The organism is Streptomyces monashensis (genome assembly GCF_001866665.1).
GTDB classification, from domain to species: domain Bacteria; phylum Actinomycetota; class Actinomycetes; order Streptomycetales; family Streptomycetaceae; genus Streptomyces; species Streptomyces monashensis.
Genome location: NZ_MLYO01000088.1, coordinates 1 through 47,574, shown reverse-complemented (window position 1 = coordinate 47,574; position 47,574 = coordinate 1). Strand labels below are relative to the sequence as shown.

General features: G+C 71.0%; 48 protein-coding genes and 1 tRNA gene. 34 read left to right on the top strand and 15 right to left on the bottom strand.

Annotation, left to right across the window (positions count from 1 at the left end; all coding sequences use genetic code 11):
* Nucleotides 1–196: 196 nt before the first annotated feature.
* From BIV23_RS47745 to BIV23_RS40060, 5 genes are read left to right on the top strand one after another with little or no spacing between them, the layout of a single operon-like run.
* On the top strand, nt 197–577 hold the full coding sequence (locus BIV23_RS47745; protein ID WP_425443576.1) for a hypothetical protein: 381 nt from the start codon (nt 197–199) through the stop codon (nt 575–577).
* On the top strand, nt 574–1,071 hold the full coding sequence (locus tag BIV23_RS40075; protein WP_071385925.1) for a roadblock/LC7 domain-containing protein: 498 nt from the start codon (nt 574–576) through the stop codon (nt 1,069–1,071). The genes BIV23_RS47745 and BIV23_RS40075 overlap by 4 nt, the downstream gene beginning before the upstream one ends.
* Nucleotides 1,068–1,487, top strand: a complete 420-nt coding sequence (locus tag BIV23_RS40070; protein ID WP_071385924.1) for a DUF742 domain-containing protein — start codon at nt 1,068–1,070, stop codon at nt 1,485–1,487. Before BIV23_RS40075 ends, BIV23_RS40070 begins: the two co-directional genes overlap by 4 nt.
* Entirely contained in the window at nt 1,468–2,142 is a 675-nt protein-coding gene (locus BIV23_RS40065; RefSeq protein WP_071385923.1) for a GTP-binding protein, read from the top strand. The genes BIV23_RS40070 and BIV23_RS40065 overlap by 20 nt, the downstream gene beginning before the upstream one ends.
* A 54-nt stretch (nt 2,143–2,196) precedes the next feature.
* Nucleotides 2,197–3,450, top strand: coding sequence for a styrene monooxygenase/indole monooxygenase family protein (locus BIV23_RS40060; protein WP_071385922.1), 1,254 nt, complete (start codon nt 2,197–2,199; stop codon nt 3,448–3,450).
* Here the strand turns inward: BIV23_RS40060 and BIV23_RS40055 are convergent.
* The 4 genes from BIV23_RS40055 to BIV23_RS40040 all read right to left on the bottom strand — a co-directional run bounded on the left by BIV23_RS40055 (nt 3,423) and on the right by BIV23_RS40040 (nt 6,622).
* Complete coding sequence (locus BIV23_RS40055) at nt 3,423–4,481, bottom strand: C40 family peptidase (protein WP_071385921.1); 1,059 nt, start codon at nt 4,479–4,481, stop codon at nt 3,423–3,425. The genes BIV23_RS40060 and BIV23_RS40055 overlap by 28 nt on opposite strands.
* A gap of 120 nt (nt 4,482–4,601) precedes the next feature.
* Nucleotides 4,602–4,949 carry a hypothetical protein gene (locus BIV23_RS40050; RefSeq protein WP_177240210.1) on the bottom strand — a complete coding sequence of 116 codons (348 nt, stop codon included), beginning with the start codon at nt 4,947–4,949 and terminating at the stop codon, nt 4,602–4,604.
* Complete coding sequence (locus BIV23_RS40045) at nt 4,936–5,592, bottom strand: TetR/AcrR family transcriptional regulator (protein WP_071385919.1); 657 nt, start codon at nt 5,590–5,592, stop codon at nt 4,936–4,938. Before BIV23_RS40045 ends, BIV23_RS40050 begins: the two co-directional genes overlap by 14 nt.
* Before the next feature lie 91 nt (nt 5,593–5,683).
* Nucleotides 5,684–6,622, bottom strand: a complete 939-nt coding sequence (locus tag BIV23_RS40040; protein WP_071385918.1) for an AurF N-oxygenase family protein — start codon at nt 6,620–6,622, stop codon at nt 5,684–5,686.
* Nucleotides 6,623–6,745: 123 nt separating this feature from the next.
* Between BIV23_RS40040 and BIV23_RS40035 the strand changes: the two genes are divergently transcribed.
* Together BIV23_RS40035 and BIV23_RS40030 are read left to right on the top strand one after the other, a co-directional pair.
* On the top strand, nt 6,746–7,855 hold the full coding sequence (locus BIV23_RS40035) for a ferritin-like domain-containing protein (protein ID WP_071385917.1): 1,110 nt from the start codon (nt 6,746–6,748) through the stop codon (nt 7,853–7,855).
* 59 nt (nt 7,856–7,914) lie between these two features.
* The gene (locus tag BIV23_RS40030) at nt 7,915–8,742 is read left to right on the top strand and encodes a hypothetical protein (RefSeq protein ID WP_342746409.1); all 828 of its coding nucleotides are present in this window, start codon (nt 7,915–7,917) and stop codon (nt 8,740–8,742) included.
* On the opposite strand, the gene BIV23_RS40025 is transcribed toward BIV23_RS40030, so the two are convergent.
* From BIV23_RS40025 to BIV23_RS39995, 7 genes are all read right to left on the bottom strand, one after another.
* On the bottom strand, nt 8,726–9,214 hold the full coding sequence (locus BIV23_RS40025) for a DUF3291 domain-containing protein (protein WP_071385915.1): 489 nt from the start codon (nt 9,212–9,214) through the stop codon (nt 8,726–8,728). The two genes, BIV23_RS40030 and BIV23_RS40025, sit on opposite strands and share 17 nt — an antisense overlap.
* 45 nt (nt 9,215–9,259) lie before the next feature.
* Nucleotides 9,260–10,717, bottom strand: coding sequence for a penicillin-binding transpeptidase domain-containing protein (locus BIV23_RS40020; protein WP_071385928.1), 1,458 nt, complete (start codon nt 10,715–10,717; stop codon nt 9,260–9,262).
* A gap of 53 nt (nt 10,718–10,770) precedes the next feature.
* Complete coding sequence (locus tag BIV23_RS40015) at nt 10,771–12,132, bottom strand: FtsW/RodA/SpoVE family cell cycle protein (RefSeq protein WP_071385914.1); 1,362 nt, start codon at nt 12,130–12,132, stop codon at nt 10,771–10,773.
* Between the two features lie 43 nt (nt 12,133–12,175).
* A complete protein-coding gene (locus BIV23_RS40010) occupies nt 12,176–12,532 on the bottom strand; it encodes an SH3 domain-containing protein (protein WP_071385913.1) in 357 nt (118 codons plus the stop codon).
* Between the two features lie 82 nt (nt 12,533–12,614).
* Nucleotides 12,615–13,871 carry a sensor histidine kinase gene (locus tag BIV23_RS40005; protein WP_071385912.1) on the bottom strand — a complete coding sequence of 419 codons (1,257 nt, stop codon included), beginning with the start codon at nt 13,869–13,871 and terminating at the stop codon, nt 12,615–12,617.
* Entirely contained in the window at nt 13,868–14,665 is a 798-nt protein-coding gene (locus BIV23_RS40000; RefSeq protein ID WP_071385911.1) for a hypothetical protein, read from the bottom strand. Before BIV23_RS40000 ends, BIV23_RS40005 begins: the two co-directional genes overlap by 4 nt.
* A 198-nt stretch (nt 14,666–14,863) precedes the next feature.
* The gene (locus BIV23_RS39995) at nt 14,864–15,373 is read right to left on the bottom strand and encodes a protein-tyrosine phosphatase family protein (RefSeq protein ID WP_177240209.1); all 510 of its coding nucleotides are present in this window, start codon (nt 15,371–15,373) and stop codon (nt 14,864–14,866) included.
* 113 nt (nt 15,374–15,486) lie between these two features.
* On the opposite strand from BIV23_RS39995, the gene BIV23_RS39990 reads away from it, so the two are divergent.
* The gene (locus tag BIV23_RS39990) at nt 15,487–16,290 is read left to right on the top strand and encodes a nuclease-related domain-containing protein (RefSeq protein WP_071385909.1); all 804 of its coding nucleotides are present in this window, start codon (nt 15,487–15,489) and stop codon (nt 16,288–16,290) included.
* A gap of 10 nt (nt 16,291–16,300) precedes the next feature.
* On the opposite strand, the gene ligD is transcribed toward BIV23_RS39990, so the two are convergent.
* Nucleotides 16,301–17,185, bottom strand: a complete 885-nt coding sequence (ligD, locus tag BIV23_RS39985) for a non-homologous end-joining DNA ligase (protein WP_071385908.1) — start codon at nt 17,183–17,185, stop codon at nt 16,301–16,303.
* Between the two features lie 68 nt (nt 17,186–17,253).
* On the opposite strand from ligD, the gene ku reads away from it, so the two are divergent.
* On the top strand, nt 17,254–18,213 hold the full coding sequence (gene ku, locus BIV23_RS39980; protein ID WP_071385927.1) for a non-homologous end joining protein Ku: 960 nt from the start codon (nt 17,254–17,256) through the stop codon (nt 18,211–18,213).
* 115 nt (nt 18,214–18,328) lie between these two features.
* On the opposite strand, the gene BIV23_RS39975 is transcribed toward ku, so the two are convergent.
* Nucleotides 18,329–18,400: transfer RNA gene (locus BIV23_RS39975), tRNA-Arg, on the bottom strand.
* A gap of 201 nt (nt 18,401–18,601) precedes the next feature.
* On the opposite strand from BIV23_RS39975, the gene BIV23_RS39970 reads away from it, so the two are divergent.
* The 25 genes from BIV23_RS39970 (at nt 18,602) to BIV23_RS39850 (ending at nt 44,766) form a co-directional block, all read left to right on the top strand.
* Entirely contained in the window at nt 18,602–19,150 is a 549-nt protein-coding gene (locus BIV23_RS39970) for a response regulator (RefSeq protein WP_107471411.1), read from the top strand.
* A gap of 188 nt (nt 19,151–19,338) precedes the next feature.
* On the top strand, nt 19,339–20,352 hold the full coding sequence (nrtL, locus tag BIV23_RS39965) for an ArgS-related anticodon-binding protein NrtL (protein ID WP_071385906.1): 1,014 nt from the start codon (nt 19,339–19,341) through the stop codon (nt 20,350–20,352).
* A gap of 55 nt (nt 20,353–20,407) precedes the next feature.
* Nucleotides 20,408–21,799, top strand: coding sequence for a diaminopimelate decarboxylase (gene lysA / locus BIV23_RS39960; RefSeq protein ID WP_071385905.1), 1,392 nt, complete (start codon nt 20,408–20,410; stop codon nt 21,797–21,799).
* Between the two features lie 161 nt (nt 21,800–21,960).
* Nucleotides 21,961–23,253: a homoserine dehydrogenase gene (locus BIV23_RS49290; protein WP_071385904.1), complete on the top strand. Its 1,293-nt coding sequence runs from the start codon at nt 21,961–21,963 to the stop codon at nt 23,251–23,253.
* A 6-nt stretch (nt 23,254–23,259) separates the two neighbouring features.
* Nucleotides 23,260–24,318, top strand: a complete 1,059-nt coding sequence (gene thrC / locus BIV23_RS49285; protein WP_071385903.1) for a threonine synthase — start codon at nt 23,260–23,262, stop codon at nt 24,316–24,318.
* A 239-nt stretch (nt 24,319–24,557) separates the two neighbouring features.
* Nucleotides 24,558–25,487 (top strand): homoserine kinase, encoded by a 930-nt coding sequence (thrB, locus tag BIV23_RS39945; protein WP_071385902.1) that lies wholly within the window; start codon nt 24,558–24,560, stop codon nt 25,485–25,487.
* Between the two features lie 409 nt (nt 25,488–25,896).
* Nucleotides 25,897–27,915: a transcription termination factor Rho gene (gene rho, locus BIV23_RS39940; RefSeq protein WP_071385901.1), complete on the top strand. Its 2,019-nt coding sequence runs from the start codon at nt 25,897–25,899 to the stop codon at nt 27,913–27,915.
* Nucleotides 27,916–28,146: 231 nt separating this feature from the next.
* Entirely contained in the window at nt 28,147–29,277 is a 1,131-nt protein-coding gene (locus tag BIV23_RS39935) for an LCP family protein (protein WP_071385900.1), read from the top strand.
* 171 nt (nt 29,278–29,448) lie between these two features.
* Nucleotides 29,449–29,673, top strand: a complete 225-nt coding sequence (rpmE, locus tag BIV23_RS39930; protein WP_019326867.1) for a 50S ribosomal protein L31 — start codon at nt 29,449–29,451, stop codon at nt 29,671–29,673.
* A 105-nt stretch (nt 29,674–29,778) separates the two neighbouring features.
* Nucleotides 29,779–30,855, top strand: a complete 1,077-nt coding sequence (gene prfA / locus BIV23_RS39925; RefSeq protein WP_071385899.1) for a peptide chain release factor 1 — start codon at nt 29,779–29,781, stop codon at nt 30,853–30,855.
* A 49-nt stretch (nt 30,856–30,904) separates the two neighbouring features.
* Complete coding sequence (gene prmC / locus BIV23_RS39920) at nt 30,905–31,750, top strand: peptide chain release factor N(5)-glutamine methyltransferase (RefSeq protein WP_071385898.1); 846 nt, start codon at nt 30,905–30,907, stop codon at nt 31,748–31,750.
* Nucleotides 31,751–31,811: 61 nt separating this feature from the next.
* Nucleotides 31,812–32,459, top strand: a complete 648-nt coding sequence (locus tag BIV23_RS39915) for an L-threonylcarbamoyladenylate synthase (RefSeq protein ID WP_071376449.1) — start codon at nt 31,812–31,814, stop codon at nt 32,457–32,459.
* On the top strand, nt 32,456–33,133 hold the full coding sequence (locus BIV23_RS39910) for an arsenate reductase/protein-tyrosine-phosphatase family protein (RefSeq protein WP_071385897.1): 678 nt from the start codon (nt 32,456–32,458) through the stop codon (nt 33,131–33,133). The genes BIV23_RS39915 and BIV23_RS39910 overlap by 4 nt, the downstream gene beginning before the upstream one ends.
* Nucleotides 33,134–33,343: 210 nt before the next feature.
* On the top strand, nt 33,344–34,585 hold the full coding sequence (locus BIV23_RS39905; RefSeq protein ID WP_071385896.1) for a serine hydroxymethyltransferase: 1,242 nt from the start codon (nt 33,344–33,346) through the stop codon (nt 34,583–34,585).
* 151 nt (nt 34,586–34,736) lie between these two features.
* Nucleotides 34,737–36,056 carry an MraY family glycosyltransferase gene (locus BIV23_RS39900; protein ID WP_071385895.1) on the top strand — a complete coding sequence of 440 codons (1,320 nt, stop codon included), beginning with the start codon at nt 34,737–34,739 and terminating at the stop codon, nt 36,054–36,056.
* Between the two features lie 303 nt (nt 36,057–36,359).
* Complete coding sequence (locus BIV23_RS39895) at nt 36,360–36,797, top strand: Cg1360 family ATP-synthase-associated protein (RefSeq protein WP_071385894.1); 438 nt, start codon at nt 36,360–36,362, stop codon at nt 36,795–36,797.
* Between the two features lie 225 nt (nt 36,798–37,022).
* Nucleotides 37,023–37,841 (top strand): F0F1 ATP synthase subunit A, encoded by an 819-nt coding sequence (atpB, locus tag BIV23_RS39890; RefSeq protein ID WP_483883317.1) that lies wholly within the window; start codon nt 37,023–37,025, stop codon nt 37,839–37,841.
* A gap of 78 nt (nt 37,842–37,919) precedes the next feature.
* Complete coding sequence (atpE, locus tag BIV23_RS39885) at nt 37,920–38,159, top strand: ATP synthase F0 subunit C (protein WP_009190636.1); 240 nt, start codon at nt 37,920–37,922, stop codon at nt 38,157–38,159.
* A 39-nt stretch (nt 38,160–38,198) separates the two neighbouring features.
* Nucleotides 38,199–38,750, top strand: a complete 552-nt coding sequence (locus tag BIV23_RS39880) for a F0F1 ATP synthase subunit B (protein ID WP_071385892.1) — start codon at nt 38,199–38,201, stop codon at nt 38,748–38,750.
* Nucleotides 38,747–39,562: a F0F1 ATP synthase subunit delta gene (locus BIV23_RS39875; RefSeq protein WP_071385891.1), complete on the top strand. Its 816-nt coding sequence runs from the start codon at nt 38,747–38,749 to the stop codon at nt 39,560–39,562. Before BIV23_RS39880 ends, BIV23_RS39875 begins: the two co-directional genes overlap by 4 nt.
* A gap of 129 nt (nt 39,563–39,691) precedes the next feature.
* Nucleotides 39,692–41,284 (top strand): F0F1 ATP synthase subunit alpha, encoded by a 1,593-nt coding sequence (gene atpA, locus BIV23_RS39870; RefSeq protein ID WP_071385890.1) that lies wholly within the window; start codon nt 39,692–39,694, stop codon nt 41,282–41,284.
* Between the two features lie 21 nt (nt 41,285–41,305).
* Complete coding sequence (locus BIV23_RS39865; protein ID WP_071385889.1) at nt 41,306–42,220, top strand: F0F1 ATP synthase subunit gamma; 915 nt, start codon at nt 41,306–41,308, stop codon at nt 42,218–42,220.
* Nucleotides 42,221–43,657 (top strand): F0F1 ATP synthase subunit beta, encoded by a 1,437-nt coding sequence (gene atpD, locus BIV23_RS39860; protein ID WP_071385888.1) that lies wholly within the window; start codon nt 42,221–42,223, stop codon nt 43,655–43,657.
* Nucleotides 43,658–43,787: 130 nt separating this feature from the next.
* Nucleotides 43,788–44,162, top strand: coding sequence for a F0F1 ATP synthase subunit epsilon (locus BIV23_RS39855; protein WP_071376438.1), 375 nt, complete (start codon nt 43,788–43,790; stop codon nt 44,160–44,162).
* 157 nt (nt 44,163–44,319) lie between these two features.
* Entirely contained in the window at nt 44,320–44,766 is a 447-nt protein-coding gene (locus BIV23_RS39850; protein ID WP_071385887.1) for a DUF2550 domain-containing protein, read from the top strand.
* A 7-nt stretch (nt 44,767–44,773) separates the two neighbouring features.
* On the opposite strand, the gene BIV23_RS39845 is transcribed toward BIV23_RS39850, so the two are convergent.
* Together BIV23_RS39845 and BIV23_RS39840 are read right to left on the bottom strand one after the other, a co-directional pair.
* On the bottom strand, nt 44,774–46,600 hold the full coding sequence (locus BIV23_RS39845; RefSeq protein WP_071385886.1) for a glycoside hydrolase family 18 chitinase: 1,827 nt from the start codon (nt 46,598–46,600) through the stop codon (nt 44,774–44,776).
* A gap of 132 nt (nt 46,601–46,732) precedes the next feature.
* On the bottom strand, nt 46,733–47,401 hold the full coding sequence (locus tag BIV23_RS39840) for a response regulator (RefSeq protein WP_071385885.1): 669 nt from the start codon (nt 47,399–47,401) through the stop codon (nt 46,733–46,735).
* Nucleotides 47,402–47,574 lie beyond the last annotated feature (173 nt).

Below are 47,574 nucleotides of genomic sequence, written 5' to 3'. Positions count from 1 at the left end.
GACACCCGCGGCCGCCGCAGCGCCCACCGACCCTTCGGCGGCCGCGCCTGCCAGGCCCTCCGTGTCCGCCGCCCCCTCGTCGTCCGGGGTCGGCGCGCCCCCGGCGTTCGCCGTGCCGTCGGCGACGCCCGCGGCCGCCGCGGTGCCCACGGGCCCGGCACCCGCAGGCCCGGCCGCCCCGGCGTCCACGCACGCCGTGCCCACGCACCCGGCGGACGCCGACGGCGCGGCCGCCGCCGCGCGGGCCGGGGCTCCGCAGGAAGCCGCCGAGGGCACGCGGCGCTCCGCCGAAGCCCCGCAGGGGTCCGTCGAGGCGGAGGAGCCGGTCACCAGCAAGGGCCTCCCCAAGCGCACCCCCAAGATCACCGCCCCCGCCCAGGCCCCGCGCCAGCGGACCGGCAGCGTCGACGCCGAAGCGCTCCGCCGCAGGCTCGGCGGCTTCCGCAGCGGTGCTCAGGCCGGGTACCGCGCCGTGGAGGTGGAGATCGAAGAGCAGACCGCCGGCCACCGCCGGCCGACCACTCACGCACACGCCGAAGAAACCACGGGGGGCACAGCCGAGGAGGCAAGCAGTTGACCGCGCCCAGTACCTACGGACTGAGCAGTGAAGCCCGCAACCTGCACTGGCTGCTGACCAACCTGGTCGAGGAAGTACCCGGCATCCAGTCCGTCGCCGTGGTCTCCTCGGACGGTCTGCTGCTGCTCTCGTCCGATCCGGGCCAGAGCGAGCAGTCCCGTCTGCGCCGCCCCGCGAAGGGCCCCCGCGGCTCCTCCGCCGACCTCGCCACCATCGTCTCCGGCATCGGCAGCCTCACCGTCGGCGCCGCGAAGCTGATGGACTTCGGCCAGGTCAAGCACACCATGGTCGCCATGGAGGAGGGCAGCCTCTTCGTGATGTCCATCAGCGACGGCTCGCTGCTGGGTGTGCACGGTTCCGCCGCGTGCGACATGAGCGTGGTGGCGTACCACATGGCCCTGTTCGTCGGCCGCGCCGGCCACGTCCTCACCCCGGAACTCCGCTCGGAGCTACGGCAGTCACTGGAGTCCCAGTCGACCGGGAGCGCACGATGAGCGGCACGCCGAACAAACTCCCCGTGCGCGGCGGCGACCGCAAACCCGCCCGCGTCCGCCCCTACTCGCTCACCGGCGGCCGTACCCGCTTCGGCCACGTCCTCCTCGTGGAGACGTTCGTGGCCAGCACGGCGGCACTCGAAGCCCCCGAGGAGCGCAGGGAACTGACGAACGGCTCCCTCAACACCCGGGTCATGCCGGAGATGCGGGCCATCGTCGAACTGTGCCGCCGCATGCGCACGGTGGCCGAGATAGCCGCGCTGCTGAAGATGCCGCTCGGCGTGGTCCGCGTCCTCCTGAGCGATCTCGCGGACCAGGGAAAGATCCGTGTGTACGGCACCGGCACCGGTCACGGCACCGGCCGCCCGGACCGCGCTCTGCTGGAAAGGGTGCTCGGTGGACTCCGTCGTCTCTGACACCGCCGCCTCCGCGGCCGGCGCCTCCGCGGTGGGAGGCATCCCCCTCGTCGCCGGCTTCGCCGAGCCCGACGAGGACCTGAAGTCCTGGCAGACGGACCGCACCCGGGCCCCCGTCGCCACCAAGATCGTGGTGGCCGGAGGCTTCGGCGTCGGCAAGACCACGCTGGTCACCGCCGTCTCGGAGATCACACCGCTGCAGACCGAGGCGCTGATGACCGAGGCGAGTGAGGACACCGACGACCTCACCGCCACCCCGGACAAGCTCACGACCACCGTGGCCATGGACTTCGGCCGCCTCACGCTCGACGACGACCTGGTGCTCTACCTGTTCGGCACGCCGGGCCAGCAGCGGTTCTGGTTCATGTGGGACGACCTGGTGCGTGGCGCGATCGGTGCGGTCGTCATGGCCGACACCCGCCGGCTGAAGGACTCCTGGCCCGCGCTGGACTACTTCGAGAGCTGCGGGCTGCCGTACGTCGTCGCGGTCAACCATTTCGACGGCAGCGAGCGGTTCGAGCCGGAGGACGTACGGGAGGCGCTGACGGTCCCCGCGCACGTCCCTGTCATGATCATGGATGCGCGGCGTCGAATTTCGGTCATCGAGATACTCCTGGCCCTGGTCGGCCACGCGCTGGACGAAACCCCCGAGTAGTCCGATCAGTTCCGGTCAGTTTCCGAGTAGTCCCGGTTAGGAGTCCTCCCCCGTATGCGGAAGATACTCGTCGTCGGAGCCGGCCAGTCCGGTCTCCAGCTCGCCCTCGGCCTCCAGTCGCACGGCTACGAGGTCACCCTGATGTCGAACCGGACCGCGGACGAGATCCGCACCGGCCGGGTCATGTCGACGCAGTGCATGTTCCACACGGCACTGCAGCACGAGCGCGACCTCCAGCTGAACTTCTGGGAGTCGCAGGCCCCGAGGATCGAGGGGCTCGGCGTCTCGGTCGCGGCCCCCGGCTCGCACGACCCGGGCCCCACGCAGCGGGCCATCGACTGGGTGGGCAGGCTCGACGGGTTCGCGCAGTCGGTCGACCAGCGGGTGAAGATGGCCGGCTGGATGGAGACCTTCGCGCAGCGCGGCGGCCAGCTGGTCATCCACGGCGCGGCGGTCGGCGACCTCGACTACTTCTCCCGCGCCTACGACCTCGTCCTCGTCTCGGCCGGCAAGGGCGAGCTGGTCCAGATGTTCGGCCGGGACGCCGCCCGCTCCCCGTACAGCGAGCCGCAGCGCGCGCTGGCGGTCGCCTACGTCCACGGCCTGGGCCCGCGCCCGGAGCACCCGGACTTCGACGCCGTGCGCTGCAACCTCGTCCCCGGCGTCGGCGAGCTGTTCGTCATGCCGACGCTCACCACCTCCGGCCGCGCGGACATCCTGTTCTGGGAGGGCATCCCGGGCGGCCCGCTCGACGTCTTCAACGGCGTCAAGGATCCGGCGGAGCACCTCTCCCTGACCCTGGAGCTCATGGAGAAGTTCACGCCCTGGGAGTACGCGCGCGCGACCAAGGTCGAACTGACCGACGCCGGCGGCACGTTGGCCGGCCGGTACGCGCCCACCGTCCGCAACCCCGTCGGCCGCCTCCCCGGCGGCGGCCTGGTCCTCGGCGTCGCGGACGTGGTCGTGGCGAACGACCCGATCACCGGCCAGGGCTCCAACTCGGCGTCCAAGTGCGCCGCCGCCTACCTCGCCTCGATCCTCGAACACGGGGACAAGGAGTTCGACGAGGCCTGGATGCAGGCGACGTTCGACCGCTACTGGAACACCGCGCAGCACGTCACCAAGTGGACGAACGCGATGCTCGCCCCGCCGCCGGAGCACATCCTGAACCTCATCGGCGCGGCCGGCCAGCTCCAGCCGGTGGCGGACCGTTTCGCCAATGCCTTCGACGACCCGGCGGACTTCGAGAACTTCTTCTACGAGCCCGACAGGACCGCGGCCTACCTGGGTTCGGTCGCCGGGGCCTGATCCGGCCGTACGGCTCCGAGGACCGGGTACGACGCCAGGGGTGACACCGTGACGTGCGCGCCCGGTCTCGGCGCCTGGACGATCTTGCCGTCCCCGACGTAGAGGGCCACATGGGTCGCCTCGGGGAAGTAGACCACCAGGTCGCCGGGGCGCAGCCCGGTCAGCGGGACCCGCGTCAGCCGCTTCCACTGCTCCTGGCTGGTGCGCGGGATCGGTGTGCCCGCGTGCTGCCAGGCCTGGGAGGTGAGGCCCGAGCAGTCGTAGGAGCCGGGTCCCTGCGTCCCCCACGCGTACGGTTTGCCCAGCTGCGCCATGGCGTAGCGGACCGCGCGCTGCCCGGCCGGGGAGGCGGCGCGGGCCGTGGGCAGCGCGCCCGCGGTGGTGAGCTTCTGCTGGGCGCGGGTGACGTCCCGCTGTTCCAGCGTGGTGACCGCGGCCAGCTGCTGCGGGGTGAGACCGGCCAGCAGGCGTTCCACGTCGGCCAGTTTGGCCCGGACGGCGTCGCGCTGTGCGCGCTGCCGGTCCGCGAGCGTGAGCTGGGTGTCCAGAGCCGTGCGCGCGGCCCGGGCCAGGGCGTCGTGCCGTTTCTCGGCGCCGGCCAGCCGGGACACTTCGCGGGCCCGTTCGCGCGCCAGCCGGCCGAGGACATGCCCCTCGTCCAGCGCCTGCTCCGGGTCCGGCGCGAGCAGGAGCCGGGCGAAGGGCCCGAGGTCGCCGGTGTTCTGGTACTGCTGGCGGGCCAGTCGGCCGGCGTCGGCCCGGCTGTCCTGGAGGTCGAGCCGGGCGCGGGCCAGCTCGCCGTCCAGCCGGGACACCTCGGCGCGCTGTTTCGTCAGCTGCTCCGCGGTGGCGTTGTAGGTCTCGGTGGCCTGTTCGGTCTGCCGGTACAGCTGCTGAAGGTCCGTCAGCAGCTGGGACACGGAGCGGGGCGGGGCCGGTGCGGCAGGCTGGGCCGCGGCGGGTGCGGGCACCAGGACGGCCTGGGTCGCCACCGTCACCGTACAGGCCAGGCGCCGAAACATTCCTGACATGTCATCACCTCGATGCGGGAGGGGCCCGGCGGGCGGGCTGGTCGCCTCCTATCGCACCGCGATAATCAGATGTATCCGTGTGGGGCGCGCGCCGGGCGTGGGCGGTTCGGCCCACGCCTGTCACTCGTTCGCGTCGTCCGGCCCGGCGTCGTCCGGCGTGGCCGTTCGCGCGGCGCCCGGTGCGCCGGCCGGCTTCGACCACGGCCACCGCAGCCCGCCGCCGGAGCTGTCGTCCGGGTCGTGGAGGTACTTCCATCCCTGGATCAGGCCCAGTCGCCTGCTGTGCCCGCGCGGCACCCGGCGGTAGACGAGCACCGTGGCCGGGCCGCCGTCCGGGTCGGGCACGGGGATGCGGTACGTCTTCGGGGGGTGCCCGGTCGGTCCGAGGGCGACCGACAGCACCCGCCCGTCCATCGGTCCGCCCTCGAAGGGGATGTCCTCGCTCTTCACAGGCTCAGTCTCCGCCATCCCCGGTGAGCGTGCCGACGAGGGCGGCCGTCTGCGGGTCGCGGCCCGCGGTGACGGTGAGGACGGCCGTGAACTGCTCCACCAGCCACGCGCGCAGCTCCTCGACCGGGGGCTGCTTGTCCTCGTCGAGCCAGATGAGCGAGGCGGCCTCGACGGCCGTGATCCACGTGCGCACCGTCATCCGCAGCCGGGGGCCGGGGTCGGCGACGCCGAGATGGCGGTAGATGTGCTCGGCGGCGGCCCGGCGTACCCCGTCCACGGTGGCGGTGGTGCGGGAGGTCTCCACCACGCTGCCGCCCTGGAGCAGGGCGCTGAAGCCGGTGTCGTGCTCGTCGACGAAGGCCAGATAGCGGTCGACGGCGTGGGAGAGCCGGCGCAGCAGCGGGCCCTCCAGCGGCTCGTCGAAGCACTGCTGGAGCTCTTCGGCGGCCGACCGCAGCGCGGCCTCGTACAGCTGCTGCTTGCCGCCCGGGAAGTACCGGTACACCAGCGGGCGCGAGACTCCGGCCGCTTCCGCCACGTCGTCCAGCGACACGTCCTCGGGCGCGCGGTGCGCGAAGAGGGTCAGGGCGGCGTCGAGGAGCTGGCTTCGCCGCTCCTCGACGCTGAGCCGACGGTAGGCGGGGGTGGCGGACGGGGTCATGCAGCGCAGCCTAATCGCCGTGGGGGTGCGCGGCGTCGGCGGCTGCGGGTGGTCGTGGGGCACTCGCGCGGTTCCCCGCGCCCCCGGCGCGCTACGCCAGCAGCCCCGACGACCTCCACAGCCGTCGCCCCGCACCCCTGAGCACGCCGATGTCGTCCAGGAAGTCCGTCAGCCGCTTCGCGCCCGTCTGCATGACCTCCCGGCGGTGGCCGCTCTCCTTCACCTGGGCCATCGCCTCCCGCTTGTCGAGGCCTACGTTCGTGTAGACGTCGGGGTTGACGAAGGCGACCGAGAAGACGCGGGCGAACTCGCCGGAGGTGACCCGGGTGAACTCCTGCGACCACTTCGGGGCGGTGAGCATCTGGCGCCGCAGCTCCTCACGGGCGTAGCGGACGTGGCGCGCCTCCTCGACCACGTGGATGCGCGTGACGCCCCGGATGAGGGGCTGGACGCGCTCGTCCGGGAAGGTCAGGCGCTGCATCCAGTCCAGGACCTCCTCGCCCAGCAGGGTCGCCGTGAAGGAGCCGGGGGTGGTGGAGATGGTCTTGAAGACACGGCCGAGGTTCAGGTGGGTCCGGCTCACCGGGTACCAGGGCGTGCCGCCGTGCGAGATCAGGCGGGCGAACATCTTCGAGTGCCGGCACTCGTCCTCGATCTCGGTGAGCGCGTAGCGGACGTGCGCGCTCGTGGCCGCCTTGTCGTAGATGTGCCGGACGAGCAGCTGCATCAGGATGAGCTCGAACCAGATGCCGAGCGAGGCCAGCGCCGCCGCCTCGTGCTGGGAGAGCAGGATCCGCTGCTCCTCGCTCATCCGCCGCCACATCGGAGTGTCGTACAGCGACACCAGCTCGGGCGGCCAGAACCACTTGCCCGGCTCGAAGGGCGCGTCCCAGTCCAGCTCCTCGTCCGGGTCGAAGGAGTGCTTGGCGGAGGAGGCGAGCAGCCGCTCGGCCACCTGTTCCCGGTCCTTGAGCAGGCCGAGCGCGTCGCGCAGTCCGTCCAGCGCGTCCGCTTCCGTCAGCGTCGTCATGGCTCCCTCACCTCGTTACCCGGGGTACGTCGTCCTGGCTCTTATGAGACTGCCTGTCAGCAAGGGCGTCAATCCCTTCCGCATGACTTGTTGACTCCGCGTCTACGTGTGAGCCTGCGGTGTATGCCGACCCATGACCTGTACGCCAACGACCCCGGAGACTCCCTCTGGCAGGTGCCCGCCACGGGCGCGGCACGCTTCAACTGGGAGTACGACGCCGGCCGCGACCGCCTGCTCGCCCTGTACCAGAAGGGCAAGGACAAGCAGTGGGACGGGCAGAAGCGCATCGACTGGGATCTGGAGGTGGATCCGTACGACCCGCTCGGTACGCCCGAGGAGTCCATGGCCCTGTACGGCACGCCGTACTGGGACAGGATGACCGACCGGGACAAGGGCGAGCTGCGCCGGCACTACGCCTCCTGGCAGTTCAGCCAGTTCCTGCACGGCGAGCAGGGCGCGATGATCTGCGCCGCGCGCATCGTGGAGTCGGTGCCCGACCTGGACGCCAAGTTCTACTCCGCGACCCAGACCATGGACGAGGCCCGGCACGCCGAGATATACGGCCGGTTCCTGCACGAGAAGGTCGGCCTCGTCTACCCGATCAACGACAATCTGCAGGCCCTGCTCGGGGACACGCTGCGCGACAGCCGCTGGGACATGCCGTACCTGGGCATGCAGGTGCTCATCGAGGGCCTCGCGCTGGCCGCCTTCGGAATGATCCGGGACACCACCACCAAGCCGCTGCCCCGGCAGATACTGGCCTACGTCATGCAGGACGAGGCCCGGCACGTCGCCTTCGGCCGGATGGCCCTGCGGGACTACTACAAGCAGCTCACCGACGCCGAACTGCGCGAGCGCGAGGAGTTCGTCATCGAGGGCTGCTATCTGATGCGCGACCGGCTGCGCGGCGAGGAGGTGCTGGAGAACTTCGGCATCCCGAAGGCCGAGGCGGCGGAGCTGAGCGAGCACTCCGAGTTCCTCCAGCTCTTCCGCAAGCTGCTGTTCAGCCGCATCGTGCCGTGCGTCAAGGACATCGGCCTGTGGGGCGAGCGGCTCCAGCGGGCCTATGTGGACATGGGGGTGTTCGAGCTGGGTGACGCCAGCCTCGACCTGCTCATGGCCCAGGACGAGGAAACGGCCGAGCAGTTGGACGCGGAGCGCTTCGCGGCCGAGGAGCGCGAGCGGGTGGCGGAGGTCCGCGAGGCCGTCGACGCGGGGGCGGCCGAGGACTGAGCCCGCGGGCTGCGGTGGCGGGGAGGGCGACCCAGGTGGAGTAGCGTGCTGGCGTGTCCATGCCTCCGCCCCCGCAGCAGCCGCAGCCGTCGTACGGGCCGCAGTCTCCCTATGGCCAGCCCCCGTACGGCCCGCCGCCGCAGCCTGCCCCCGGCCCGTACGGCTCCCCGTACCCGCCGCAGCAGCCGTACCCGCCGCAGTCCTACCCCCAGCAGCCGTACCCGGCCTGGGGGGCGCCGCCCATGGCGGCGCCGCCGAGGAAGCGCCGGGTCGGGCTGATCCTGGGGATCGTGGGCGGTGTCGTCACGCTCGTCGTCGTCGGGTTCGTCCTGCTCGGGGCGGTGCTCAGCAGCGGCTTCCCTGCGGCGAAGAACCAGCTCACGCTGCCGAAGACGCTGGTCGGCGGGAGGTTCCAGCTGTCCCAGGACCTCTCCGACTCCGAGGGCAAGAAGATCGAGGACGAGGCCGACGGCGCCTGGGACGCCAAGGACGTCCACGCCGTGATCGCCTCGTACACCCTGAACGGCGACGCGAGCCAGGGCACCCTGGCGGTGTCGGGCATGTACGGCCGGTTCAGGAACGCCGACGGGGCCCGCGTCGACATGCTGAAGGGCGCCTCCGAGGCGGACGGCATGACGGTGGCGGTGGCGCGCAAGGACTTCACGAACAGCGGTTCGCCCACGGTCAGCTGTGAGGTGCTGACGCAGCAGCGGGCCGGCGCGACCGTGACCTACCCCGCGTGCGCCTGGAACGACGGCAACACGGGGGCCATGGTCGCCTCGGTCACCCCCAAGTCGGCCACGCAGGACCCGGCCCGGGTGGACCTCGCGTTCTACGCGAAGCTCACCCTCCAGGTCCGCTCGGAGATGATCAGGCCGATCGGCTGACCGTCCCGGTCTCCCGCGGCGCCGGGAACGACGTGCGCAGCGTGAAGGCGTACGGCGTCGGGCCGTGCGCCCGCAGGTGCAGCAGCCGGTCCTCCGCCTCGGCGACCGTCGGGCGGTGGCCGGCCGGCACCCACCACAGCACGGCCGTGGCCTCCTCCAGCTTCTCGAACCAGTCCCGCCGCCGGGCCAGCAACTCCCGGTGCTGCCCCTGGTACATGAACGCCGTCAGCGCGTTCGTGTCCCGCCAGGTCGACATGTTGATGATGAGCCACTCGTCACCGAGGACCGGGATGTCGGTGGCGTTGCCGGAGTCGCTCTGCAACCGCCAGACGAACCCGTCCGCGGCGTCCGCCACCGCGTTCACCGGGTCGAGCGCGTCGACGAAGTCCTTCAACTCGGGCGAGTCCAGTGGGAACTTGAGGCGGGCGATGTTGACTTCGGTGAGTTCGTACGTGGGTGTCGTATGCGGCATGACCGAACGGTAGGTCGGCCGCGGCCGTCCTCGGAACCCCCCGTCTCACCCCCCGAGCACCGCCCGCATCACGTCCCGCGCGATCGGTGCCGCGTCCCCGCCGCCGCTGATCTCGCCCCGGTCCGCCGAGGCGTCCTCCACCACCACCGCGACCGCCACCTGCGGCTCCAGGGTGTTGTCGGCCTGCGCCCAGGACACGAACCAGGCATAGGGCACACCGGAGTTGCCGACCCCGTGCTGCGCGGTGCCGGTCTTGCCGCCGACCAGGGCGCCGGGGATGGCCGCCCGGGTGCCGGTGCCCTCCTGGACCACGCCCGCCATCAGCTCCCTGAGCCGCCTGGCCGTCGGCGGGCTCATCACCTGCCGCGCCGGATGCGCCCCGTTCCCGGAGAGGATCTCCCCGCTGTGCCCGGTGGTCCGCTCGACCAGGTAGGGGGAGTGCAGCAGGCCGCCGTCGGCGACGGCCGCCGCGACCATCGCCATCTGCAGGGGCGTGGCCCGCGTGTTGTACTGCCCGATCGACGACAGTGCCAGCTGCGCCCGGTCCACGCGCGGGTCGAAGGTGCTGGGCGCGACGCCGAAGGGGATGCGCACGCCCGCGTCGTTGAAGCCGAACGCCTGCGCCATGGCCACCATGTCGCGCGCCCCGACGTCCACGCCGAGCTTGGCGAACACCGTGTTGCAGGACCACTCGAAGGCCGCCCGCAGCGAGGCGTTCTCACAGCCGTCGGCCTCGTTGGTCAGCCGCGTCGTGGTGCCCGGCAGCCGGTAGGGGTCGGGGGAGTCGGTGTCCGCGTCCAGGTCGGTGACGACGCCCGCGTCCAGCGCCGCCGCGGCGGTGACCACCTTGAACGTCGAGCCCGGCGGATAGGTCTGCCGTACCGCCCGGTTGAGCATCGGCTTCTCCGGGTCGTGGCTCAGCCGCTCCCACGCCGAGGTCACCGCCTCGCCGTTGCCGGACAGCTGCCCGGGGTCGTACGACGGGCTCGACACCAGCGCCAGGACGCGGCCCGTGGCCGGTTCGATCGCGGCGACCGCGCCCTTGCGCCCGGCGAGCCCCCGGTACGCGGCTTCCTGCGCGGTCCGGTTCAGGGTCGTGACGACGTTCCCGGCCGGGCTGGGCCTGCGTGTCATGTCCTGCCACAGCGGCAGCGGCGCCAGCAGCGGATCGGTGCCGGAGAGCACCCCGTCCGCGGCGTGCTCCAGGAACGTGGTGCCGTACAGCTGCGAGGCGAAGCCGGTCACCGGGGCGTACAACGGGCCGTTGCGGTAGGCGCGTTCGTAGCGCAGCTGCTCGCCGGTGTCGTTGGACCCGGTGACCGGCTCGCCGCCGACCAGGATGTCGCCGCGCGGCTGGCCGTAACGGGCGATCGCGGCACGGCGGTTGGCCGGGTTGGCGTCGTACACGCGCGACTGCACCACCTGCACCCGGGCGGCGTTGAGCAGCAGGGCCGCGAGCAGCAGCGCGCAGAACCCCCAGGCGCGACGGATGTACCGGGCCATGGGCCGCCCGCCGTCGGGCAGGCCGGCGCGGTCGGGGTGGCGGCCGGGATCGCTCACGGGGCCTCCCGCCCGTCGTACTGGCTGCGTGCCGAGTCGCTGACCCGGATCAGCAGGGCCACGATCGCCCAGTTGGTGACCACCGAGGAGCCGCCCTGGGCGAGGAACGGCATCGCCATGCCGGTCAGCGGGATCAGCCCGGTCACCCCGCCCGCGATCACGAACACCTGGAGCGCGAGCAGCGAGGCGAGTCCGACGGCGAGGAGCCGGCCGAACGGTTCGCGCAGGGCGAGCCCGGCCCGGAAGCCGCGCTCCACGAGCAGGGCGTACAGCAGGAAGGTCGCCGCGAGCCCGGCGAGCCCCAGTTCCTCGCCCGCCGTCGCCAGGATGAAGTCCGACTTGACGGCGAAGCCGATCAGCACGGAGTGCCCGAGCCCGAGCCCGGTGCCGGTCACCCCGCCGGCCGCGAACGCGAACAGCGACTGGGACAGCTGGTTGGGCCCGTTCCCGGCGTCGATCGTGTGGAACGGATACAGCCAGTCCTCGATCCGCCCGGCCACGTGCGGCTCGAACCGCCCGACGGCATCGGCGCCCAGCACCGCCAGCAGCAGCCCGACCGCGATCCACCCCGTCCGCCCGGTGGCGACGTACAGCAGCACCACGAACAGCCCGAAGAACAGCAGCGAGGTGCCGAGGTCCCGCTCCAGGACCAGCACGCCGACGCTCAGCAGCCAGATCGTCACGATCGGGCCGAGCACCCGCCCGGTCGGGAACTGGAGCCGCCACAGCCGGCGGCCCGTGTACGCGAGCGCGTTGCGGTTGGCGGCCAGGTACGCGGCGAAGAACACCGCGAGCAGCACCTTCGCGAACTCGCCGGGCTGGATCGAGAATCCGGCGATCCGCAGCCAGATGCGGGCCCCGTTGACGGCCGGGAAGAGGATCGGCAGCGCGAGCAGCACGAGGGCCGCGGCCCCGAACACGTACGCGTACCGCTGGAGCACCCGGTGGTCGCGCAGCAGCAGCACGACGACGGTGAACAGCCCGATCCCGAGCGTGGACCACACCAGCTGGGCGGGTGCCGCGTGATCGTGCGGGGTCTCCAGGTCCAGCCGGTAGATCAGGACCAGGCCGAGCCCGTTGAGCAGTACGCCGATCGGCAGCGGCAGCGGATCGGCGTACGGCGCCCGCAGGCGTACGGCGAGATGTGCGACCAGGGCGAGCCCCCCGAGCCCGGCGCCGTAGCCGAGGGCGCCGGGCGGGACGGTGCCGGTCCGGGCGAGCCCCACCGCGCAGTAGCCGTACACGCACAGCAGGACGGCCAGGACGATCAGGGCGAGTTCGAAGCCACGGCGCCGGGGGAGGCGTACGGCGGGGGCGGGGCTCCGCGCCGCCGCCAGGGTGGTTCCGGCCTTGGTCATGCCCGGAACCTACCCGTATGGGGCGTCTTGTGGGCTGTGCCCACTAACACGAGCGCGGCACGGGGCCGACGTTGGCGATGTAGCGCGCCGACCCCCAGGCCCAGGTGCCGTTCGTCAGCAGGTACCAGACCGGGTTGCCGCGCACGGCGTCACCGGAGGTCTTGCAGTAGATGGAGACCTGCTCGCCCTGCTTGACGAACCGCACCTGCCGGTTGCTGCGGTCCGGCCGCTCCCGCAGCCAGATGCCGCCCTTGGCGGTGACGACACCTCGGTAGTGCCCGAGGCCCTCCTCGCCCCCCTTGCCGCCGGCGCTGGCGGGGGCGATGGAGGCGGTGGCGAGGAGGGCGCCGGCGGCGGCCGCTACGGCGAGTGATCGGGTGAGGGAACGGGGCAGGGACATGTGAGCCTCCTGAAAAGGGGCGAAACCTTACTGTTCGCCACATTACGAGGCGTCAGGCGGCCCAGCCCGGCACGACGCTCTCTCAGAGGCCCGGGGATTCGTCCACCGGGAGGATCAGCGTGGCCACCGCGCCCCCGTCCACCGCGTTGCCGAACGCCAGCCGCGCGCCCAGGACCTCCGCCTGGCCCAGGGCGATGGTGAGCCCCAGCCCGTGCCCCGTGGCCCCGCCCTCCGTGCGGAACCGCTGCGGGCCATGGGCGACCAGGTACTTCGGATACCCGCTCCCGTGGTCCCGCACCGTCACCACCGGCCCGTCCACCGTCAGCACCACCGGCAGCCCGCCGTGCTTGTGCGCGTTGGCCACCAGGTTCCCCAGCACCCGCTCCAGCCGCCGCCGGTCGGTGTCCACCCGCGCGCCCCGGACGATCCGCACCTGCGTGTCGGTGCCCGACGCCCGCACCACCCGCCGGGCCAGCGCACCCAGCTCCTCGGTGCCCACCTCCAGCTTCTCCCGCCCGGTGTCGAGCCGGGAGATCTCCAGCAGGTCCTCGGTGAGGGTGCGCAGCGCCGCCACCCGGTCCCGCACCAGCTCGGTCGGCCGGCCCGGCGGCAGCAGCTCCGCGGCCGCGTGCAGCCCGGTCAGCGGGGTGCGCAGCTCGTGCGCCACGTCCGCCGTGAACCGCTGCTCGCTCAGCAGCTTGCTCTGCAGCGTGGAGGCCATCGTGTCCAGGGCCGCCGCGACCGCGGCCACCTCGTCCTGCGGCCGGGAGGAGTCCTTGCTGAGCGGGTCGTCCACGCGCGCGTCCAGGTCGCCGGTGCTGATCCGCCGGGCCACGCGCGCGGTGGCGTGCAGCCGCCGGGTCACCCGGGTCACCGCGAACACGCCGACCAGCACGGTCACCCCGATCGCGAGCACCGACGACCACAGGATCGAGTTGTCGAGCCCGGTGATCGTCCGGGCCTGCTGCGAGTAGTCCAGCTCCACCGCCAGCGCCCGGTGCCCGGCCACCGGGCCCGCCGCCCACATGGTCGGGTGCCCCCGGTGCGTGGAGACCATCGTGCCCCGCTGCCCGGCCGCCGCCAGCGACCGCAGCGGCGCGGGCAGCCCCTCGGGGTCCACACCGGCGTCCGGCAGCGGCGTGTCCCCGGCCTCGTACGTCTGGGTGGCGTCGTCGAGCCGGGACAGCGCCTGCTCGCGGGCCTGGTTGACGGTCCGGTCGGTCACCGAGACGTGCACCAGGACGCCGAGCAGCGCGGCCAGCGCACAGCACATGACCATGATGAACACGGCCGCCTTCACGGCGAGCGGACCGGCCCACCGCGGCAGACCGGGCTTCACGGGGTGCCCGCCGAGGGGGTGGCCGCGGAGGAGGTGCCCGCCGAGGAGGTGCCCGCCGAGTGGGTGGCCGACGGGGACGGGGAGGGTGTGGCGGACCGGGACGGCTTCGTGGTCTTGCGCCCGTCACCGGTGTGCAGGTACTCGTCCCGCGAGAACACCATCGCGCGCTGCCCGGGGTCCCACACCCAGGTCGTGCGGTACTCGTAGCCGGAGATGTCCGCCGGTGAGCGCTCGATCAGCGCCCGCCCCGCCAGCTCCACCCCGAGGATCGCGTCGTTGTCGGCCAGCACCTGCACCAGCCGGTGCTTCTCGACCGTGTAGACCCGTACCGCCGTCTGGTTGGTCGGGTAGAGCCGGAAGCCGAGCGTCAGGTCGTCCCTGCCGTCGCCGGTGAGGTCGCGGTAGTACGGCTTGAGCAGCGGGCAGCGCGTCCCGTCGCCGCCGGGCCGGCAGTCCTTCAGCCGGTCCACCGTCCCGTGGTACGCCCCCTTCGACCCGTAGTCGTCCGGCTCCGCCTTGATCTCCGCCTCGACCACGTCGACCGGGTCCACCTTGTGGATGTCGTCTCCGGGGACCTTGACGCCCTTGACGATCGACCGGGTCGACACGGCGTAGGGGTAGGCCGGGCTGGACGCCGGCCGGAGGTCGGGCCAGAGCTTGGCGGGGCTGACCGCCGTCGGGGTCGCCCCGGCGGCCCGCAGCCCGCCGCGGTCCCCGCAGCCCGATGCCGTCACCGACAGCAGGGCGACGGCGACCGCGGCGAGGGCGATACGCGCGGGACGGCGGACTGGCACGGGGCTCCTGGGGCGGTCGAACGGACGAACGGGTGGACGAACGGAGGTGCGAACGAGTGGACGGACGGGTGGGCGGACGGGCGGGTCGGGGCCGAGGGGGCCGGACGGAGCCCCGTACAACCTTATGCGCAGTCTCGTATTGCTCGTAATTTTGTAGGGAAGTCCTTTTTGTTCCCCGGAGGTGGTGCTGGGCAGAGGTTACTCGGCCAGTTCTTCGAGCAGCCGGACGGTCGGCAGTCCCGCACGCAGGTACTCCACGAACAGCTCGTTGTGCAGCGCCCAGGCCGAGCGGCGGGCCCGGATCAGCTGGATCACCTCGTCGGGCGAGGAGTGGCCGCGCTGGACCAGGGCGTGGGCGACGACCAGGCCCGAGCGGTTGTACCCGTGGTAGCAGCGCACGAGCACCCGGCGCCCGGAGTCCAGCGCCTCGTTCGCCGCGCGGGCCAGCCGCATCACCCCGGCGAGCTGCGTTCCGTCCAGCGGACCGTCGGGAATCGGCCACACATGGTGCTCGACCCCCGGATCGGGGCCGTGGCCCGGCAGCCGTAACAGCGTCTGCACCACGTCGAACTCGTCCCGCACCACGACGGGCTCCGCCCGCCCGGAACGGCCCCTGACCTCGTGCCCGCCCATCCACAGGCCGGGCACGATCTCGCTCCACGGACGCTCCGGAGCCGGTACGGCGGGCTGCCTCCCGCGGATCCGCAACGGCGCCTCCCCAACTCCCCTGCACAGGGCCGTCCTCCAGGGCCTTTCTTCAAGGTAACCGGTCTTGCCCCCGGAGCACCCCGCCTGTTCCCATGGTCGAGGGGTGATGGCGCATGAACGCACTGCGCGTGGTGCCGGCCTGTCGGCACGGCCGGGAGAGGCTGTACGTCTGCCGCCCGGACGGCAGCAACGTCGCCTGGTACGACCGGGAGGCGGGCCGGGTGAACCTGCTCGGCGAGGACAGCAGGGACGACGTACTCCACGCCCTGAAACCCTTTCTGACCGGCCCGGTGACCGTGGGCCCGCCCCCGGTCCCGACCCCGGCCGAACTGGCCCGGCTGACCCTGCACCCCGACGACGACCTGGCGCCCAACCGCCCCGGCGAGGCCCTCCTCGTCGCCCTCGACCGTGACCCCGGCCCCGCCCGCCGGCTGCGCCCCGACCCGCGCCGCCGCGCCCTGGCCGCCGAGCAGACCGTCGGCCAGGCCCTCGACGCCCTGGAGGGCGCCGGCTGGCACACCCTGCACTCCCTCGCGCTGCCCGGCGGCGACCGCATCCACCATCTGCTGCTCGGCCCCGGCGGCGTCTTCACCGTCCACGCCCTGTACGCCCGCAAGGCCCGGATCCTGGTCGCCGACCCCATGGTCACCGTCGGCCGCCGTGATCCCGAGCCCCTCCTGCGCCGCCTGCGCGCGGACGCCGACCGCGCCTCCTACGCCCTGACCGCCGAGGTCCGCCCGGTCCTGGCCCTCGCGGGCCCCGCCGAGGTGACGGTCACCGCCCGGCCGCGCACGGTACGGATCCTCCAGGACACCGACCTGGCGGAGCTCGCCCGGCTGGGCGGGGTGCTGAAACCGGCGGACGTGGAGGCCCTGCACGGCATGGCACGGGACCGGAACACGTGGGGGAGGGTGTAGACACCGACGGTCACCCGGGCAGCGGGGCCGCCGCCTCCGGGTCCAGCAGGGGTGCCATCAGCTCGCCGAGGTCCCGCAGGCGCGGGGCGATGTCCCGAGCCTGGAACTCCAGCTGGGACGGGCTGCGGCAGTCCGCGACCTCGCCCCAGGTGACCGGAGCGGAGACGAGCGGCGTGGGGCGGGCACGCAGGGTGTAGGGCGTGGCCGTGGTCTTGCGCGCGGCGTTCTGGCTCCAGTCGACGAACACCTTGCCCGGCCGCAGGCTCCTGGTCATCCGGTGCACCACCAGCCGGGGCATGGCCCGCTCCGCCTCGACGGCGAGCGCCCTGGCGTACTCGCTGGTCCGCTCCGCGGACGAGCCCCGCACGGCGGCCAGCAGATGCAGCCCCTTCGACCCGGCGGTCTTCGGGTACGCCTCGATCCCGTCCGTCGCGAGCCGCTCGCGCAGCCACAGGGCCACCTCGCAGCAGTGGACGAGATGGGCGGGCGGCCCCGGATCGAGATCGAACACCAGCCGGTCGGCCTCGTCGGGGCGCTGCACGAGCCACTGGTGCGTATGGAACTCGGTGACGAGGTTCGCGGCCCAGACGAGGCTGGCCAGATCCTGTACGACGACCATCCGGGCCGGCGCCTCCGACCGGGGCACCTCGGCGGTGGTGACCCACTCGGGCGTACCCGGCGGCACGTTCTTGGTGAAGAACACCTGCCCCTCGGGCCCGTCCGGATAGCGCAGGAAGGACACGGCCCGGTCGCGCAGATGCGGCAGCAGCGCGTCGGCGCTGGTCGCGTAGTAGTGCACCAGCTCCGCCTTGGTGAAACCGGTCCGCGGATAGAGCACCTTCTCCAGGTTGCTGAGCGCGACCCGCCGTCCCGCCACCTCTGTGATAGGCGTCATAAGATGACAATCCCAGAAAAACCGGCAAAACCTTTGCAGGTATCGAAACCGTCGGAAGGGTGCGGCACGTGCGGTCGATATGGAACGGCGCGATCTCCTTCGGTCTCGTCAGCATCCCGATCAAGCTGGTGAACGCCACGGAGAGCCACTCGGTCTCCTTCCGCCAGATCCACACCGAGGACGGCGGCCGCATCCGCTACCGCAAGGTCTGTGAACTGGAGGACCGCGAGGTCAGCGGCGCGGAGATCGGCAAGGGCTACGAGGACGCGGACGGCACGATCATCCCGATCACCGACGACGACCTCTCCCACCTCCCCATCCCCACCGCCCGCACGATCGAGATCGTGGCCTTCGTACCGGCCGACCGGATCGACCCGCTCCAGATGGACGCGGCGTACTACCTGGCCGCGAGCGGGGCCCCGGCCGCGAAGCCGTACGTCCTCCTCCGCGAGGCCCTCAAGCGCAGCAACAAGGTGGCCATCGCGAAGTACGCCCTGCGCGGCCGCGAACGCCTCGGCATGCTGCGGGTGGTCGGCGACGCCATCGCCATGCACGGCCTGCTCTGGCCGGACGAGGTACGCCCCCCCGAGGGCGTCGCCCCGGACCTCGACGTCACCGTCCGCGACAAGGAACTCGACCTCGCCGACGCCCTCATGGACACCCTGGGCGAGGTCGACCTGGCGGACCTGCACGACGAGTACCGGGAGGCCCTGGAGGAGGTCATCGCCGCGAAGGCCTCCGGCGAGGCCCCGCCGCAGACCCCGGCCCCGGCGGCCGGCGGCAAGGTCCTCGACCTGATGGCGGCGCTGGAGAGCAGCGTGCGAGCGGCCCGCGAGTCCCGCGGCGAACCCCCCTCGGACGTCGACGCGGAGGTCAGACGCCTGCCGCGCAAGACCGCCGCCGCCCAGAAGAAGACCCCTGCCGCCAAGAAGTCGGCGACCGCGAAGAAGCCGGCGGCCAAGTCCACCGCGAAGAAGACCGCGAAGCCGACGACGAAGAAGACCACGTCCCGCAAGCGCTCGGCCTAGGCCCGCACCGCTGCCCGGCAACGGACCTGAGCCGCACAACGGGCCTGAGCCGCACACAAAAAACCCCGCCCAGCGAACTCGCTGACGGCGGGGTCTTTCGGCACTTCCTGCGAAGTGCCCCCGGCAGGATTCGAACCTGCGCACACGGCTCCGGAGGCCGTTGCTCTATCCCCTGAGCTACGGGGGCGTGTCGGCTGTTGAGCGCTTCGCTCGTGGCGACGGGTAGAACACTAGCAGGTCCGGCGGGGTGATCAGGAACCCGTTTACGGAGGTGGGGAACGGGGCCCGGTGGGGCCGGTGTGCGGTGCTCGGTGGAACGGGTCCCCTGTACGGGGCGGAAGTGGGGAAAACCCGGACGCGGCGGCCGGTCCGGACCTACTCTCGACGTGTGTCAGGCGCCTCGGGTCGGGTGCTTGTTGTGGACGACAACAAGGTCATCCGGCAGCTGATCAGGGTCAATCTCGAGCTGGAAGGGCTCGAGGTCGTGACCGCGGCCGATGGTGCCGAGTGTCTGGACGTGGTGCACCAGGTGCGGCCCGATGTCGTGACCCTCGATGTCGTCATGCCCCGGCTGGACGGCCTGCGCACGGCGGCCCGGCTGCGCGCCGATCCCCGTACGCACCGTCTGCCGCTCGCCATCATCAGCGCGTGCACGCAGTACGAGGTCGAGAGCGGCCTCGACGTCGGTGTCGACGCCTTCCTCGCCAAGCCCTTCGAGCCGGCCGACCTGGTCCGGCTCGTCAAGCAGCTCATCCAGCGCGGGGACGGCCGCGGGGGAGCGGGGTACAGGGGAGGCGGCGGGCGCCACGGCGGCGCGGACGGGGGCGGCGACGGCGAGAGCGACGCAGACGAGGAACAGGGCGGGGGCGGGGAGGGCGGCGGCGCCGACGGTCTTCCCGGCCACCCGGTCTCCTACGGCGGCCGGGTCCAGAAGTGACGGACGTTCATGGGCGGGTGGGTCTCGTACGGGCGGGTGGGTCTCGCGTGCGCGGCCGTCGGGTCTTCGTGCCCGGTGAGCTGGGGCGTCGTCCGTTCCTCCGTCCCGAAACCCCCTAAATCCCCCGCCCGTCCCACAGTGAGAAACCACGTCGCATACCCACCCCCTCCCTCCCCTACGCTTGTCCCGTGACCCCCGTCGAGTTGTCCCGCACCGTGCTGCACGCGGTGCGTCGTGCTGTCGATGACGGGGAGCTGAGTGTGACCGTGCCCGAGCGGGCCGTGGTGACCGCGCCGGGGCCCGGAGGGTGCGGGGACTACGCCACGACCATCGCCCTCCAGCTCTCCCGGCCGGCCGGGCAGCCTTCGCGGCGGGTCGCCGAGATCCTGCTGCCCCGGCTCGCCGACGCCGACGGCATCCGCGACGTCGTCGTCACCGGCCCCGGGTTCCTCAACATCAGCCTCGCCGAGCGGGCGCAGGCCGATCTCGTCACCGCCGTCGTCCGCGAGGTCGGTGCCCGCGGTGCCGCGTACGGGCACGGCGACGCCCTCGCCGGGCGGATCGTCGCGCTGCGCGTGCCGTACGAGGTCCGGGCCGAGGTCGTCGCCGACGCCGTCGTACGGCTGGTCGCCGCACAGGGCGGGCGGGCCACCGTCGAGCACGGCGAGCCCGTCAGTCTGCGGCCCGTGCCCGCGCCGGAGGACCCCGCCCCGCTCGGGGCCGATGCCGCCCGGTGGGCGCTGCTGCATCCCGCGCCGCACGACCGGCCCCGGATCACCGCCGACCATCTCGTCCAGCGGGAGAGCAATCCGCTGTTCCGGGTGCGGTACGCCCACGCGCGTGTCCGGTCCCTCAGCCGCAACGCCGGCCGTCTGGGCTTCGGCGCCGAGCCCGGCCCTCTCGGCCTCGACAGCGACACCGGCTTCGACAGCGGTAGTGCTTCCCGCGAGCTGCTCGCCGCCCTCGTCGAACACCCTCGTATCCTCGCCGCGGCCGCCACCCACCGTGCCCCGGACCGGCTCGCCCGGCATCTCGTCACCGTCGCCGATGCCGCGCTGCCCTTCCTCGCCACCGTGCTCCCCTGCGGCGAGGAGAAACCCTCGGCCGCCCACCGCGCCCGGCTCGCGCTCGCCGAAGCCGCCGGGACGGTGCTGGCCGGCGGCCTGTCCCTGCTCGGCATCGACGCACCCGAACATCTCTGAGGCCGAAGAAGCAGATGCGCCCCGGAGAGAGACAGAGAGTCTGAGAGCCACCGTCATGAGCCGTTCCGCCCATCCCGCCGGGCCCCGTCACGCCGACGTCCTGCCCGAGGGCCACTATTCCGCGCCGCCCGCCGATCTGAACACCCTCGACCACAAGGTGTGGGCCCAGACCGTCGGGCGGGACGCCGACGGGGTCGTCACCGTCGGCGGGGTCGACGTCAAGCAACTCGCCGAGGAGTTCGGTACGCCCGCGTACATCCTCGACGAGGCCGACTTCCGGGCCAGGGCGCGTGCCTGGCGCACCGCCTTCGGGCCCGACGCCGACGTGTTCTACGCCGGCAAGGCCTTCCTCTCGCGTGCCGTCGTGCGGTGGCTCGACGAGGAGGGGCTCAATCTCGACGTGTGTTCCGGCGGGGAGCTGGCCACCGCCCTGTCCGCCGGCATGCCCGCCGAGCGCATCGCCTTCCACGGCAACAACAAGTCCACGGAAGAGATCCGGCGTGCCGTCGAGGCCGGGGTCGGGCGGATCGTGCTCGACTCGTTCCAGGAGATCGTGCGCGTCGCCCACACCGCGCAGTCCCTCGGGACGCGGCAGAAGGTCCAGATCCGGATCACGGTCGGCGTGGAAGCGCACACGCACGAGTTCATCGCCACCGCCCACGAGGACCAGAAGTTCGGGATCCCGCTCGCCGGCGGGCAGGCCGCCGAGGCCGTGCGGCGTGCCCTCCAGCTCGACGGGCTCGAACTGATCGGCATCCACTCCCACATCGGGTCGCAGATCTTCGACATGTCCGGCTTCGAGGTCGCCGCGCACCGCGTGGTGGGGCTGCTCAAGGACGTCCGGGACGAGCACGGCGTCGAACTGCCCGAGATCGATCTCGGGGGCGGGCTCGGCATCGCCTACACCAGCGACGACGATCCGCGCGAGCCGCACGAGATCGCGAAGGCCCTCACCGAGATCGTCACCCGGGAGTGCGAGGCCGCCCGGCTGCGCACTCCCCGCATCTCCGTCGAGCCCGGCCGCGCCATCGTCGGGCCCACCGCCTTCACCCTCTACGAGGTCGGCACCGTCAAGCCGCTCGACGGGCTGCGGACGTACGTGTCCGTCGACGGCGGCATGTCCGACAACATCCGCACGGCGCTGTACGACGCCGAGTACAGCGTCGCCCTCGTCTCGCGCACCTCCACCGCCGAGCCCATGCTCGCCCGCGTGGTCGGCAAGCACTGCGAGAGCGGGGACATCGTGGTCAAGGACGCGTTCCTGCCGGCCGACCTGGCGCCGGGGGACCTCGTCGCCGTACCGGCCACGGGCGCGTACTGCCGGTCCATGGCCAGCAACTACAACCACGTGCTCCGGCCGCCCGTCGTCGCCGTGCGGGACGGGGAGGCCCGGGTGATCGTCCGGCGTGAGACGGAGGAGGACTTGCTGCGCCTCGACGTCGGATAGCCGCGCGCCGGAAGAAACCGTGGCCGGCCGACTGGAAGATCTCCTGTCGGCCGGCCCCGTACAAATGAAATTCATGTCTCACGATCCGGACCAAGGGTAGAAATGCCCGTCCGGTGAGTGAGACTGGTCCAACCGTAGACGGTATGAGGAAACGAGGTCGGATGATGCGTACGCGTCCGCTGAAGGTGGCGCTGCTGGGCTGTGGGGTTGTCGGCTCAGAGGTGGCGCGCATCATGACGACGCACGCCGACGACCTCGCCCAGAGGATCGGTGCCCCGGTGGAGCTGGCGGGCGTCGCCGTACGGCGGCCCGCCAAGGTGCGCGAGGGCATCCCGGCGGAACTCGTCACCACCGACGCCACCGCCCTCGTCAAACGGGGGGACATCGACGTCGTGGTCGAGGTGATCGGCGGCATCGAGCCCGCCCGGTCCCTGATCACCGCCGCCTTCGAGCACGGCGCGTCCGTCGTCTCCGCGAACAAGGCCCTGCTCGCCCAGGACGGCGCCGCCCTGCACGCCGTCGCCGAGGAGCACGGCCGCGACCTGTACTACGAGGCCGCCGTCGCCGGTGCCATCCCGCTGATCCGCCCGCTGCGCGAGTCCCTCGCGGGCGACAAGGTCAACCGGGTGCTCGGCATCGTCAACGGCACCACCAACTTCATCCTCGACAAGATGGACTCGACCGGGGCCGGCTATCAGGAGGCCCTCGACGAGGCCACCGCGCTCGGGTACGCCGAGGCCGACCCGACCGCCGACGTCGAGGGCTTCGACGCCGCCGCGAAGGCCGCCATCCTCGCCGGTATCGCCTTCCACACGCGCGTGCGTCTCGACGACGTCTACCGCGAGGGCATGGCCGAGGTCACCGCCGCCGACTTCCGCTCGGCGAAGGAGATGGGCTGCACCATCAAGCTGCTCGCCATCTGCGAGCGGGCGGCGGACGGGGGCTCCGTCACCGCTCGCGTGCACCCCGCCATGATTCCGCTGAGCCACCCGCTCGCCTCCGTGCGCGGCGCGTACAACGCCGTCTTCGTGGAGTCCGACGCGTCCGGCCAGCTCATGTTCTACGGCCCCGGCGCCGGCGGTTCCCCGACCGCCTCCGCCGTGCTCGGCGACCTCGTCGCCGTCTGCCGCAACCGGCTCAACGGCGCAACGGGGCCCGGTGAGTCGGCGTACGCCGCCCTGCCCGTCTCACCCATGGGCGAGGTCGTCACGCGCTACCACATCAGCCTCGACGTCGCGGACAAACCGGGTGTTCTCGCCCAGGTCGCGACCGTGTTCGCCGAGCACGGGGTGTCGATCGATACGGTGCGCCAGCAGGGCAAGGACGGCGAGGCCTCCCTCGTCGTCGTCACCCACCGGGCCTCGGACGCCTCCCTCTCCGGGACCGTCGAGGCGCTGCGCAAGCTCGACACCGTGCGGGGTGTCGCCAGCATCATGCGGGTTGAAGGAGAGTAACCAGCAATGACCCACCAGTGGCGCGGAATCATCGAGGAGTACCGGGACAGGCTGCCGGTATCCGACACCACGCCGGTCGTGACGCTCCGCGAGGGCGGCACGCCGCTCGTGCCCGCGCAGGTGCTCTCCGAGCGCACGGGCTGTGAGGTCCACCTGAAGGTCGAGGGCGCCAACCCCACCGGCTCCTTCAAGGACCGCGGCATGACCATGGCCATCTCCAAGGCCAAGGAGGAGGGGGCCAAGGCCGTCATCTGCGCCTCCACCGGCAACACGTCGGCCTCCGCCGCCGCGTACGCCGTGCGCGCGGGCATGGTCTCGGCCGTCCTCGTGCCGCAGGGCAAGATCGCGCTCGGCAAGATGGGCCAGGCCCTCGTGCACGGCGCGAAGATCCTCCAGGTCGACGGCAACTTCGACGACTGCCTCACCCTCGCTCGCGCGCTGAGCGAGAACTACCCGGTGGCGCTGGTCAATTCGGTCAACCCGGTGCGGATCGAGGGCCAGAAGACGGCCGCCTTCGAGATCGTGGACATGCTCGGGGACGCGCCCGACATCCACGTCCTGCCGGTCGGCAACGCGGGCAACATCACGGCCTACTGGAAGGGCTACAAGGAGTACGCCGGTGACGGCGTCTCCGCCAAGACCCCCCGGATGTGGGGCTTCCAGGCCTCCGGCAGTGCCCCGATCGTGCGCGGCGAGGTCGTCAAGGACCCCTCGACCATCGCCACCGCCATCCGCATCGGCAACCCCGCCTCCTGGGAGTACGCGCTCGCGGCCCGCGACGAGTCCGGCGGCGCCATCGACGAGGTGACGGACCGTGAAATCCTGCGCGCCTACCGGCTGTTGGCCGCGCAGGAGGGTGTCTTCGTGGAGCCCGCCTCCGCCGCCTCCGTGGCCGGTCTGCTGAAGGCGGCCGAGCAGGGCAAGGTCGACCCGGGCCAGCGGATCGTGTGCACCGTCACCGGCAACGGCCTGAAGGACCCCGACTGGGCCGTCGCCGGCGCCCCGCAGCCGGTCACCGTGCCGGTCGACGCGGCCACCGCCGCCGAGCGCCTCGGCCTGGCCTGAACCCTGGCAAAACCCTGACAGGGTGCACAGGGGGCTTACGACACGCATCGTGCGCCTCCTGTGCGCCCTATGTCGCCACAGAACCTTCCTTCGATAGGCTGTAGGGAACCCGCCCACTGCGTATGCCTGCGCATATGGGTGACGCCGCGCCGTCTGCGCGGCCGGAGGGTCTCCACGCACGTATCGAATGTCATCGAATGTCTTCGACAGTCACGCAGCTCAAGGAGAGTCAACGAGCGATGGCCGGTCCAGCGTTCCGCGCCGCCGCCGTCCGGGTGCGCGTTCCCGCCACCAGCGCCAATCTCGGCCCGGGCTTCGACGCCCTCGGCCTCGCGCTGGGGCTGTACGACGACGTGGTCGTCCGGGTGGCCGACGCCGGGCTGCACATCGACATCGCGGGCGAGGGCAACGAGACCCTCCCGCGCGACGAGAGCCACCTCCTCGTCCGCTCGATGCGTACCGCCTTCGATCTGCTGGGCGGACAGCCCCGCGGCCTGGAAATCGTCTGCGCCAACCGCATTCCGCACGGCCGTGGCCTGGGCTCCTCCTCCGCCGCCATCTGCGCCGGCATCGTCGCCGCCCGCGCGGTGACCATAGGCGGGGAGGCCAGGCTCGACGACGCCGCCCTCCTCGCACTGGCCACCGAGATCGAGGGTCACCCCGACAACGTCGCCGCCTGTCTGCTCGGCGGATTCACCCTGTCCTGGATGGAGGCCGGCGCCGCCCGGGCGATCAGGATGGAGCCCAGCGATTCCATCGTTCCGGTGGTTTTCGTACCCGGAAAGCCGGTCCTGACGGAGACCGCGCGCGGCCTGCTCCCGCGCTCCGTGCCGCATGTCGACGCCGCCGCCAACGCGGGCCGTGCCGCCCTGCTCGTCGAGGCCCTCACCCGGCGCCCCGAGCTGCTGCTGCCCGCCACCGAGGACCGCCTTCACCAGGAGTACCGCGCCCCGGCCATGCCGGAGAGCGCCGCGCTCGTGGAGCGGCTGCGCGCCGACGGCGTCCCGGCCGTCATCTCTGGCGCCGGTCCCACCGTCATGGCGCTGGCCGACGCCGACAGCGCCGACAAGGTCTCTCACCTCGCGGGTGAGGGCTGGGCCGCCAACCGGCTGGACCTGGACGTACAGGGCGCGAGCGTGCTGCCGCTCGCGACCTCCGGTGTTGATTAACTGCGTCCCGTTGCCGGATTTGGAGAGGGGGAATGTTTGTTGGATCCGGTAGTGTTAACCTCAAGTCTGCACCCGACCCCACCATGGCGAGGTGCCTCGTGTCCCCGTCCGGGACAGACATTCTTCCGGGAGCCTCCCACGCCACTCCGTGTTCCTTGCGCCGCACCTGGGCAGTACGACGTATGCGAGCACTGAGCGGGCCGCCGGGCACGCTCCGGAACCGGTGCTACCACGCCACGTGACACTGGGTGCCACGGTCCGCGGAAGCGCCGATCACCGCACATTTCTCTTCCGCCGCTTTGGCGGACCACCGCCCCGGCGCGGTTCACAGAAGACAGGACCGTAGCCGGACAGCACAACCGGTCGCCGAGCCAGACAGGCCGACGTCCGCTCCAGGGAAGGACCCTTCGTGAGCGACACCACCGATCTGATGGGCGCACGTGTCGAGGAGACCGCTGCCGCGCCCGCCACGGACGCCTCCGCGCCTGCCACCGGTGCCGGCTCCCGGCGGCGCCGCGGTACCGGCCTCGAGGGCATGGTGCTGGCCGAGCTGCAACAGGTCGCCTCGGGCCTCGGCATCAGGGGCACCGCGCGGATGCGCAAGAGCCAGCTGATCGAGGTCATCAAGGAGGCGCAGGCCGCCGGTGGGGGTGCCCCCGCCGGGGGAGCCGCCGCCAAGGCCGAGGCCGCCACCGAGACCAAGCCCAAGCGCCGCGCCACCTCCAAGGCCCGTACGGGTGAGGCCGCCGACGGCGACAAGAAGGCCGAGGCTCCGGCCGAGAAGGCCGTGGCCCAGCAGCAGATCGAGATCCCCGGCCAGCCGGCCTCCGACGACGCGCCCACCGAGCGCCGTCGCCGCCGCGCCACCGCCGACGCCGGCAGCCCCACCGCGAGCGGTGCCGAGACGGTCGTCGCCGAGGCGAAGGCCGAGACCAGGACCGAGTCCGCGGTCACGTCGGCTCAGCAGCAGGGCGAGGGCGCCAAGGGCGACGCCGGTGAGGGCGAGGGCCGCGGCCGTCGCGACCGCCGTGAGCGCGGCCGGGACCGCGACCGTCGCGGCAAGGGCGACGAGCAGCAGGGCCAGGGCGGCCGTCAGGACCGTCAGCAGCAGGGCGGTCAGCAGCAGGGCGGCGGCCGGCAGGACCGCCAGGACCGCCAGCGCGACAACGGCCCGCAGGACGACGACGACTTCGAGGGCGGCCGCCGGGGCCGTCGCGGGCGCTACCGCGACCGCCGTGGCCGTCGTGGCCGCGACGAGTTCGCGAACGAGCCACAGCTCGCCGAGGACGACGTCCTGATCCCCGTCGCGGGCATCCTGGACATCCTCGACAACTACGCCTTCATCCGGACCTCCGGCTACCTGCCGGGCCCGAACGACGTGTACGTCTCCCTCGCCCAGGTCCGCAAGAACGGCCTGCGCAAGGGCGACCACGTCACCGGTGCGGTCCGCCAGCCGAAGGAGGGCGAGCGCCGCGAGAAGTTCAACGCGCTGGTCCGCCTCGACTCCGTCAACGGCATGGCGCCCGAACACGGCCGCGGCCGCCCGGAGTTCAACAAGCTGACCCCGCTCTACCCGCAGGACCGGCTCCGCCTGGAGACCGACCCGGGCGTGCTGACGACCCGCATCATCGACCTCGTGTCGCCGATCGGCAAGGGCCAGCGCGGTCTGATCGTGGCCCCGCCGAAGACCGGCAAGACCATGATCATGCAGGCGATCGCCAACGCGATCACGCACAACAACCCCGAGTGCCACCTGATGGTCGTCCTCGTCGACGAGCGTCCGGAAGAGGTCACCGACATGCAGCGGTCGGTCAAGGGCGAGGTCATCTCCTCGACCTTCGACCGTCCGGCCGAGGACCACACCACGGTCGCCGAGCTGGCCATCGAGCGCGCCAAGCGCCTCGTGGAGCTGGGCCACGACGTCGTCGTCCTGCTCGACTCCATCACGCGTCTGGGCCGGGCCTACAACCTGGCGGCGCCGGCCTCCGGCCGCATCCTGTCCGGTGGTGTCGACTCGACCGCCCTGTACCCGCCGAAGCGCTTCTTCGGTGCGGCCCGCAACATCGAGGACGGCGGCTCGCTGACCATCCTCGCCACCGCCCTGGTGGACACCGGGTCCCGCATGGACGAGGTGATCTTCGAGGAGTTCAAGGGCACCGGCAACGCGGAGCTCAAGCTCGACCGGAAGCTCGCCGACAAGCGCATCTTCCCGGCGGTGGACGTGGACGCGTCCGGCACCCGCAAGGAGGAGATCCTGCTCGGTGCCGAGGAGCTGGCCATCACCTGGAAGCTGCGCCGGGTGCTGCACGCGCTCGACTCGCAGCAGGCGATCGAGCTGCTTCTCGACAAGATGAAGCAGACGAAGTCGAACGCCGAGTTCCTGCTGCAGATCCAGAAGACGACACCGATGCCCGGTAACGGCGACTAGGACAAGAGCGTCGGAAAGGTCACAACCGAGATCCCTGCCACAGGGCTCCCGGGCGTCACCCACCAGGAATGACTACACAGAGTGCCCATCGCTGTACGCGGTGGGCACTCTGTGTTGTGCAACTCTGTCCCGAGTTTCTCCGTCTGACCGTACGGAGCGACGATGGAGCGGTGACACCCGCCCGACCCTGAAAGCAGGGGGTACCACCGACCGACGAGACCGAGGAGCGATGTGTCCGCCCAGAGCACGCCGGAGCCCGTCATAGCCGGACCGGACGGGGCAGGTCCCCGCACCGGCAGAGGACGCCGCCGCAAGGTCCCGAGCAAGGGCCGCAGGGCGCTGCGGGTCACGGCCTGGACGGCCGCGGGCGTGGTCGTCCTCGGCGGCACCGGCGCCGGGTACGTCTACTTCAAGCTCAACGGCAACCTCAAGAGCGTCGACATCAACCAGGCGCTCGGTGCCGACCGGCCCACGAAGATCGACAACGGCTCCGAGAACATCCTGGTCCTCGGCTCGGACAGCCGCTCCGGCTCCAACGAGAAGCTCGGCGGCGGCACCGACGACGGCAGCGCCCGCTCCGACACGGCGATGATCGTCCACCTCTACCAGGGCCACAAGAAGGCCAGCGTGGTCTCCGTCCCCCGGGACACCCTCGTCGACCGCCCGGCGTGCACCGACACCGGCGGCACCGCGCACCCGGCCGCGACCGGTGTGATGTTCAACGAGGCGTACTCGACCGGCGGCGCGGCCTGCGCCGTGAAGACCGTCGAGTCGCTCACCGGCATCCGCATGGACCACTACCTGGAGGTCGACTTCGAGGGCTTCCAGCGGCTCATCGACGACCTCGGCGGCGTCCCGGTCACGACCACGAAGAACATCGACGACCCGCGGAGCCACCTGACCCTCCAGGCCGGCACCCACACCCTGAACGGCCGGCAGGCCCTCGGCCTGGTCCGCACCCGGCACGGCGTCGGCGACGGCTCCGACCTGGGCCGCATCCAGCTCCAGCAGGCGTTCGTCAAGGCGCTGATCGACCAGGTCAAGCACGTCGGCGTGTTCAGCGACCCCAAGAAGCTGTACGACCTCGCCGACACCGCCACCAAGGCCGTGACCACCGATTCGGAGCTGGGCTCGGTCAACTCCCTCATCGACTTCGCCAACGGCCTCAAGGGCATCAGCGCGAAGCACATGAACATGGTCACGATGCCGGTCCAGTACGACCCGTCCGACCCCAACCGGGTGGTCCCGGAGACCGCCAAGGCCCAGCAGGTCTGGACCGCCCTGAAGAACGACCGGCCGGTCCCGGCGTCGGCGACGACGGGTACGGCCGCGGGCGAGGCCAAGGGCGTGGTGAGTTCCTGAGGGGTGATCTCCCCCTCTCCCGTCCCCGGCGCCGCCCCCGGGGAATAGCTGGCGGCCACCCCCGGTTTTGGGGGATGGCGCCAGTCCTGGCAGACTGGTACGTCGGCCCCGGTTCACGCTCCCGCATCCCGCGGCGGCGACCCGGCGCCCTCCCGAAACCTAGGAGACACCTTGAAGCGCGACATCCACCCCGAGTACGTCGAGACGCAGGTCAGCTGCACCTGTGGCGCGTCGTTCACCACCCGCAGCACCATCGAGTCCGGCACCATCCGGGCCGAGGTCTGCTCCGAGTGCCACCCGTTCTACACGGGCAAGCAGAAGATCCTCGACACCGGTGGCCGTGTGGCCCGCTTCGAGGCCCGCTTCGGCAAGGCTGCCGCCGGCTCCAAGAAGTAGCGAGCCCCCATTCGCCGGTCCACGGCCACACCCTCACCGGGGTGTGCCCGGGACCGGCGTTTTTGGTCGCCCGCCCTTCCCTTCACCGCAGTACAGGAGCCCAAGATGTTCGAGGCCGTCGAGGAACTCGTCACCGAGCACGGCGATCTGGAGAAGCAGCTCGCCGACCCGTCGGTCCACGCCGACCAGGCGAACGCGCGCAAGCTGAACAAGCGCTACGCCGAGCTGACCCCGATCGTCGCCACGTACCGCTCCTGGAAGCAGACCGGCGACGACATCGAGACCGCGCGCGAACTGGCCGCCGACGACCCCGACTTCGCCGCCGAGGTCAAGGACCTGGAGAAGCAGCGCGAGGAGCTGACCGAGAAGCTGCGTCTGCTGCTCGTCCCGCGCGACCCGAGTGACGACAAGGACGTCATTCTGGAGATCAAGGCGGGCGCGGGCGGCGACGAGTCGGCGCTGTTCGCGGGCGACCTGCTGCGCATGTACCTGCGGTACGCCGAGCGCGTCGGCTGGAAGACCGAGATCATCGACGCCACCGAGTCCGAGCTGGGCGGCTACAAGGACGTCCAGGTCGCGGTGAAGACCAAGGGCGGCCAGGGTGCCACCGAGCCCGGCCAGGGCGTGTGGGCGCGGCTGAAGTACGAGGGCGGTGTGCACCGGGTGCAGCGCGTGCCGGCGACCGAGTCGCAGGGCCGTATCCACACCTCCGCCGCCGGTGTCCTCGTGACCCCCGAGGCCGAGGAGGTGGACGTGGAGATCAACCCGAACGACCTCCGCATCGACGTCTACCGGTCCTCCGGACCGGGCGGCCAGTCCGTCAACACCACCGACTCCGCCGTGCGCATCACGCACCTGCCGACCGGCGTCGTCGCCTCCTGCCAGAACGAGAAGAGCCAGCTCCAGAACAAGGAGCAGGCCCTGCGTATCCTGCGCTCCAGGCTGCTCGCCGCGGCGCAGGAGGAGGCCGAGCGGGAGGCCGCGGACGCCCGCCGCAGCCAGGTCCGCACCGTCGACCGCTCCGAGAAGATCCGCACCTACAACTTCCCGGAGAACCGCATCTCGGACCACCGCGTCGGCTTCAAGGCGTACAACCTGGACCAGGTCCTGGACGGCGACCTCGCCGCGGTGATCCAGGCCTGCGTCGACGCCGACTCGGCGGCGAAGCTGGCAGCCGCGTAACGGCGCCCAGCACCAGCCAGTACCACCCAGTACGACACGGAGGACTCGCGTGAACCTGCTGCTCGCGGAGGTGGCCCAGGCCACCCAGCGGCTGGCCGACGCCGGCGTGCCCTCGCCGCGCAACGACGCGGAGGAGCTGGCCGCGTTCGTGCACGGGGTGAAGCGCGGCGCACTGCACTCCGTGAAGGACGCCGACTTCGACGCCCGGTACTGGGAGGTCATCGCCCGGCGCGAGCAGCGCGAGCCGCTCCAGCACATCACCGGGCGGGCCTACTTCCGCTACCTGGAACTCCAGGTCGGGCCGGGCGTGTTCGTGCCCCGGCCGGAGACCGAGTCCGTGGTCGGCTGGGCCATAGACGCCGTGCGCGCCATGGACGTCGTCGAGCCGTGCATCGTGGACCTGTGCACCGGCTCCGGCGCCATCGCGCTGGCCCTCGCCCAGGAGGTCCCGCGCTCGCGGGTGCACGCCGTGGAGCTGTCCGAGGACGCCCTGGTGTGGACCCGCAAGAACGTGGCGGGCTCCAGGGTCGACCTGCGCCAGGGCGACGCCCTGACCGCCTTCCCCGACCTCGACGGCCAGGTCGACCTGGTCATCTCCAACCCGCCGTACATCCCGCTCACCGAGTGGGAGTACGTCGCCGTCGAGGCCCGCGACTACGACCCGGAGCTGGCTCTCTTCTCCGGCGAGGACGGCCTCGACCTGATCCGCGGCCTCGAGCGCACGGCCCACCGGCTGCTGCGTCCCGGCGGGGTCGTCGTGATCGAGCACGCCGACACCCAGGGCGGCCAGGTGCCGTGGATCTTCACCGAGGAGCGGGGCTGGGCCGACGCGGCCGATCACCCCGACCTCAACAACCGCCCCCGGTTCGCGACCGCCCGCAAGGCGCTGCCGTGACCGCCCCGCAGCCAGTCCGTTCCGAACTCCGGCATTACGTGTACGAGGAGGCCCGCTAAAGATGGCACGGCGATACGACACCAACGACGCGACCGACCGCGCGACGGGTCTGCGCGAGGCCGCGTCCGCCGTCCGCCGGGGCGAGCTGGTGGTGCTGCCGACCGACACGGTCTACGGCATCGGCGCCGACGCGTTCTCCTCGGAGGGCGTCGCCGACCTGCTCGCCGCCAAGGGCCGGGGCCGCAACATGCCCACCCCTGTGCTCATCGGCTCCCCGAACACCCTGCACGGCCTCGTCACGGACTTCTCCGAGCTGGCCTGGGAGCTGGTCGACGCGTTCTGGCCGGGCGCCCTCACGCTCGTCGCCAAGCACCAGCCCTCGCTCCAGTGGGACCTCGGCGACACCCGGGGCACGGTGGCCGTCCGCATGCCGCTGCACCCCGTCGCGATCGAGCTGCTCACCGAGGTCGGCCCGATGGCGGTGTCGTCGGCGAACCTCACCGGGCACCCCGCGCCGGAGGACTGCGACGCCGCCCAGGAGATGCTCGGCGACTCCGTCTCCGTCTACCTCGACGGCGGCCCGACCCCCGGCATCGTGCCGTCGTCCATCGTGGACGTCAGCCGTTCCGTGCCGGTGCTGCTGCGCGAGGGCGCGATCTCGGCGGAGGAGCTGCGGAAGGTCGTACCTGACCTCGAGGTGGCGAATTGACGGCCCCTGAAGCGGGGCGTGGCATAGGCATCGGGGCCAGTGCGGCAGAGACGACCACGACGTTCGGCTTTCCGCGCGACACCTTCCGCATCCTCCACGTCAGCACCGGCAACGTGTGCCGCTCGCCCATCACCGAGCGGCTGACCCGCCATTTCGTCGCGGAACGGCTCGGCGTGCTCGGCGGCGGGCTGATCGTGGAAAGCGCGGGCACCTGGGGCCACGAGGGCGCCCCGATGGAGGCCAACGCGGAGGCGGTCCTGGCCGAGTTCGGCGCGGACGCCTCCGGCTTCTTCGGCCGGGAGCTGCTGGACGAGCACGTCATCAGGGCCGACCTGGTGCTCACGGCCACGCGGGACCACCGGGCGCAGGTGATCTCGATGGGGCATTCGGCGGGGCTGCGGACGTTCACACTGAAGGAGTTCACCCGGCTGGTCCGCGCGATAGACCCCACGACGCTGCCCCCGCTGGAGGACGGCGTGGTGATGCGCGCCCGTGCGCTGGTGCGGGCGGCCGCGGCGCTGCGGGGCTGGCTGCTCGCGCCGACGGCGGAGGCGGACGAGGTCCACGACCCGTACGGCGCCCCGCTGCCGTTCTTCCGCTCCGTCGGGGGCGAGATACACCAGGCGCTGGACCCGGTGGTGACGGCGCTGACGGGCGTGCCTACGCGGGCTTGACGCGACGTGACGGAGTCCGTCGCAGCGGTGCGAGAGGCGCGTCGGGGACGGTGCCCCGGTGTGACGGCGCTGACGGGCGGGGCCCCCGGACGTAGCGACTGGTGTGGCCATTCGGACGTAAGGGATACACGCGGGTGCAACGGTCGCGCGGGGGGCGTGGGCCGGGCCTACATTGGGTTTACGTCATCGTCGACCGCCCGGGAGCCCGCCATGTCGGTCACCTCTGCCCTCCCGACCGATGTCCTGCGGCAACAGGACCCCGAGCTGGCCGAGATCCTGCTGGGCGAGCTGCGCCGGCAGTCGACGTCGCTCCAGCTGATCGCCGCCGAGAACTTCACCTCGCCCGCCGTGCTGGCCGCGCTCGGCTCGCCGCTCGCCAACAAGTACGCCGAGGGCTATCCCGGCGCCCGCCACCACGGCGGCTGCGAACTGGTCGACGTCGCCGAGCGGCTCGCCGTGGAGCGGGCCAAGGCGCTGTTCGGGGCCGCGCACGCCAACGTCCAGGCCCACTCGGGCTCCTCGGCCGTCCTGGCCGCCTACGCCGCCCTGCTGCGCCCCGGGGACACCGTCCTCGCCCTCGGCCTGCACTCCGGCGGTCACCTCACGCACGGCTCGCCCGCGAACTTCTCGGGCCGCTGGTTCGACTTCGTCGGGTACGGCGTCGACGCCGAGACCGGGCTCATCGACCACGACCAGGTGCGGCATCTGGCCCGCAACCACCGGCCCAAGGCGATCGTGTGCGGGTCCATCGCCTACCCCCGCCACATCGACTACGCCTTCTTCCGCGAGGTGGCCGACGAGGTCGGGGCCTATCTGATCGCCGACGCCGCGCATCCGATCGGGCTGGTCGCCGGGGGAGCGGCGCCGAACCCGGTGCCGTACGCCGATGTCGTGTGCGCGACGACCCACAAGGTGCTGCGCGGGCCGCGCGGCGGCATGATCCTGTGCGGCACCCCCGAACTGGCGGAGCGGATCGACCGGGCCGTGTTCCCCTTCACCCAGGGCGGCGCCCAGATGCACACCATCGCCGCCAAGGCCGTCGCGTTCGGCGAGGCGGCCGGCCCGGCGTTCGCCGCGTACGTCCATCGGGTGGTCGCCAACGCCCGGACGCTGGCCGCGCTGCTGGAGGCCGAGGGGTTCACCGTCACCACCGGCGGCACCGACACCCATCTGATCACCGTCGACCCCGCCCCGCTCGGTGTGGACGGCCGCAGCGCCCGGGGCCGCCTCGCCGCCGCCGGGATCGTCCTGGACTGCTGTGTGCTGCCGCACGACGACGGCCGCGGGCTGCGCCTGGGCACGGCCGCGGTGACCACCCAGGGCATGGGCGAGCCGGAGATGGCCCGGATCGCGGCACTGATGGCCGGGGTGCTGCGAGGCACCGTCGAGCCTGCCCGGGCGCGGGAGGAGGTGCGGGAACTGACCGGTGATTTTCCGCCGTATCCGGCCTGAACCGGGGCGGGCGTCGGTCCGTACACCCCCATGTGCGCCGTACACCACAGCCACACGTGCAACCATCGTCGCTACCCGGAAGTCCCCATCCATATACGTCCATCGCTAGGGTGTGGGGCTGTGATGGCCAGCGAGACCTGTGGGGAAGCCTGTGCGTGAATACCTGCTGACGCTCTGCATCACGGCCGCGGTGACGTACCTGCTGACAGGGCCGGTGCGGAAGTTCGCGATCGTGGCGGGGGCGATGCCGGAGATCAGGGCCCGTGACGTGCACCGGGAACCGACTCCGCGGCTCGGCGGTATCGCCATGTTCTTCGGCCTGTGCGCCGGCCTGCTCGTCGCGGACCACCTGACCGGCCTCAACGAGGTCTTCGAGAAGTCCAACGAGCCGCGGGCCCTGCTCTCCGGCGCGGCCCTGATCTGGCTGATCGGCGTCCTGGACGACAAGTTCGAGATCGACGCGCTGATCAAGCTGGGCGGCCAGATGATCGCCGCGGGCGTCATGGTCATGCAGGGTCTGACGATCCTGTGGCTGCCCATCCCCGGCGTCGGCAACGTGGCGCTGACCCAGTGGCAGGGCACCCTGCTGACCGTCGCCCTCGTCGTGATCACCATCAACGCCGTGAACTTTGTGGACGGCCTCGACGGACTCGCGGCCGGCATGGTCTGCATCGCGGCCGGCGCGTTCTTCCTGTACGCCTACCGGATCTGGTACTCGTACGGCATCGAGGCCGCCGCCCCGGCCACCCTGTTCTCCGCGATCCTGATGGGCATGTGCCTGGGCTTCCTGCCGCACAACATGCATCCCGCGCGGATCTTCATGGGCGACTCGGGCTCGATGCTGATCGGGCTGGTGCTGGCGGCGGGCGCGATCTCGATCACGGGCCAGCTGGACCCGGACGCGCTGGGCCTGTACGTGGGTTCCGAGAGGGCCGCGGTGCACGCGACCGTCCCGGTCTACATCCCGCTCCTCCTCCCGCTGACGATCATCGCCGTGCCGGCCGCCGACCTGGTCCTGGCGATCGTCCGGCGCACCTGGCGGGGCCAGTCGCCGTTCGCCGCCGACCGCGGGCACCTGCACCACCGGCTGCTGGAGATCGGCCACTCGCACAGCCGGGCCGTGCTGATCATGTACTTCTGGTCGGCCCTGATCGCCTTCGGCGCCCTCGCCTACTCGGTGAACTCGGCGTCCATGTGGATCGTGCTCGGCGTCGTCTTCCTCAGCGCGATCGGACTGGTCCTGCTGCTGCTCCCGCGCTTCACCCCGCGTGTGCCGGTGTGGGCACAGGCCTTCGTGCCGCCCCGCTACCGCAGGCGGCGCCGGGCGGCCGAGGCGGCCGAGGCCGCTGTTGCGGGGGCGGCCTGTGAGGCGCAGGAGACCGCCGAGCGGGCGCCGGTCGCGGCCGGGATCTCGGGCGTCAACGGGGCGACCGCCATTGGCCCTCGTTCGCGTTTTGTTGATCGTCACTGAGACGCTCAAGGTAAGAATCTTTCGAGAGCATTGCCATCTCGTGGGGGAGCAAAGCTCCCTAATACCAGACAAGTGGGCGCGGTTTCTGCACAGACGCGCACTGTCACTCTCATGTGTGACAGCAAGCACACCTAGCGGGTAAAGACCTCATCAAATAGTTTGTGATACGGTTCACGAGAACCCCGGACAGAGCCGAAGGACCGTAGTGCGACGGTCCATTGGTGTGAGGTCTCCATCACTCAGCCCGGGACTACGCTCGTCCATGACGACACCCTGCCCCCTTGTGAAAGCGGAGTTGCCGCCATGCCGTCCAAAGACGCCCGGAACCTTCTGCAGATCGCTGTGCCCACAGCGGTCGCAGGCGTGATCACTGTCGCCGTGAGCGCAGCGGTCGCGGGGGGCAAGGGCGCGCTCGGCGCGGCCGTCGGCACACTGCTGGCCATCCTGTTCATGGGAGTCGGCCTCTACGTCCTCCAATGGACGGCAAAAACGCTCCCGCAGCTGTTCCAGATGATGGGCCTGTTGCTCTACGTGGCTCAGCTGCTCCTCCTCCTGATCTTCGTCGCTGTTTTCAAGGACACCTCCCTCTTCAATCCGAAGACGTTCGCCGTGGCGCTCGTCGTCGCGACCGTCGTGTGGATGGCCGCGCAGGCTCGCGCGCACATGAAGGCCAAGATCTTCTACGTCGACCCGGACTCCGAGAAGAGCGAGAAGCCCGAGAAGACAGGGCCGTCGTCGTGAGAGGTAGGGGCGGGATAAAGGCTTGTGAGATCTCCTGCTATCGTCCGGTGCCAACTGCGGCATCGCGGGCGCGGGCAGCCGAGCTGACGCCTGCTCAATGGCGAGGCTCGACGCCCCCCAGCCGCCCCCACATCCGTAACACCAGTCCGGTGCCGATCCGCGGCCGCGCGCCGCGCCGACACAACGAGGTTGCCGTACCCATGCGTCACGCCGAAGGAGCCCGCGGTGAGTGCTGACCAGACCCAGCTCGCCTTTGACTGGAGTTGTCGGATCATGTCCGACAACGGGTGCGGCTTCCCGGCCCCGGGCCTGAACTCCTTCCTGTTCAAGCCGCTCTTCACGGTCGGGGGCTTCGAGTTCAACAAGGTGATGCTGCTCGCGCTCGTCACCACGCTGGTCGTCGTCGTCTTCTTCTCGGCCGCCTTCGGCAAGGCCAAGGTCGTCCCGGGCAAGCTGCAGATGGTCGGCGAGGCCGGCTACGACTTCGTGCGCCGCGGCATCGTGTACGAGACCCTCGGCAAGCGCGAGGGCGAGAAGTGGGTGCCGCTCATGGTCTCCCTCTTCTTCTTCGTCTGGCTCATGAACGTCTGGTCCGTGATCCCGCTGGCACAGTTCCCGGTGTCCTCGGTGATCGCCTTCCCGATGGTGCTGGCCGCGATCGTCTACATCACCTGGGTCGCGCTCACGTTCAAGAAGCACGGCTTCGTCGGCTTCTTCAAGAACGTCACGGGCTACGACAAGTCGCTCGGCGCCGTGCTGCCGCTCGTCATGGTCATCGAGTTCTTCTCGAACCTGCTGGTCCGCCCGTTCACGCACGCGGTGCGACTCTTCGCCAACATGTTCGCCGGTCACCTGATGCTGGTCATGTTCACCGTGGCCTCCTGGTACCTGCTGAACAGCTGGCTGGTCGTGGGTGCCGGTGTGTCGTTCCTGATGACCGTCGCCATGATCCTCTTCGAGCTCTTCGTGCAGGCCGTCCAGGCCTACGTCTTCGTACTCCTGGCCTGCTCCTACATTCAGGGCGCTCTCGCCGAGCACCACTGAGCCGAACCACCTGCCCCCAACCCCCAGTCGTCCGGTGGCCAACCCCCACCGGTCCGTAATAGAGAAGGAAGAAACGGCATGTCCGCTGCCATCGACCTCGCCGCCGGCGTCTCCGGTTCCCTCGGTTCCATCGGTTACGGCCTCGCCGCGATCGGCCCCGGCATCGGCGTCGGCATCATCTTCGGTAACGGCACCCAGGCCCTCGCCCGTCAGCCCGAGGCCGCCGGTCTGATCCGCGCCAACCAGATCCTCGGCTTCGCCTTCTGTGAGGCGCTCGCCCTCATCGGCATCGTTATGCCGTTCGTGTTCGGTCGGTAATCAACCTCCCACCGACACGTTTCGACGAAAGGCACTGATGTGATCGCCAACCTGGCACAGCTGGCGGCCGAGGAGACGAAGCAGAACCCGCTCGTCCCCGCCGGTCCCGAGCTGCTCATCGGCACCATCGCCTTCGCCATCGTGTTCTTCTTCTTCTGGAAGAAGCTGCTTCCGAACATCAACAAGGTTCTGGAGGAGCGCCGCGCGGCGATCGAAGGCGGTATCGAAGAGGCCGACGCCATGAAGGTCGAGGCCCAGAGCGTCCTTGAGCAGTACAAGGCTCAGCTCGCCGAGGCCCGGCACGAGGCCGCGCGCCTGCGCCAGGAGGCGCAGGAGCAGGGTGCCGCGCTCATCGCCGAGATGCGGGCCGAGGGCCAGCGGCAGCGCGAGGAGATCGTCACCGCGGGCCACACCCAGATCGAGGCCGACCGCAAGGCCGCCGCGCAGACGCTCCGTCAGGACGTCGGCAAGCTCGCCACCGAACTGGCCGGCAAGCTCGTCGGCGAGTCCCTCGAGGACCACGCCCGCCAGAGCCGTGTGATCGACCGCTTCCTCGACGAGCTCGAGGAGAAGGCCGAGGCCACGCGATGAACGGAGCGAGCCGCGAGGCCCTGGCTGCCGCCCGTGAGCGTCTCGACACGCTGACGGACTCCACGTCGGTGGACGCCGTGTCGCTCGCCGACGAGCTGGCGGCCGTCACCGCGCTGCTCGACCGCGAGGCCGGCCTGCGCCGGGTCCTCACCGACCCGGCGCAGCAGGCGGAGGCCAAGGCGGAGCTGGTCCAGCGCCTGATCGGCGGCCAGGTCAGCGGTCCCACCGCCGACCTGGTGTCCGGGATGGCCCGCGCCCGCTGGTCGCAGTCCCGCGACCTGGTCGACGCGCTGGAGGAGCTGGCGAACATCGCCGACCTCACCGCCGCCGACAAGCGGGGCAACCTGGACGAGGTCGAGGACGAGCTGTTCCGGTTCGGCCGGATCGTCTCCTCCAGCACCGAGCTGCGCGCCGCGCTGACCGACCGCGCCGCCGGCGCCGAGGCCAAGACCGAGCTGCTGCACCGGCTGCTGGGCGGACGGGCCAAGCCCGCCACCGAGCGTCTGGTCGCGCGCCTCGTGACCGCGCCGCGTGGACGTAGCCTGGAAGCGGGACTGGAGTCCCTGTCCAAGCTGGCCGCCGAGCGCCGGGACCGCATGGTCGCCGTCGTCACCTCGGCGGTGCCGCTGAGCGACGGCCAGAAGCAGCGCCTCGGCGCCGCCCTCGCCAAGCTCTACGGCCGGCGGATGCACCTCAACCTGGACGTGGACCCCGAGGTCGTCGGCGGTATCCGCGTGCAGGTCGGTGACGAGGTCATCAACGGCTCCCTCGCGGACCGGCTGGAGGACGCCGCCCGCCGCATGGCGAGCTGACGCTCGGTACTCGAGAACAGCAGTAGTACTCAGAACGGCCCTGGTTGGGCCGTGCAGAAGAATCCTGGGGGTCGCCCCCAGACCCCCAAAGTGAAACTTCGGGCCCAACAAGGAGAGCAGGGAACCCAGATGGCGGAGCTCACGATCCGGCCGGAGGAGATCCGGGACGCGCTGGAGAACTTTGTCCAGTCGTACAAGCCGGACGCGGCCTCGCGCGAGGAGGTCGGTACGGTCACCCTTGCCGGCGACGGCATCGCGAAGATCGAGGGTCTTCCCTCGGCCATGGCCAACGAACTGCTGAAGTTCGAGGACGGCACCCTCGGCCTCGCGCTCAACCTGGAAGAGCGCGAGATCGGTGCCATCGTCCTCGGTGAGTTCAGCGGCATCGAGGAGGGTCAGCCGGTCACGCGCACCGGTGAGGTCCTCTCCGTCGCGGTGGGCGAGGGCTACCTCGGCCGTGTCGTCGACCCGCTCGGCAACCCGATCGACGGCCTCGGCGAGATCGAGACGTCCGGCCGCCGCGCCCTTGAGCTGCAGGCCCCCACGGTCATGCAGCGCAAGTCGGTGCACGAGCCGATGGAGACCGGCTACAAGGCCGTCGACGCGATGACCCCGATCGGCCGCGGTCAGCGTCAGCTGATCATCGGTGACCGCCAGACCGGCAAGACCGCCCTGGCCGTCGACACGATCATCAACCAGCGCGACAACTGGCGCACCGGCGACCCGAAGAAGCAGGTCCGCTGCATCTACGTCGCCATCGGCCAGAAGGGCTCCACCATCGCCGGCGTGCGCCGCGCGCTGGAGGAGAACGGCGCCCTGGAGTACACGACCATCGTCGCCGCCCCGGCGTCCGACCCGGCCGGCTTCAAGTACCTCGCGCCGTACACCGGTTCGGCCATCGGTCAGCAGTGGATGTACGAGGGCAAGCACGTCCTCATCATCTTCGACGACCTGTCGAAGCAGGCCGACGCCTACCGCGCCGTGTCCCTGCTGCTGCGCCGCCCGCCGGGCCGTGAGGCCTACCCGGGTGACGTCTTCTACCTGCACTCCCGTCTGCTGGAGCGCTGCGCCAAGCTCTCCGACGACATGGGCGCCGGCTCGATGACCGGTCTGCCGATCGTCGAGACCAAGGCCAACGACGTGTCGGCGTTCATCCCGACCAACGTCATCTCCATCACCGACGGCCAGTGCTTCCTGGAGTCGGACCTGTTCAACGCCGGTCAGCGTCCCGCGCTGAACGTCGGTATCTCCGTCTCCCGAGTCGGTGGCAGCGCGCAGCACAAGGCGATGCGCCAGGTCTCCGGCCGCCTCCGCGTGGACCTCGCCCAGTTCCGTGAGCTGGAGGCGTTCGCCGCCTTCGGTTCCGACCTGGACGCGGCCTCCAAGGCACAGCTGGAGCGCGGTTCGCGCATGGTCGAGCTGCTGAAGCAGGACCAGTACCAGCCGATGGCCACCGAGGACCAGGTCGTCTCCGTCTGGGCCGGCACCAACGGCCGTATGGACGACGTTCCGGTCGCCGACATCCGTCGCTTCGAGAAGGAACTGATCGACTTCCTGCACCGGAAGCACCAGGGCCTGATGACCTCCATCAAGGAGGGCGCCAAGATGTCGAACGACACGATCCAGGCGGTCGACGACGCCGTGGCGGAGTTCAAGAAGCAGTTCGAGACCTCGGACGGCAAGCTGCTCGGCGAGGACACTCCGGCCGCTGCCGCCAAGTGACGTAAGGAAGGGACCTGACTCATGGGAGCCCAGCTCCGGGTCTACAAGCGTCGCATCCGATCCGTCACCGCGACCAAGAAGATCACCAAGGCGATGGAGATGATCGCCGCCTCGCGCGTCGTCAAGGCGCAGCGCAAGGTGGCGGCCTCCACGCCGTACGCGCAGGAACTGACCCGCGCGGTCACGGCGGTCGGCACGGGTTCGAACACCAAGCACCCGCTCACCACGGAGACGGACAACCCGACCCGTGCCGCGGTCCTGCTCCTCACGAGCGACCGCGGTCTGGCCGGCGCCTTCAACTCCAACGCCATCAAGACGGCGGAGCAGCTCACCGAGCGCCTGGAGCGCGACGGCAAGCAGGTCGACACGTACATCGTCGGCCGGCGCGGTGTCGCCCACTACAACTTCCGCGAGCGCACCATCGCGGAGTCGTTCACGGGCTTCACGGACGAGCCGTCGTACGCGGACGCCAAGAAGGTCGCGGCGCCCCTGATCGAGGCCATCGAGAAGGAGACGGCCGAGGGCGGCGTGGACGAGCTCCACATCGTCTTCACCGAGTTCGTCTCGATGATGACGCAGACGGCGCTGGACGCCCGGCTCCTTCCGCTGCGTCTCGAAGAGGTCGCGCAGGAGGCGCCGAAGGGCGAGATCCTGCCGCTGTACGACTTCGAGCCCTCGGCGGAGGACGTCCTCGACGCCCTGCTGCCGCGGTACGTGGAGAGCCGCATCTACAACGCGCTGCTCCAGTCGGCCGCTTCGAAGCACGCCGCCACGCGGCGCGCGATGAAGTCGGCCACCGACAACGCGGGCGAGCTGATCAACACGCTCTCCCGTCTTGCCAACGCGGCCCGCCAGGCCGAAATCACCCAGGAAATCAGCGAGATCGTCGGTGGCGCGAGCGCCCTGGCCGACGCGACCGCGGGGAGTGACCGATAAATGACCACCACTGTTGAGACCGCGACGGCTACGGGCCGCGTCGCCCGGGTCATCGGCCCGGTCGTCGACGTGGAGTTCCCCGTCGACGCGATGCCGGACATCTACAACGCCCTTCACGTCGACGTGGCCGACCCGGCCAACGCCGGCGAGAAGAAGACGCTGACCCTGGAGGTCGCCCAGCACCTGGGTGACGGCCTGGTCCGCACCATCTCCATGCAGCCCACCGACGGTCTGGTCCGCCAGGCCCCGGTCACCGACACCGGCAACTCGATCACGGTGCCCGTCGGTGACTTCACCAAGGGCAAGGTGTTCAACACCCTCGGTGAGGTGCTGAACGTCGACGAGACGTACGACGGCGAGCGCTGGGGCATCCACCGCAAGGCCCCGAACTTCGACGAGCTCGAGTCGAAGACCGAGATGTTCGAGACGGGCGTCAAGGTCATCGACCTGCTCACCCCGTACGTCAAGGGCGGCAAGATCGGCCTGTTCGGCGGCGCCGGCGTCGGCAAGACGGTGCTCATCCAGGAGATGATCTACCGTGTCGCCAACAACCACGACGGTGTCTCCGTGTTCGCCGGTGTCGGCGAGCGCACCCGTGAGGGCAACGACCTGATCGAGGAGATGTCCGACTCGGGCGTCATCGACAAGACCGCGCTGGTCTTCGGTCAGATGGACGAGCCCCCGGGCACCCGTCTGCGCGTCGCGCTGGCCGGCCTCACCATGGCCGAGTACTTCCGTGACGTCCAGAAGCAGGACGTGCTGTTCTTCATCGACAACATCTTCCGCTTCACGCAGGCCGGTTCCGAGGTCTCGACCCTGCTCGGCCGTATGCCCTCCGCGGTGGGCTACCAGCCCAACCTGGCCGACGAGATGGGTCTCCTCCAGGAGCGCATCACCTCGACCCGTGGTCACTCGATCACCTCGATGCAGGCGATCTACGTCCCCGCGGACGACCTGACCGACCCGGCCCCGGCCACCACCTTCGCCCACCTCGACGCGACGACGGTGCTCTCCCGTCCGATCTCCGAGAAGGGCATCTACCCGGCCGTTGACCCGCTGGACTCCACGTCCCGCATCCTGGACCCGCGGTACATCGCGCAGGACCACTACAACGCGGCCATGCGCGTGAAGAACATCCTGCAGAAGTACAAGGACCTCCAGGACATCATCGCGATCCTCGGTATCGACGAGCTCGGCGAGGAGGACAAGCTCGTCGTCCACCGTGCCCGTCGTGTGGAGCGCTTCCTGTCGCAGAACACCCACGTCGCCAAGCAGTTCACCGGCGTGGACGGTTCGGACGTCCCGCTGGACGAGACGATCGCGGCGTTCAACGCGATCTGCGACGGCGAGTACGACCACTTCCCGGAGCAGGCGTTCTTCATGTGCGGTGGCCTGGAGGACCTCAAGGCCAACGCCAAGGAGCTGGGCGTCTCCTGAACTTCCCGAGTTCGTGTGAACTCCGTGAGTTCGTGTGAGGGGGCGGGCGCGTCCCGCCCCCTCATCCACGCCCACTAGACTTGTAACCAACACCCGGCACAACCGCCGGGTGGTGACCCGAGGAGCCACCTTGGCTGCTGAGCTGCACGTCGCGCTGGTCGCGGCCGACCGAGAGGTCTGGTCCGGCGAGGCCACCCTGGTCGTCGCGCGCACCACGTCCGGCGACATCGGCGTCATGCCCGGTCACCAGCCGCTGCTCGGTGTGCTGGAGTCGGGCCCGGTGACCATCCGTACGAGTGAGGGTGGAACGGTCGTCGCTGCGGTGCACGGCGGTTTCGTCTCGTTCGCGGACAACAAGCTGTCGTTGCTGGCCGAGATCGCCGAGCTGTCGGACGAGATCGATGTCCAGCGCACGGAGCGGGAGCTGGAGCGTGCGAAGGCGGAGGGCGACGCCGCCGCCGAGCGCCGCGCGGATGTCCGTCTTCGTGCGGCGGCGGCGAGCTGAGCCCACAGCACGGCTGCCGTATGACGTCACTCAGCCGCGGCCGGCCCGGAGCAATCCGGTGCCGGTCGCGGCTGAGGCAGATGTGGGTGTTTTTTAAGTTTCATTACTCAGTAACAGAAGCAGTTCCGCTACCTGGGAGACGAGGAGGTCGGTGCCGATGATCCTCGCTCTGACTGTGTGCGGGGTCGTGGTCGCGCTCGTGGTGGCGGGACTGTTCCTGTTCGGACTGCGCCGCAGACTGATCCAGCGCTCCGGCGGCACCTTCGACTGTTCCCTGCGCTGGGACGTGGCCGAGCCCCCGGACGCCAGCGGCAAGGGCTGGAGCTACGGCGTCGCCCGCTACAACGGCGACCGCATCGAGTGGTACCGCGTCTTCTCCTACGGTTTCCGCCCGCGCCGCACCCTGGAGCGCGCCGCCATCGAGGTGGCCGGGCGCCGGCTGCCCGAGGGCGAGGAGGAGCTGGCGCTGCTCTCCGACGCGGTGGTCCTCGCCTGTACGCATCGGGGCACGCGCCTCGAACTCGCCATGAGCGAAGACGCGCTGACCGGATTTCTCGCGTGGCTGGAGGCAGCCCCGCCCGGTCAGCGCGTCAATGTTGCTTGAGGGCCTTTTACAGGTTGCTGCTGATCGCGTTCACCAGCTCGCCGTCGCTGGTGTCACCGCTGAACTCCCAGAAGAACGCTCCGCCGAGCCCCTGCGACTTGGCCCAGCTCATCTTTCCGGCGACGGTGGACGGGGTGTCGTAGGACCACCAGTTGCTGCCGCAGTGCGCGTACGCCGTGCCCGCGATGGTGCCGGTGACCGGGCAGGACGTCTTGAGCACCTTGTAGTCCTCGATGCCCTGCTCGTAGGTGCCGGCCGCCGGGCCCGTGGCCGTGCCGCCCGGGGCGTCCTGGGTGACGCCGGTCCAGCCGCGGCCGTAGAGCCCGATGCCGATGAGCAGCTTGCTCGACGGGACCCCGACCGACTTGTACTTGGCGATCGCGTCGGCGGTGGTGAAGCCCGCCTTCGGGATGCCGGAGTACGAGGTGAGCGGGGAGTGCGGGGCGGTCGGGCCCTGGGCGTCCCAGGCGCCGAAGAAGTCGTACGTCATCACGTTGTACCAGTTGACGTACTGTGCGGCCCCGGCGTAGTCGGCGGCCTCGATCTTGCCGCCGGCCGAGCCGTCGGCGGTGACCGCGGCCGTGACGAGCTTGCTGCCGCCGAACTTGGCGCGCAGCGCGGACAGCACGTTCTTGAAGGCCGCGGCCCCGCTGGTGTCGCAGGACAGGCCGCAGGCGTTCGGGTACTCCCAGTCGATGTCGATGCCGTCGAACACGTCGGCCCAGCGCGGGTCGTTGACCAGGTTGTAGCAGGAGTCCGCGAACGCGGTGGGGTTGGCCGCCGCCTGCGCGAAGCCGCCGGACCAGGTCCAGCCGCCGAAGGACCACAGGATCTTGAGGTTCGGGTACTTGGCCTTCAGCTCGCGCAGCTGGTTGAAGTTGCCGGCCAGCGGCTGGTCCCAGGTGTCCGCGGTGCCGCTGACCGACTGGTCGGCGGTGAAGGTCTTCTGGTAGTCGGCGTAGGCGTCACCGATCGCGCACTGGCCGTTCGTCACGTTGCCGAAGGCGTAGTTGATGTGCGTGATCTTCGCGGCCGAGCCGGACGTCACCAGGTTCTTGACGTTGTAGTTGCGGCCGTAGATGCCCCACTCGGTGAAGTAGCCGAGCTTGACCTTGTCGCCGCTGGTCGGGGGAGTGGAGCCGCCGCCGGTGGTGTGGACGGCGACGGCGCCGCTGACCGGGCCCGTCTGGTCGGCGGTGTCGCGGGCCCGCACGGTGTAGGAGTAGTCCGTGCCGGCGGTCAGACCGGTGTCCGTGTACGAGGTCGTCGTCACGGTGGAGACGACCTTGCCGTCCCGCAGCACGTCGTAGTTCTTGACGCCCTTGTCGTCGGTGGCCGCGCCCCAGCTGAGCTGCACCGAGGTGTCGGTGACGCCGGAGGCGGTCGGGGTGCCGGGCGCGGAGGGCGGGTTGTCGCCGGGGACGGTCGTACCGCCGTCACAACTGCCGCCGTTCAGAGTGCAGTTGGACGGGGAGCCGGAGCCCGTGCCGTTGAAGCCGAAGGAGACGGAGGCACCGGGGGCGAGGGTGCCGTTGTAGGACTTGTTCTTGGCGGTCCAGTGGTTGCCGGCGCCGGTGACGTCGGCGTCCCAGGCCGAGCTGACGGAGGTGCCGGAGGGGAAGTCCCACTCGACGGTCCATGAACTGATGCTGCTGGAGCCGGTGTTCTTGATGGTCCACTGGCCGCCGAAGCCGGTTCCCCAGTCGGTGGTCTTGGTGAAGCTCGCCGTGGCCACGGCCGTCGCGGCATGGGCCGGGTCCGCGAGCCCGACGAGGCCGGCCAGGGGGAGCAACAGGGTCGCGAAGCCCGCCGCGGCTCTGTGTCTGAAGCGCATGGTGCGCCTCCTCCGTATCGGGGAATGTATGGAGGTGTCGTGGGCATGACTGAGCCTTCACGCCCATGGTGCTGCGAGAGTAGAAAGGTCTGGACCACAGGTCAATAGGTCTGGACCAATTCGCCGAACCGCCTACGGTGCCTCTCGCTGGATCCCCAACTCCTGTGCCAGTACGGCCGCTTGGACCCGGCTGCGCAGCCCGAGCTTGCCCAGCAGCCGGCTGACGTGGGTCTTCACCGTGCCCTCCGCCATCCCCAGCCGCTCGGCGATCAGGGCGTTGGGCAGGCCCTCGCCGATGCACGACAGCACCTCGCGCTCGCGCCGGGTCAGCGGCTCCAGCACGGCCGGGTCGGACGTCGTCCCGGGCGCCCGTGCGGTGGCGAACTCGGCGATCAGCCGACGGGTGACCGCCGGGGCCACGATCCCCTCGCCGCGCGCCACCGTCCGCACCGCCTCCAGCAGGTCCCGCGCCTCGGTGTTCTTCAGCAGGAACCCGGCCGCCCCCGCCCTGAGCGCCCCGAAGACGTACTCGTCCAGGTCGAACGTGGTCAGCACGAGCACGTCCGCGAGACCCTCCGCGACGATCGCCCGGGTCGCCGACACCCCGTCCAGGCGCGGCATCTGCACATCCATCAGGACCAGGTCCGGCCGCAGCTCCCGGGCCAGCTCCACCGCCTGCTCACCGTCCGCCGCCTCGCCGGCCACCTCGATGTCGGGCGCACTGCGCAGGATCAGCACGAGCCCGGCGCGCACGGCGGACTGGTCCTCGGCGACGAGGACCCGGATCGCGGGGCCGGTCATGCGGGATCTCCTTCGACGGGCAGCGGTGCGTGTCCCGGTGTCCGGGCGGGCGCGTAGGGGTGGGTCGGCCGGGGTTCGGGGTGGGCGGGGGCCCGTTCCTCGGTGGTGCGGGTGTGTGCGGTGGAGGTCGCGGGGTCTTCGCGGTCGAGCGGGAGCCCGGCGCGTACGTCCCA

Coding starts and splice junctions, on each gene's coding strand:
- BIV23_RS40070 (WP_071385924.1), top strand. CDS start 1,068: ATGAGCGGCACGCCGAACAAACTCCCCGTGCGCGGCGGCGACCGCAAA.
- BIV23_RS40060 (WP_071385922.1), top strand. CDS start 2,197: ATGCGGAAGATACTCGTCGTCGGAGCCGGCCAGTCCGGTCTCCAGCTC.
- BIV23_RS40055 (WP_071385921.1), bottom strand. CDS start 4,481: ATGTCAGGAATGTTTCGGCGCCTGGCCTGTACGGTGACGGTGGCGACC.
- BIV23_RS40050 (WP_177240210.1), bottom strand. CDS start 4,949: ATGGCGGAGACTGAGCCTGTGAAGAGCGAGGACATCCCCTTCGAGGGC.
- BIV23_RS40045 (WP_071385919.1), bottom strand. CDS start 5,592: ATGACCCCGTCCGCCACCCCCGCCTACCGTCGGCTCAGCGTCGAGGAG.
- BIV23_RS40040 (WP_071385918.1), bottom strand. CDS start 6,622: ATGACGACGCTGACGGAAGCGGACGCGCTGGACGGACTGCGCGACGCG.
- BIV23_RS40035 (WP_071385917.1), top strand. CDS start 6,746: ATGCCGACCCATGACCTGTACGCCAACGACCCCGGAGACTCCCTCTGG.
- BIV23_RS40030 (WP_342746409.1), top strand. CDS start 7,915: ATGCCTCCGCCCCCGCAGCAGCCGCAGCCGTCGTACGGGCCGCAGTCT.
- BIV23_RS40025 (WP_071385915.1), bottom strand. CDS start 9,214: ATGCCGCATACGACACCCACGTACGAACTCACCGAAGTCAACATCGCC.
- BIV23_RS40020 (WP_071385928.1), bottom strand. CDS start 10,717: ATGGCCCGGTACATCCGTCGCGCCTGGGGGTTCTGCGCGCTGCTGCTC.
- BIV23_RS40015 (WP_071385914.1), bottom strand. CDS start 12,132: ATGACCAAGGCCGGAACCACCCTGGCGGCGGCGCGGAGCCCCGCCCCC.
- BIV23_RS40010 (WP_071385913.1), bottom strand. CDS start 12,532: ATGTCCCTGCCCCGTTCCCTCACCCGATCACTCGCCGTAGCGGCCGCC.
- BIV23_RS39990 (WP_071385909.1), top strand. CDS start 15,487: ATGAACGCACTGCGCGTGGTGCCGGCCTGTCGGCACGGCCGGGAGAGG.
- ligD (WP_071385908.1), bottom strand. CDS start 17,185: ATGACGCCTATCACAGAGGTGGCGGGACGGCGGGTCGCGCTCAGCAAC.
- lysA (WP_071385905.1), top strand. CDS start 20,408: ATGAGCCGTTCCGCCCATCCCGCCGGGCCCCGTCACGCCGACGTCCTG.
- BIV23_RS49290 (WP_071385904.1), top strand. CDS start 21,961: ATGATGCGTACGCGTCCGCTGAAGGTGGCGCTGCTGGGCTGTGGGGTT.
- thrC (WP_071385903.1), top strand. CDS start 23,260: ATGACCCACCAGTGGCGCGGAATCATCGAGGAGTACCGGGACAGGCTG.
- thrB (WP_071385902.1), top strand. CDS start 24,558: ATGGCCGGTCCAGCGTTCCGCGCCGCCGCCGTCCGGGTGCGCGTTCCC.
- prfA (WP_071385899.1), top strand. CDS start 29,779: ATGTTCGAGGCCGTCGAGGAACTCGTCACCGAGCACGGCGATCTGGAG.
- BIV23_RS39915 (WP_071376449.1), top strand. CDS start 31,812: ATGGCACGGCGATACGACACCAACGACGCGACCGACCGCGCGACGGGT.
- BIV23_RS39905 (WP_071385896.1), top strand. CDS start 33,344: ATGTCGGTCACCTCTGCCCTCCCGACCGATGTCCTGCGGCAACAGGAC.
- BIV23_RS39895 (WP_071385894.1), top strand. CDS start 36,360: ATGCCGTCCAAAGACGCCCGGAACCTTCTGCAGATCGCTGTGCCCACA.
- atpE (WP_009190636.1), top strand. CDS start 37,920: ATGTCCGCTGCCATCGACCTCGCCGCCGGCGTCTCCGGTTCCCTCGGT.
- BIV23_RS39875 (WP_071385891.1), top strand. CDS start 38,747: ATGAACGGAGCGAGCCGCGAGGCCCTGGCTGCCGCCCGTGAGCGTCTC.
- atpA (WP_071385890.1), top strand. CDS start 39,692: ATGGCGGAGCTCACGATCCGGCCGGAGGAGATCCGGGACGCGCTGGAG.
- BIV23_RS39865 (WP_071385889.1), top strand. CDS start 41,306: ATGGGAGCCCAGCTCCGGGTCTACAAGCGTCGCATCCGATCCGTCACC.
- atpD (WP_071385888.1), top strand. CDS start 42,221: ATGACCACCACTGTTGAGACCGCGACGGCTACGGGCCGCGTCGCCCGG.
- BIV23_RS39850 (WP_071385887.1), top strand. CDS start 44,320: ATGATCCTCGCTCTGACTGTGTGCGGGGTCGTGGTCGCGCTCGTGGTG.
- BIV23_RS39845 (WP_071385886.1), bottom strand. CDS start 46,600: ATGCGCTTCAGACACAGAGCCGCGGCGGGCTTCGCGACCCTGTTGCTC.
- BIV23_RS39840 (WP_071385885.1), bottom strand. CDS start 47,401: ATGACCGGCCCCGCGATCCGGGTCCTCGTCGCCGAGGACCAGTCCGCC.